The organism is Fusibacter sp. A1 (assembly GCF_004125825.1).
Lineage (GTDB): Bacteria > Bacillota > Clostridia > Peptostreptococcales > Acidaminobacteraceae > QQWI01.
This window is the reverse complement of sequence record NZ_QQWI01000017.1, coordinates 1-49,521: the sequence shown is the minus strand read 5'-3', so window position 1 is coordinate 49,521 and position 49,521 is coordinate 1. Positions and strand designations below refer to the sequence as shown.

General features: G+C 41.9%; 47 protein-coding genes, 1 tRNA gene and 1 other annotated feature. Of the genes, 15 read left to right on the top strand and 33 right to left on the bottom strand.

The genetic code is table 11. The features are described 5' to 3' along the window. Positions 1-83: 83 nt before the first annotated feature. Positions 84-374, bottom strand: a complete 291-nt coding sequence (locus DWB64_RS17950) for a MerR family transcriptional regulator (protein ID WP_129489598.1) — start codon at positions 372-374, stop codon at positions 84-86. A gap of 147 nt (positions 375-521) precedes the next feature. Here DWB64_RS17950 and DWB64_RS17945 point away from each other — a divergent pair, with 147 nt between their 5' ends. After that, positions 522-2,543 (top strand): cache domain-containing protein, encoded by a 2,022-nt coding sequence (locus DWB64_RS17945; RefSeq protein WP_164980489.1) that lies wholly within the window; start codon positions 522-524, stop codon positions 2,541-2,543. An 11-nt stretch (positions 2,544-2,554) separates the two neighbouring features. On the opposite strand, the gene DWB64_RS17940 is transcribed toward DWB64_RS17945, so the two are convergent. Beyond that, on the bottom strand, positions 2,555-2,815 hold the full coding sequence (locus DWB64_RS17940) for a hypothetical protein (protein ID WP_129489596.1): 261 nt from the start codon (positions 2,813-2,815) through the stop codon (positions 2,555-2,557). 63 nt (positions 2,816-2,878) lie between these two features. Next, positions 2,879-3,736, bottom strand: coding sequence for an LCP family protein (locus DWB64_RS17935; protein ID WP_129489595.1), 858 nt, complete (start codon positions 3,734-3,736; stop codon positions 2,879-2,881). Between the two features lie 203 nt (positions 3,737-3,939). Here DWB64_RS17935 and DWB64_RS17930 point away from each other — a divergent pair, with 203 nt between their 5' ends. Continuing rightward, positions 3,940-5,049 carry an AI-2E family transporter gene (locus DWB64_RS17930; RefSeq protein ID WP_129489594.1) on the top strand — a complete coding sequence of 370 codons (1,110 nt, stop codon included), beginning with the start codon at positions 3,940-3,942 and terminating at the stop codon, positions 5,047-5,049. 49 nt (positions 5,050-5,098) lie between these two features. Here DWB64_RS17930 and DWB64_RS17925 read toward each other — a convergent pair whose 3' ends face one another. Continuing rightward, positions 5,099-5,509: a response regulator gene (locus DWB64_RS17925; protein WP_129489593.1), complete on the bottom strand. Its 411-nt coding sequence runs from the start codon at positions 5,507-5,509 to the stop codon at positions 5,099-5,101. Then, positions 5,502-6,785, bottom strand: a complete 1,284-nt coding sequence (locus DWB64_RS17920; RefSeq protein ID WP_164980488.1) for a GAF domain-containing sensor histidine kinase — start codon at positions 6,783-6,785, stop codon at positions 5,502-5,504. Before DWB64_RS17920 ends, DWB64_RS17925 begins: the two co-directional genes overlap by 8 nt. Positions 6,786-6,938: 153 nt before the next feature. Between DWB64_RS17920 and DWB64_RS17915 the strand changes: the two genes are divergently transcribed. Further along, a complete protein-coding gene (locus DWB64_RS17915) occupies positions 6,939-7,727 on the top strand; it encodes a CHAD domain-containing protein (RefSeq protein ID WP_129489591.1) in 789 nt (262 codons plus the stop codon). Positions 7,728-7,817: 90 nt separating this feature from the next. Here DWB64_RS17915 and rsmH read toward each other — a convergent pair whose 3' ends face one another. Together rsmH and DWB64_RS17905 are read right to left on the bottom strand one after the other, a co-directional pair. Next, positions 7,818-8,867 (bottom strand): 16S rRNA (cytosine(1402)-N(4))-methyltransferase RsmH, encoded by a 1,050-nt coding sequence (gene rsmH, locus DWB64_RS17910; RefSeq protein WP_129489590.1) that lies wholly within the window; start codon positions 8,865-8,867, stop codon positions 7,818-7,820. Between the two features lie 134 nt (positions 8,868-9,001). Beyond that, a complete protein-coding gene (locus tag DWB64_RS17905) occupies positions 9,002-9,565 on the bottom strand; it encodes a hypothetical protein (RefSeq protein ID WP_129489589.1) in 564 nt (187 codons plus the stop codon). A 340-nt stretch (positions 9,566-9,905) separates the two neighbouring features. On the opposite strand from DWB64_RS17905, the gene DWB64_RS17900 reads away from it, so the two are divergent. Together DWB64_RS17900 and DWB64_RS17895 are read left to right on the top strand one after the other, a co-directional pair. Next, complete coding sequence (locus DWB64_RS17900) at positions 9,906-11,645, top strand: ABC-F family ATP-binding cassette domain-containing protein (protein ID WP_129489588.1); 1,740 nt, start codon at positions 9,906-9,908, stop codon at positions 11,643-11,645. Between the two features lie 106 nt (positions 11,646-11,751). Next, positions 11,752-11,827: transfer RNA gene (locus tag DWB64_RS17895), tRNA-Thr, on the top strand. Positions 11,828-11,854: 27 nt separating this feature from the next. Here the strand turns inward: DWB64_RS17895 and DWB64_RS17890 are convergent. Both DWB64_RS17890 and DWB64_RS17885 read right to left on the bottom strand, forming a co-directional pair. Beyond that, positions 11,855-12,181, bottom strand: coding sequence for a hypothetical protein (locus DWB64_RS17890; protein ID WP_129489587.1), 327 nt, complete (start codon positions 12,179-12,181; stop codon positions 11,855-11,857). Further along, positions 12,178-13,005, bottom strand: a complete 828-nt coding sequence (locus DWB64_RS17885; RefSeq protein WP_129489586.1) for an ABC transporter substrate-binding protein — start codon at positions 13,003-13,005, stop codon at positions 12,178-12,180. The genes DWB64_RS17890 and DWB64_RS17885 overlap by 4 nt, the downstream gene beginning before the upstream one ends. Positions 13,006-13,214: 209 nt before the next feature. Between DWB64_RS17885 and fusA the strand changes: the two genes are divergently transcribed. Continuing rightward, the gene (gene fusA / locus DWB64_RS17880; protein ID WP_129489585.1) at positions 13,215-15,254 is read left to right on the top strand and encodes an elongation factor G; all 2,040 of its coding nucleotides are present in this window, start codon (positions 13,215-13,217) and stop codon (positions 15,252-15,254) included. A 109-nt stretch (positions 15,255-15,363) separates the two neighbouring features. After that, positions 15,364-16,014, top strand: a complete 651-nt coding sequence (locus DWB64_RS17875) for a hypothetical protein (RefSeq protein WP_129489584.1) — start codon at positions 15,364-15,366, stop codon at positions 16,012-16,014. A gap of 25 nt (positions 16,015-16,039) precedes the next feature. Here the strand turns inward: DWB64_RS17875 and gltX are convergent, their stop codons facing one another. After that, positions 16,040-17,713: a glutamate--tRNA ligase gene (gltX, locus tag DWB64_RS17870; protein ID WP_243119003.1), complete on the bottom strand. Its 1,674-nt coding sequence runs from the start codon at positions 17,711-17,713 to the stop codon at positions 16,040-16,042. A gap of 36 nt (positions 17,714-17,749) precedes the next feature. Then, positions 17,750-17,955, bottom strand: a binding site (T-box leader). Between the two features lie 150 nt (positions 17,956-18,105). Here gltX and DWB64_RS17865 point away from each other — a divergent pair. After that, a complete protein-coding gene (locus tag DWB64_RS17865) occupies positions 18,106-18,789 on the top strand; it encodes a DUF4386 domain-containing protein (RefSeq protein WP_129489583.1) in 684 nt (227 codons plus the stop codon). Here the strand turns inward: DWB64_RS17865 and DWB64_RS17860 are convergent. The 4 genes from DWB64_RS17860 to DWB64_RS17845 all read right to left on the bottom strand — a co-directional run bounded on the left by DWB64_RS17860 (position 18,761) and on the right by DWB64_RS17845 (position 22,844). Beyond that, positions 18,761-19,342 carry a Crp/Fnr family transcriptional regulator gene (locus DWB64_RS17860; RefSeq protein ID WP_129489599.1) on the bottom strand — a complete coding sequence of 194 codons (582 nt, stop codon included), beginning with the start codon at positions 19,340-19,342 and terminating at the stop codon, positions 18,761-18,763. The genes DWB64_RS17865 and DWB64_RS17860 overlap by 29 nt on opposite strands. Before the next feature lie 132 nt (positions 19,343-19,474). Further along, a complete protein-coding gene (locus tag DWB64_RS17855) occupies positions 19,475-21,643 on the bottom strand; it encodes a diguanylate cyclase (RefSeq protein WP_164980487.1) in 2,169 nt (722 codons plus the stop codon). An 88-nt stretch (positions 21,644-21,731) separates the two neighbouring features. Then, entirely contained in the window at positions 21,732-22,280 is a 549-nt protein-coding gene (locus DWB64_RS17850; protein WP_129489581.1) for a hypothetical protein, read from the bottom strand. 183 nt (positions 22,281-22,463) lie between these two features. Further along, positions 22,464-22,844: a VOC family protein gene (locus DWB64_RS17845; RefSeq protein ID WP_164980486.1), complete on the bottom strand. Its 381-nt coding sequence runs from the start codon at positions 22,842-22,844 to the stop codon at positions 22,464-22,466. Between the two features lie 270 nt (positions 22,845-23,114). On the opposite strand from DWB64_RS17845, the gene DWB64_RS17840 reads away from it, so the two are divergent. Further along, entirely contained in the window at positions 23,115-23,447 is a 333-nt protein-coding gene (locus DWB64_RS17840; protein ID WP_129489579.1) for a hypothetical protein, read from the top strand. A 136-nt stretch (positions 23,448-23,583) separates the two neighbouring features. Here the strand turns inward: DWB64_RS17840 and DWB64_RS17835 are convergent, their stop codons facing one another. After that, complete coding sequence (locus DWB64_RS17835; protein ID WP_164980485.1) at positions 23,584-24,222, bottom strand: HAD family hydrolase; 639 nt, start codon at positions 24,220-24,222, stop codon at positions 23,584-23,586. Positions 24,223-24,446: 224 nt separating this feature from the next. Here DWB64_RS17835 and DWB64_RS17830 point away from each other — a divergent pair, with 224 nt between their 5' ends. The 4 genes from DWB64_RS17830 to DWB64_RS17815 all read left to right on the top strand — a co-directional run bounded on the left by DWB64_RS17830 (position 24,447) and on the right by DWB64_RS17815 (position 30,814). Next, positions 24,447-27,434, top strand: coding sequence for a glycoside hydrolase family 2 TIM barrel-domain containing protein (locus DWB64_RS17830; protein WP_164980484.1), 2,988 nt, complete (start codon positions 24,447-24,449; stop codon positions 27,432-27,434). A gap of 4 nt (positions 27,435-27,438) precedes the next feature. Further along, positions 27,439-29,166, top strand: coding sequence for an amylo-alpha-1,6-glucosidase (locus tag DWB64_RS17825; RefSeq protein ID WP_129489576.1), 1,728 nt, complete (start codon positions 27,439-27,441; stop codon positions 29,164-29,166). Between the two features lie 68 nt (positions 29,167-29,234). Next, a complete protein-coding gene (locus DWB64_RS17820) occupies positions 29,235-30,242 on the top strand; it encodes a LacI family DNA-binding transcriptional regulator (protein WP_129489575.1) in 1,008 nt (335 codons plus the stop codon). Further along, positions 30,239-30,814 (top strand): peptidylprolyl isomerase, encoded by a 576-nt coding sequence (locus tag DWB64_RS17815; RefSeq protein ID WP_129489574.1) that lies wholly within the window; start codon positions 30,239-30,241, stop codon positions 30,812-30,814. The genes DWB64_RS17820 and DWB64_RS17815 overlap by 4 nt, the downstream gene beginning before the upstream one ends. A gap of 37 nt (positions 30,815-30,851) precedes the next feature. Here DWB64_RS17815 and DWB64_RS19510 read toward each other — a convergent pair whose 3' ends face one another. From DWB64_RS19510 to DWB64_RS17755, 12 genes are all read right to left on the bottom strand, one after another. Continuing rightward, entirely contained in the window at positions 30,852-31,412 is a 561-nt protein-coding gene (locus DWB64_RS19510; RefSeq protein ID WP_243119004.1) for a DUF5700 domain-containing putative Zn-dependent protease, read from the bottom strand. A gap of 41 nt (positions 31,413-31,453) precedes the next feature. Continuing rightward, positions 31,454-31,855, bottom strand: coding sequence for a hypothetical protein (locus tag DWB64_RS17805; protein WP_129489572.1), 402 nt, complete (start codon positions 31,853-31,855; stop codon positions 31,454-31,456). A gap of 210 nt (positions 31,856-32,065) precedes the next feature. Next, a complete protein-coding gene (locus DWB64_RS17800; RefSeq protein ID WP_129489571.1) occupies positions 32,066-32,581 on the bottom strand; it encodes a GNAT family N-acetyltransferase in 516 nt (171 codons plus the stop codon). Positions 32,582-32,628: 47 nt separating this feature from the next. Next, positions 32,629-33,195 carry a DUF2441 domain-containing protein gene (locus tag DWB64_RS17795; protein WP_129489570.1) on the bottom strand — a complete coding sequence of 189 codons (567 nt, stop codon included), beginning with the start codon at positions 33,193-33,195 and terminating at the stop codon, positions 32,629-32,631. 98 nt (positions 33,196-33,293) lie between these two features. Then, positions 33,294-33,836, bottom strand: a complete 543-nt coding sequence (locus DWB64_RS17790; RefSeq protein ID WP_129489569.1) for a hypothetical protein — start codon at positions 33,834-33,836, stop codon at positions 33,294-33,296. After that, on the bottom strand, positions 33,833-34,195 hold the full coding sequence (locus DWB64_RS17785; protein WP_129489568.1) for a hypothetical protein: 363 nt from the start codon (positions 34,193-34,195) through the stop codon (positions 33,833-33,835). The genes DWB64_RS17790 and DWB64_RS17785 overlap by 4 nt, the downstream gene beginning before the upstream one ends. A 17-nt stretch (positions 34,196-34,212) precedes the next feature. After that, positions 34,213-34,575 carry an SH3 domain-containing protein gene (locus DWB64_RS17780; RefSeq protein WP_129489567.1) on the bottom strand — a complete coding sequence of 121 codons (363 nt, stop codon included), beginning with the start codon at positions 34,573-34,575 and terminating at the stop codon, positions 34,213-34,215. 73 nt (positions 34,576-34,648) lie between these two features. Further along, positions 34,649-35,137, bottom strand: a complete 489-nt coding sequence (locus tag DWB64_RS17775) for an NUDIX domain-containing protein (RefSeq protein ID WP_129489566.1) — start codon at positions 35,135-35,137, stop codon at positions 34,649-34,651. Between the two features lie 308 nt (positions 35,138-35,445). Further along, a complete protein-coding gene (locus tag DWB64_RS17770) occupies positions 35,446-35,871 on the bottom strand; it encodes a hypothetical protein (RefSeq protein ID WP_129489565.1) in 426 nt (141 codons plus the stop codon). Positions 35,872-35,902: 31 nt separating this feature from the next. Then, entirely contained in the window at positions 35,903-37,414 is a 1,512-nt protein-coding gene (locus DWB64_RS17765) for a DNA methylase (RefSeq protein WP_129489564.1), read from the bottom strand. 344 nt (positions 37,415-37,758) lie between these two features. Continuing rightward, complete coding sequence (locus DWB64_RS17760; RefSeq protein ID WP_129489563.1) at positions 37,759-38,235, bottom strand: pyridoxamine 5'-phosphate oxidase family protein; 477 nt, start codon at positions 38,233-38,235, stop codon at positions 37,759-37,761. Between the two features lie 265 nt (positions 38,236-38,500). Further along, positions 38,501-39,298, bottom strand: coding sequence for an EFR1 family ferrodoxin (locus tag DWB64_RS17755; protein ID WP_129489562.1), 798 nt, complete (start codon positions 39,296-39,298; stop codon positions 38,501-38,503). 446 nt (positions 39,299-39,744) lie between these two features. On the opposite strand from DWB64_RS17755, the gene DWB64_RS17750 reads away from it, so the two are divergent. Beyond that, positions 39,745-40,539, top strand: a complete 795-nt coding sequence (locus DWB64_RS17750; protein ID WP_129489561.1) for a DeoR/GlpR family DNA-binding transcription regulator — start codon at positions 39,745-39,747, stop codon at positions 40,537-40,539. After that, entirely contained in the window at positions 40,532-41,824 is a 1,293-nt protein-coding gene (murA, locus tag DWB64_RS17745; RefSeq protein WP_129489560.1) for a UDP-N-acetylglucosamine 1-carboxyvinyltransferase, read from the top strand. Before DWB64_RS17750 ends, murA begins: the two co-directional genes overlap by 8 nt. Before the next feature lie 673 nt (positions 41,825-42,497). On the opposite strand, the gene DWB64_RS17740 is transcribed toward murA, so the two are convergent. From DWB64_RS17740 to DWB64_RS17715, 6 genes are all read right to left on the bottom strand, one after another. Then, complete coding sequence (locus DWB64_RS17740) at positions 42,498-44,129, bottom strand: ABC transporter ATP-binding protein (protein WP_129489559.1); 1,632 nt, start codon at positions 44,127-44,129, stop codon at positions 42,498-42,500. Continuing rightward, positions 44,126-44,563: a hypothetical protein gene (locus DWB64_RS17735; protein ID WP_129489558.1), complete on the bottom strand. Its 438-nt coding sequence runs from the start codon at positions 44,561-44,563 to the stop codon at positions 44,126-44,128. Before DWB64_RS17735 ends, DWB64_RS17740 begins: the two co-directional genes overlap by 4 nt. Positions 44,564-44,574: 11 nt before the next feature. Then, positions 44,575-45,201 carry a CPBP family intramembrane glutamic endopeptidase gene (locus DWB64_RS17730; RefSeq protein WP_129489557.1) on the bottom strand — a complete coding sequence of 209 codons (627 nt, stop codon included), beginning with the start codon at positions 45,199-45,201 and terminating at the stop codon, positions 44,575-44,577. Then, positions 45,201-45,971, bottom strand: a complete 771-nt coding sequence (locus DWB64_RS17725) for a hypothetical protein (protein ID WP_129489556.1) — start codon at positions 45,969-45,971, stop codon at positions 45,201-45,203. The genes DWB64_RS17730 and DWB64_RS17725 overlap by 1 nt, the downstream gene beginning before the upstream one ends. Beyond that, positions 45,961-46,851: an ABC transporter ATP-binding protein gene (locus tag DWB64_RS17720; RefSeq protein WP_164980483.1), complete on the bottom strand. Its 891-nt coding sequence runs from the start codon at positions 46,849-46,851 to the stop codon at positions 45,961-45,963. Before DWB64_RS17720 ends, DWB64_RS17725 begins: the two co-directional genes overlap by 11 nt. Positions 46,852-47,203: 352 nt before the next feature. Next, the gene (locus DWB64_RS17715) at positions 47,204-48,442 is read right to left on the bottom strand and encodes a radical SAM/SPASM domain-containing protein (RefSeq protein WP_129489554.1); all 1,239 of its coding nucleotides are present in this window, start codon (positions 48,440-48,442) and stop codon (positions 47,204-47,206) included. Between the last annotated feature and the right edge of the window lie 1,079 nt (positions 48,443-49,521).

Below are 49,521 nucleotides of genomic sequence, written 5' to 3'. Positions count from 1 at the left end.
GAGACCATTCATTTGAGCTCCATACATCTATTATAAGGATTTTTTATACGCTTTTAAATACTTATTTATGCAAAAATGTTAATTTAATGTTTTCTATTTGTGTAATGAATTTTATGCAACGCTAGTGTTAAATATGTTACCATATCATCAGGTTCTTCAATCTTGTCGATGACATCGAGAATTTCTTTTATAGAGAAGTCGAACCGTTTGAGCGTTTTGATCTGCATCGCTTTTTCAAAATTTTCGTCGTCATAAAACCGATAGCCGGTTTCTCTGTCTATCGTTGCAGGTTTCAGAAGTCCTATCTCGTCATAGTACCTTAGTGTCTTAACGGTAAGTTTTGTGATCTTTGAAAATACGCCTATTTTGTACATAGTCACCTCCTATGGGCTTATTATAAACCCTCCAGTTAACTGGACAGTCAAGTAGAATTCGCAATAAAAAATTAGATTGTTTGACGATAATGCCCCCTCTATTTGGGTATGTATGAAACAATTATTCTTTTGAAAGGCGGTACCACCTTGAAGAAAATAAGCAACATCCTGATCGTCATTGTCGCAATCAGCATCATCATATCGATGGCGTTAGTCAGTTCTTTGCTGATAAGCTCAAATCTCAAAGTAATTAAAGTGCAGGCTGTGGAGCACCTTGAACTGTCTGCGGTTCAAAAAGGGCAACAGCTTGAAATTTCACTGCAAAAAATAGCGACCCAGATGGATGAGTTGGCAAATACGACCGCCAGCCATTTAGATAGCGGTCTTTTAAGTACGCTTGACAACCAAGAGCAGCTTGACGAGCTCATGGCTCATATCGCCCCTATTTTCAAAAAAAGTGCGTCGAGTGTCAAAAACAATGTCAGAAGCTATCTTATATTCAATATCGACTATACCAAGCGAATTTCTCAACTTGTATTTACAGCAAGCGACTCGACGCTTTCAACTTATGTAATGCAGGAACAACTCGTAACAAAAGAACAGCTTCAGACACAACCTGAGAAGCATGACTGGTATTATCGTCCATTAGAACTTGGTCGCGGTGTCTGGTCAGACCCTTTTTACGATAGCGAATTGAAAGTGTATCTAATCACATATTCCACGCCGATCATCATCGACGGCCTTGTTGTCGGTGTTATCGGTACCGATATGCATTTTGACTCCTTCAAGGACCTTGTTGAAAACGTTGATATCTATCAGACAGGATATGCGTTTCTGTTCAACGAAAACTTCGATTATCTGGTGCATCCTCTGTTTACTCAAGAAGAAAATCTAATGACTGTCGAAAACGGTACATTTTCTTATATGAAGCCTATTTTTGAAACGAAAGACACAGGCACCATCGAATATTTGTTTTTCGAAGAAGATAAGATCATGGGCTTTTATCATCTTAAAAACGGATGGATTCTCGCTGTCGCACCGACCATCAAGGAGGTTTTCGAATCCTTTTACGAGACCCGTGACCTGTCGGTCATCATCGCACTTGTCGGTATCTTGATTACCATTCTTGTCACTAGCTTTGTGAGCCATAAGTTGACGAGTCCCGTCAATGAAATCATGCAGTATGTCAAAATCATAGGGGATGGCAATTTGGATCATGAACTGCCCTATTCGCTTGAAAAAAACAGAACCGATCTTGGAATGCTTGCGACTAGCATCGATAAGATGAGGATTTACCTTCAGGATGCCTTTGAGCAAAATGAACAACAGAAGAACCTGTTGGAAACAAATGTAACCTTGAGAACCCAAGAACTTCAAGATACAAACGATGAACTGCAGGTGACACTTGAAACACTGGCTCATACTCAGAGCAAACTTTTAAGGTCGGAGAAGGACGCTGCGGTGAAGGTGCTGATTCAAAACCTGGCACATCGTCTCAACACGCCACTCGGAACCGCCATCACAACATCCAGCTTTTTACTTGGAAAGCTTTCGGAGCTTGATTCGATGAAAGACGCTCCAGTGAATGACACTACGCGTGAGGTGCTCTACGACAGTATCGTTCTGATCAACTCATGCCTTGCTTCAATGAAAGACAGCTTGGATAACTTAAGGGTACTTCTGGACACTTATGACAATCCATATATGGAGCACATCAAAGTCAACAATCAGATTCAATCCTACATACTCAATATGTCGATGTTACACCCGGAGTCGAAGACCAAATTCTCGCAAAAAATCGATGATGAAGAGATTGAGATCTACCATGCACCTTCAGTTTTCGACAAGTTGATCGGTCTTTTATGCAATTACTCTGTTCAACTTAACAAAAACAATATCGAGAACCAGGTGTCGTTCGAAGTCACCAGAAGCAAGAATGAGCTGCTTATCACTTTTTCAGATCCGCTCATTGAATTCGATGCCAACATCGACAGGATGTTTGAACCCTACTTCAACACCGCACATCAGACAAAATCAATAGGCCTTGAGCTCCTGATCATCTCAGATGTGGTCACAAGAGGACTGCTCGGGTCGATTCACGCGTCGAGAAACGGAGACAACACCATCAAGATCCATATAGCGATTCCAATCATAGACATAAAAAAATAGCGCTTGATACGCTATTTTTTTAATGTCTTAACAGTTGGTCCAAAGGAAGTTGCAAAAAACAAGAACATGAAGATCATATTCGACAGGGTCGATCCCGGTGTGCTTTCAACTCCTGAAGCGCCCTGTATAAGTCCGGTTACAAACGCTCCAACTGCAGTCATCACTACTAAGTTGATAAGCAGATACGCTGCCAGTTCAATCGGTCTAAGTTTGCCATCCAATCTGAAACACTTAAGCAGTTCTTTTGGATAAGCCATCATCGCCTTTATCATGTTTGTCCTCTCTAGTCTATGCATAGATGAATATGTTTCTTATATTGTATCATAATGCACTGATTATTCCTCTACAGGATCTTCTTTATCAAAAACGCCGTTATGAATATCTTGAATCAGCGCCTCAGTCTGCTCGGGACTATGAAAGACATAACTAAGACCGTCCTTGCCGCTGCCTATTCTTTCTTGCGGCAGCACATGGAAGTATAAATCATCCTGAGATGCGCCTATCATTCCAAGTCCTAGCTTCACTGTGTCAAAAGTCGTCAGATCGGTCTGGACATATTCAAGGGCGTTCTTTGCGACTATCGGAAGTTTCCATGATAATACTTTTACGGCGGCAGACTTTAAGAACGCCTGTTGCCTATCGATTCTCTGTATATCCCCTTCTCTAATTTTTCCATCACTTGATTTTCTAAATCTCAAATAGCCGATGACGTCATCTCCCTGAAGGACCTGTTCTCCCTCTTTTAGATCGATATAAAGCGGAGGTGTCGCTGTAGGATCTGAATACTTCATGTCAAAGGGAACATTCACGGGAATACCGCCGACTAGGTCGACCACCGATTTGACACCCTCGTACTCTACTTCGATATAGTGGTCGATCCTGATACCTGTGATTCTTTCAACAGAACTGATCAGCCCCTCTGTACCGCCACCCTCTTTGAAGCCATAGACCGCATTCAGCTTCTTAGCTCCTAGACCGTTATGGCCTTCGACAGGATTATACGTGTCACGGGGAACAGAGATTACATGAATGCTATCTTTTGATGCGTCCAGCATCACCACCATCATCGTGTCGCTTCTTTTTCCCTCTAGCCCATATACCAGTATGTTCACTGAATCATTTACAAAAAACGAGGCCCCTACTACAAATGTGACTAAAAAAGCCACTATGAATATTAAAAATCTTTTTTTCATTTACGCTCTCCATTGTGAATGTATAAGTTAAATTGATAACAGAATTACTTTAATCCCGTCATGGGTTTTCGTCAATCATTACTCTCGAATATTTCATATTTGTATTTATCATGTCATCTCATTGAGATATACATGATACAATAGACTAAGTTAGAACCACAGCAAATATCATAGATAAATAAGCTTTAGCATGGGGGAATATTATGGATCAATCATTATTTAGGCGTCTTCTCTTTCTAATCACGTTCACAGTAGGACTTGTCGCCATCGTAGTCAAATTTGACGGAATCTTTTCAAGCATATTGAACGGTCTGAGCGTGATTCAGCCCCTGATACTAGGTGCTGCGATCGCATTCGTTTTGAACAGACCATTTAAAGTGCTCGTTCATCTTTTTGAGCGTCACCTGCCAAAGCGACTGAAAATGAATCAAAAAAAGAGCTTGGCTCTTATTTCGACCTATTTGTTTTTCATTGGCTTGGCACTTGCCCTGATCGCATTTGTCATTCCTCAGTTTTCACAGAGTATCCAGCTGCTATACGACAATATGGACGACTATTTGGTAAACTTCCAAACTATCGTTGAAAAAACAGCTTCCTATCTGAAGATCAACCATATCGATATTTCGACATTTGAAAGTACGCTCAAAGAGCTTCCTAGCCTCATCGGGAAATCGCTGGGTGGTGTCTTGCCGGGGGTTTATATCTTCGCTACAGGACTAATCGGATCCATACTCAATCTGGTTCTCGGACTCATCTTATCCGTTTATATCTTAGCGGATAAGGACCGATTGAAAAGACAGTTTAACAATCTATTTGACGCCTATGTCAAACCAAAGGCAAGAAAAAGGATAGGACACGCACTAGCGATCAGCAACACGACTTTTGGAAACTTCATCGTAGGTCAGCTGACAGAAGCGCTTATCCTAGGAATCCTATGTTTCATCGGCATGTTGTTATTCCGATTCGAATATGCGCTTCTTATTAGCGTGCTCATCGGTCTGACGAGTATTGTTCCAGTTGTAGGAGCGATTATCGGTCTTGTGCCCTCCTTATTCATCCTTTTACTGGTCAATCCCACACATGCGTTAGGATTCTTGATCTTCATACTTGTGCTGATGCAGATTGAAGGAAATCTGATCTATCCAAGAGTCGTCGGCGGATCAATAGGTCTCCCTTCATTATGGGTGCTCTCGGCACTTATCATCGGTGGTGGACTGTTCGGAATACTTGGCATGCTAATAGGCATTCCACTAGCTTCTGTCGCCTATCAGCTGTTAAGGGCGGATGTCGCAGTCAAACTTAAAAAAGCATGATCCATGCATAAAAAAAGCAAAGTCCGTCTTGTGACGACTTTGCTTTTTTTTAGCTCGCATATCGATTGTCGATTGCGTATTTCACAGCGTTTTCAATGTGTTCCAGCGAAACTTCCACTTTTTCCATATAACCGTCAACACCTTCTACCAAATGCATGTACTCCTTTGGTACATTTCCAGGAAAACCGGATCTGATATAGATTAGAATCTTGTCCTTAAGCTCACAACTCTTAATATATTCTATCACCCGATAACCGGCGTTCGCTGTCTCCATGACGATGTCTAAAAATATCAAATCCGCCTTTTCGCCGCTTGACAACAGATGGATCGCTTCTTCGGCGGATTCGGCATAACTGATATTCACCGTATACCCGTTGTAGTGAAACCGTCTTAATGCGAGCCTTGTGACAAGGAACACATCGATTTCATCATCTACAACCATGACATTAACCTCATTCATCACTTGTCTCCTTTGGCAGCACCACGTTGAATATTGTGCCTTTTCCTACTTCGCTATGGCATTCGATAGACCCCATGAGTTTGTTTTCTACAATCTCTTTTACAATGGAAAGCCCCATGCCCGATCCATCCAAAGATGGGTTCAACTTCACAAATGGTTTGAAGATATCATCAAGCCCACTCTCAGAAATACCGCAACCGTTGTCGCTTACAGTAATAAGCACTTGAGAGTCCGTCGAACCCACCTCAATGTCAATTTCCTTGTCCGAGAGTCCGCTGAAGGCATGCTTCATCGCATTCACAACCAGATTGATGATAATCTGTGTCAGCGCCGCAGAATTGACCGCAACTTTCACACCTTCCTGACATCTTAGACTGACACTGACACCGTTCTTTCTTAAGTCGTATTTCATGCTCATGATGATACTGGAGATATAATCACCCATATCCACATGCTCGATTTTTCCAACGACAATATCCGTGGCGATCGTCTGAAAGGCCTTAACAAGCTCTGATGCTTGCTCCAGGTGTTTCATGATCAGCTCGGATCCCTCTAAGATCTCTGATTCAGACGCTTTGTCACCAGCCGGATCTGTCGCTATCTTTCGCATCAATGTCGCCGCCGTATAGGCAAGGCCGATTGGCGTGCTTATCTCATGGGAGATATTTGAAACCAGTTCGCTGATGACTTGGTTCTTCTGATGATCACCTATGAGTTTTTGAGACCTTTCGAGCAAGTCCATCATTTTTTGAAGGTTGAAATAATCGTTAACAAGGTTCAAGTCTTTTTCAACGGTATCCTTAAGTGTATGGATCAACTGTACTAGCGTATTGTCATAATTTCTACGATGGTCGTCTAGCACACAGATTGTTCCGAATACGTCACCGTTTGGCCACTTGATCGGAAGTCCCAAATAATTGATCATCTTAAGCTTCACATCCGGATTTTCAGCCCAAACAGGGTCGTCTAGAGCATCGGGCACCTGCAGCATGCTATCTGTGCCGATGACCGTCTCACAATAAAGACCTATACCAAGCGGTGCTTTCTCATGCTCTTCATATGGATTTCCATCGTTTGCGCTCTTCACAAAAACCTCGATCTCATTTGAATGAAGCTTCATGATCAAAGCCGATGGCACATTGAACAAGTCTGCGGCAAGATCAAGAACGTTTTGCCATTTTGCTACAATCGAATCATCCAGCACCTCAGACAGAGTTTCAGAAATGCTAACTGTTTTATAAGTGTTTTCCTTCCTTATTTTAACTACCGATTCCATCGAAACCACCATTCCTTTACTACTTGATATATACCACAAGTAAAGATGCCATACTCAACTTAAATTCTTTCGACTAGTCAAGTTCCTTTGAATAAATGCAACTACATGCATAATTGGCTTCAAAGTGTGTATCATTGAAATGGAGGTGTTTTCATGAATGACCTGATTCAACTTCACAACCACCTATATCGTATCGTACAAAGTGAATACTCAAACTGCGTGATCGGTACCGCTAAGTCATCTATTCATGATCTTCGTGTCGCAATACGCAGGTTAGATACCTACTATACCTTTCTTTCATCCATATTAAATAAGGAGGCATCTTTAAAGCTCGCTTACAATCAGAGGATTATTCAAAGTTACCTAAGTGAGCTATCCGCCTTAAGAGATATCCAAGTGATACAAGTCCACTTATCTAGTCTTACGGCACAAACCGATTCAGACTTACGCTCAGCGGTTGAATCCACCCTTGCAGTAGAAAAAAAGAAAGCCGCTAAAAGGCTTTCTAAGTGGGCTGTAGGTTTGGTTTTTAAGGATAACTCACAGCTGATCCTTTCACTGAATCTCTCCTCTGAGGAACTTTATACCATGTGCGCGCATCATCAGATGAAGCTTGCGAGATCCGTACTGAAAGCCCTGCACACCGACTCCAACTATCACAAGACACGTTTGGCCCTTAAGCATCTCAGGTACTTCCTCGAGCAGGTTGAGACACTCTTTGCGCAGACGCATTTTGACACTACCGCGCTGTCTTCCTACCAGGACCTACTCGGCATGCATCAGGACTACCGAGTCCTACTCAGATTTTTAAGACGGCAAGCAGAGTACCCCGGTCTAGTTACCCATCTGGAATTGATGCTACATAGCTTGGACTTGTCTATCAAGGCATCTGAAAAGGATCTGACATTACTGGTCCATTCATGTGGGTATGAGACTAGGTAATTCACTCCATCATAAATCACGCACCTATAATAAATGCTCCCTGTCCATCAGTTGATGTACAGGGAGCATTAGTCTTTCATTATTGCTTGTTTATGCTTTTATCGCCCATCTCATCTTGGTCGAACGGGCGCGGCTGTTGATGTTGCATTCTTCTGCTGTAGGTCTGATGATCTCAGGAGAGATCTCTTTGTAGACTCCTTCTCGAAGCAAACGCTTGAATGATTTTTTCACAAGACGGTCTTCTCCAGAATGGAAAGACAGGATCGCAACCCGTCCACCTGGACCGAGTACGTCAGGTAGCTTCTCCAGAAACTCATAAAGCACCTCGAACTCACTGTTCACATCGATTCGAAGCGCCTGGAAAGATCTTTGGCACGACTTTTTCACATCGGCTTCCCTTCTATCCTGAGGGATGAACTTAAGAGCATCTTCAATGACTTGTCTCAGCTTCGACGTCGTATCGATTTCATTGCCTCTTCTAATTTGAGAGATAATCGCCTTGGCGATCACTTCGGCATGCGGCTCATCTGCGTTCTCGATGAGCATGCCGTGCAGCTCGTCTTTTGATATGGTCTTCAAGCGCTCCGCAGCCGAGATACCCTTGTTTGGATTCAGTCGCAGGTCAAGCGGCCCTTCTGTCTTATAGGAGAATCCTCTTTCAGGATTGTCGATCTGCATAGAGGATACGCCAAGATCGGCAAGTACAAAATTCAGTGGTCCGGATTCTGGAATCACCTGATCGATATTTGCGAAATTCAATTGTTTGATTGTCAGTATCTCCGGTCCGAATCCAAGATTTTGTAGACGCTCTCTTGTTCGGGGGAGCTCGATGGGATCGATGTCCAGTGCATACAGATGACCATTGCCTTCTAGGCACTGTAGCATCTCACGCGAGTGACCTCCGTACCCAAGTGTCGCATCAAGACCTATCTGACCCGGTCTTATCTGCAGGAAGTCCAATATTTCGTTCACACATATGGAAATATGCATGCCTGCGGGAGTACTTCCCTTTTGAATCACCCTTGCCACCGTATCCGCATACTTTTCTGGCTGATGTTCCTTGTATTTATCTTTGAACGTCTTAGGATGTGTCCCTTTATACCTAACCCGCCGTTTGTGTGTTTTTTCTTGATTATCCACGATTAACCTCGGTAACTTTCTGTTAAATTCTGACTCCGAATAGGATGCGATTCCTTCATGATACAAAGCCTATCATATCAAATACGCCTGATTAAATCAAACAAAAATGACAAGTGAAACTCTTCACCGGCAGATCAGCTTACTCTTAAATCGTAAAAATACCTTACCACAGGGTGCTTCATCTGTATGGTTTCCTTCATTGATAACAGTCGTTTCTTTCCAACTCGCCTATCGATGATCGCCAGTACGTTGAGTAGAATATCGTCACTATCCAGACTGCTTTCAATCGATTCCGACAGAAATAAAACTGCTTTCTTTTGAAAATCGGATTTGAACAGGTTTCCTTGTGACGCGTAGATCTGTTTTGCTAGCTGCGCTGCTTTTCTGTCTCCCGCTATCTTTGCAAGCCGATCTTCGGGTACGTTTTCGTTTAGCACCTTCTTTACTGCGCTAACCTCCTCGGGAGTGACTGTCACCTTAAGTCCTGTGTCGCTCTTAACCTCCTGCTCCGAACCGTACCACTGGAAAGACAGGCTTTTTTTAGAGGTATTGAACACTTCCTCCTTATCCACCGTTAGATAACACTGAATGACCTTATCCGGTAGATACCGGTAACCGGATGGTAGATATTCCACTTTGCCTATAAGCGCCGGGCAAAGAAAGCTTTCCAATTGTTTTTTCAATTTGTTCCATATCATATGAGCATCTCCATTCGGCTCTAGCTTCTTCTACGTAACATCAGCCAGCAATTTCAGCATCTGTCCTACATAAATCCCTAGCCTACCTATCTACAGTTTAATATATCACACATCAAAATCAGGAACAATAAACGAGAGGCTTTCTTGCGCTTTCGCTACTATTAAATGACCGATCATTTTTGCTGATTGACTGATTCGCTAAAAAGTGATATGCTACCAACGGTAAATCTATAAGACTGCGTTCGTACATAATACCCAATTGTAAAAATTCAATCGGGAAGGTTATACTTGAGAGCTTATTATGTAAGCTCTTTTTTAGTGATAAAGAGAGGTAATAAAAATGATAAAAGTAGACAATTTGTCCTACTCATTTCCGCAGAAAGATCTATATGAAAAGATTTCATTTACTTTGGAAGACGGCCAGCACTGCGCGTTCATCGGAACGAGCGGCAGCGGGAAAAGTACACTGATCGATATCATCATGGACCCGGAAAGGTATATGTACGATGGATTTCTGGAAATAGATCCAAGCTGCAGAATCGGATATGTGAGTCAGTTCTCACAACTTGGCAACAAAGAAGAAACGACCGTCTTCGAATATATCGGTGGCGACGCGATTAGACTGCAAAATGAAATTGCGGCGATCTGCACCCAAATGGAGACGTCATCGGATATTGAAGTTTTGCTTGAAAAATATCAGCAAACGCTTGATGCCTACGACGCGATTGGTGGGGATGCTGTTGAAAGTGAGATCAATAAAAAGTTGAATCTTGCAAACCTTATGAAGCATAAGGATTTGAAGGTATCCGAGCTCAGCGGTGGCGAATTCAAACTGATCCAAGTAATCAAGGAGATGCTTACCGCTCCTAATCTACTGATCATGGATGAGCCTGATGTGTTCTTAGACTTTGAAAACCTAAACGCTCTGAAAAAACTGATCAATGCGCACAAGGGAATCCTACTGGTCATCACCCATAACAGGTACCTGCTTAATCATTGCTTCAACAAGATCATTCATCTTGAAAACAAGGAACTACAAGAGTTCGACGGAAGATATATCGATTACAACTTCACATTGCTACAGACTAAAATCGAAATGCAAGAGCTAGCGCTTGCAGATGACGAGGAAATAGAACGAAACGATATCCTTATCAAAAAACTTAGATTCATCGCGACCAACAACGATGAATCGGGTCATGGCAGATCACTGAAAGCAAGAGTGAAACTTCAGGAGCGACTCGAAGCCAGAAGAATCAAGGCTCCGTTTGTAGAAATCAAACAGCCCTACATCGAACTGAGCACAAAAAACATCCTAGAAGAAACTGTCGCTTTAAAAGTCAGCGACTACAGCGTTTCATTTGACGAAGTGCTGCTTAAAGACGTCAACTTCGAAATTAAATCGAATGACAAAGTGGCGCTTATCGGTGCAAACGGCACTGGCAAAACGACGCTGTTCAAAGACATTGTCAAGAACAGCCACCCTGCCATCGATCTGGATGAAAACATTGAAATCGCCTACTTGTCTCAAATACAAGGCGAAATACTCAATGAGTCCAATACCATTTTGGAAGAGTTCTTCGACGCAGGATTTAAAACTTCAAGTGCGATCAGGGCCTATGTCTCCGATTACGGCTTCCACGGAGAAATGATCGATCAGAAGATCGCCTCATTATCCGGTGGCGAAAAGAACATACTTCAGCTTGCCAAGGTTTCAGCAGGAAAAGCAAACCTATTGCTACTTGATGAACCGACAAGCCACCTAGACACCTATTCGCAGCTCGCACTCGAAAAGGCGATCGAAGGTTATCAAGGTGCGGTTCTGATGATCTCGCACGATTACTACTCGATTATCAACTGCATGGATTATGTTCTGATCATCGACGATAAGACCATTCGAAAAATGACGATGCGAAAATTCAAGAAGATGATTTTCGCCAGCCATTTCGACAGAGACTATTTGGACATCGAGCAAAAGAAGAAAGAGGTCGAGACTAAAATCGCTTCTGCACTTCAGGCTACCGATTTCGAACAGGCGAAAGTCTTATCTGAAGAATTGGAATCTCTGATTCAATTGATTTAATCTGCTACACATTCCACTATCGACGAAATCCCCTTAATTTAGAATTAAGGGGATTTTTTTTGCCGATATCGTTATTTAGTTTGCTTTTTTGGTAGATATACAATATGCCAATGTAGCTCAGTCGGTAGAGCAGTTCACTCGTAATGATCAGGTAGTGGGTTCAAATCCCATCATTGGCTCCAACTCATCTTATACTTCAGGTAAGAAGACTACTTAAAATCAATCTCAACATCAATACCCACCCATTTCAGCTTGATGAGTACCTGCTGAATCATCATTTTCTTCCCTAACACTTCTTTAAAATGAAGTGTTTTTTCTTTTTTATTTTCTCGCATCGTTTCTAGCTGTTGAGCGCACTGCTCATATTCTTCGACCATCTGTTCCAAAAATGTTTCGAACTCAGCGAGTCTTTCTACAGCCTTTCCTGAAATAATTCCGCTTTCAACCAGATGATAACCGTGATCCAATATTACTGACGTTTCATCATTCCTTACGATTTGTCTTGTAAACCGATTCATCTTTTCGCCTACTTTCATTCAAAATTCCCATCAGGCACAGGCAATCCATATCTATCGTAAATAGCTTGAAGCGTTCCGTCGGCATACATTTCCTTGATTGTCTTTTGATACTCCACCATGAGAGGTTCAAGACCAAGGGGTTTTGAAAACGCCACATAAGACGAGTTTGCCCCAAGCGTCGTAGGTAACGGTTCGATTTCGAGTCCGTATCCGAGTTTTTCTACTAGTGATTCTCCTGTAGACAGCACTTCAATCGCTAAGTCGACTCTGCCGTTATAAAGCTGCTTCATATTCAGCTCGGGTGATTTAGATTCAATAATCGTATAATCCGGATCTTCAAGGTACTTGTCAAAACTTCCTAGATAATATCCTCTGACAGTGCCGATGATATAGGCGGTTAAGCTTTCTGGATTTCCATCGTAGGTAATCTCCTTGTCGCTTCTTTTAAATAAAGCATAGGGGTAAATTGCAAGCGGAGTGTCTACCGGAAAGTAAAGAAACTCCTCGCGTTTTGGATTGATGAAAATGTCAGTGGCAATATCCAGTCCACCTTCTTCCATGAGCGTCATGATCCGATTGAATGGCATATCGACGAACTCATACTCGACATCCATACGACTGAACGCCACGCTGACGATATCGATAATCAACCCTTCATACTCTCCATCCACCACATCCGCATAGGGCGCCGTATCATCGATAATCGCAACTTTAAGCGGCTGTAGTCCTTCACTTGGCTTCTGTGGTTCCGGATCATTCGGTTGTGTCACGCTAGTTGAGGATTGACACCCTATTTGCATCAGTAAGGCAACCATTACTAAAATTTTCGCTATTTTTTTCATTCTATTCAACTCCAACCTTTACTGACCTAATTGACGATCGAAACCCTTTCTCGATGTATACCCCGAATCCGTGGTCACTCCACACCCAATCTACGCGCATAACACGCAAATAATGCACAGACTAATTCTTTTCAAAGACACTCCTTGTTTTTAGCTTATGAATAAATGGGTAAACGTACAATAGCAATCTTAAGAGAAGGAGAACAAGTATGCCAAGAACTCAACCATTATCAACCACTAGAAATATTGGAATTATGGCTCATATCGATGCAGGAAAAACTACAAGCACAGAACGCATACTCTTTTATACAGGCCTGACCCATAAGATGGGTGAGGTCCATAACGGTTCTGCAGTCATGGACTGGATGGAGCAGGAACAGGAACGCGGCATCACCATCACCTCAGCCGCCACATCCTGTCATTGGAAGGAAAATAAAATCAATATCATCGACACTCCAGGACATGTTGACTTTACAGTAGAAGTCGAACGTTGCCTTCGCATACTAGATGGCGCTATCTTCCTACTTGACGCGAAAGAAGGCGTCGAAGCACAAACCGAGGCCGTCTGGCGACAAGCCGATCATTATGGGGTTCCACGACTGGTTTTCATCAATAAGATGGACGTCATCGGCGCCAATTTCAAACGATCTGTCGCCACCATCAAAGATCGTTTGAACGGAGTACCTGTACCTATTCAGCTACCCATCGGTACCGAAAAGGAGTTTAAAGGAATTATTTCGCTAATGGACATGAAGGCATACTACAATACTGGTGATACAGGTGAAGTAGTTGACGTCAGAGAGATTCCAGCTGAGTTTTCAGACCTTGCAAGTGAAATGAGGAAACATCTGATCGAAACGGTAGCTGATTTTAACGAAGAACTGCTCATCGAGTATCTTGAAGGCAATGAAATTAGTCAGGATTTGTTAACATCGACTATCCGCTTCGCCACCCTCTCAGGGAGCATCACACCTGTACTCTGTGGTGCGGCCTACCGCAATAAGGGCATCCAGATGCTTCTTGATGCGGTGATCGATTATCTTCCATCCCCTCTGGACAGGCCTGTGATTGTGGGTCATACACTAAAAGGAGAGGAGACCATCAGAAAAGCCTCTGACCTTGAGCCCTTCTCTTCTCTTGTTTTTAAAGTCATGACCGATTCTTATGTCGGAAGGTTAACCTACCTTAGGGTTTATTCAGGAACACTAAAGTCGGGCGGTACCGCTTTGAACACCACTAAGGACAAAAGAGAACGCATCGGCAAACTGCTGCAAATGCATGCCAATCACAGACAAGAAATATCAGAAATCGCAACGGGCGACATTGTCGCTGTTGTCGGTCTGAAGCATTCGACGACGGGTGATACCTTATGTAGTGTGAACGCGCCAATCCTCTTGGAAACCATGAAGTTTCCTGTTCCAGTCATTTCAGTGGCAGTCGAATCGAAAACGCCTGCAGAACAGATCAAAATGCAAAACGCACTTGAGAGGCTCTCTGAAGAAGACCCGACATTTACGACCTTCACTCATCCCGATACAGGTCAAACCATCATTTCGGGTATGGGAGAGCTTCATTTGCAAGTGATTCTCGAGCGCTTAAAAAAAGAGTTCAGTGTTCCTGTAAACAGCGGCAGACAGCAGGTCGCCTACAAGGAAACCATCCTTAATCCGGTCAACGTGGACTATACCTTATCAAAACAGTCGGGTGGTCAGTCCATGTATGGTCATGTCAAACTGAAAGTTCATCCTAATGCTCGTGGCGCTGGACACACGATTGATCTTAAGGTTGATGACAGGAAGTTCCCGAAAGCATATCTTCAGGCTTGCGAGCAGGGGATTTCAGAATCGCTGCAATCCGGTATCCTCGGTGGATACGAAGTTGTGGACCTGCATGTGGAACTCTATGATGTAGATTATCAGACGGACCATTCATCGGATATCGCATTCAAGACAGCCGCCTCGATGGCAGTGTCAAAAGCACTCAGAGAAGGGCATTCCGTCTTATTGGAACCTATCTTCACCGTCGAAGTGCACGTGCCTGAATCCTATGTGGGGGATGTGATAGATGACCTTAACACGCGTCATGGATCCATCACCGATATCCAACTGATTCCATCAGGAAGGGTGGTTCGTGCCACGGTCGCCCTGTCTAACCTGTTCGGCTATGCGACGGCACTTCGTTCTAAAACGCAAGGTCGTGGTCAATACACCATGCTCTTCGACCGCTTTGACAGATACCAGACCGACTAAAAACAACTGCCACTGTTTTGCCACAGTTTGCCCTTTGAACTCCCAATGGGAAGGCGAGTATACTTAAGCCAGGAAGTAAACAACACACACATTTGAAAGGAGTTCACTTATGAAAAAACTTATGGCATTGGCACTAACAGGCATTATGGCACTATCGACCTTCGCATTCGCAGACGAGTTCGACGCAGCAAAAACAGACGACAACCTTAAAGGTAAACCTGGCATCGAAAAACAGTTGGGTAGCCGCCCCGAAAAAGGCGAAAAGCCCGGCAAAGAAAAGCACGGTAACATGGAAGAGCGTATGGCAAAGATGACCGAGGTCATCGAAAACTACGCCCCCGACCTGCTAGAAGACTTTGAAGCCAACTGGGAAGCTCATCAAGAAATCCGTGAAGAACTGGATGCGATCAAAGAAGACCTAAGAGAAAGCCATAAAGAAGAAATGGAACCGATCTTTGAAGAGATCAAAGCACTTGTCGAATCAGGCGAATTGACTAGAGAAGAAGCAAAAGAAGATCTGATGGCAATCAGAGAAGAAAACAAAGCGGATTTCGAATCCGTTCGATCAGACATCGATGCCTTAAGAGAAGCCTACGGCGTAGATAAAGATGCTGCAAAAGCTGTACATGAAGCCCTAACAGCTGCAGTGGAGGCAGATGACGCACAAGCTGTCACATCCGCCCTTACAGAAATCTTAAACATGATGCAAAACCATCTTCAGTTTGAAGAAGCAAAGCTTGATTACTTGAACAACCTATAAGACAAAAGGAGCGCTCACGCGCTCCTTACCTTTTTGTCATCATGCGAGTCGCATTATCCATCCTGCTGGTTACCCTATCAATCCCCATGGTACTCATGATCTGATATAGGTCAGGTGTATTTCTTCTGCCGGTCAGCACCAGACGGATCATGCCCATGAGATCCCCTAAATGACCACGATAAACCTCTTTATTTCTCTTAAACTCCTTCATGCTTGTCGCATAGCCCAACCGCTCACAAAGATTCTTCATCTGCTCGTACCACTCCTCATGGCTGTCCGTTTGCGTGTAGTTAGAAATCAACTCCTTAAGTATCTCTACCACCTCCTCTGGCTGCATGTTGAGTCTTGCTAGCTCATCGCTAACCTTTTCCATACAAAAAAGCTCGTCGAAGAAGTAGGAAATGTGCTCCTTTACATCAGACCACTTGGCAATGTCCTTTCTGGGCTTCTCTCCACCTCGCTCAATGCCGAGTGCTGTTGTCATATAGTGCTTGTGCTCCCCCATAAGTTCTGCGAACTCATTGTCGTAGCGAAGGCTCCACTGCCAAACCTGATCGTAAACGCTTTCGGCGCTCATTCTTGCTATGGTTTGCTTACTCACATCTACAAACTTATCAAAGTCAAAAACAGAACCGCTAGACGACATCTTTGCCACGTCGACGATAAACGCAGAACTGTCTTCAAGAGGATGACAGGCTCTCCACTCTTCATAATTCGAATTGATCAGATTGAGCAGATACTCGATTACCGACTGGCTGGGATAGCCGTCTTCAAGATAAAAGGTCAGGGCTGATTCCGGGTCCTTCCTTTTGCTGAGCTTACGCTTTGACTTTCCGTCCGACTTCATGATCGGAGAGATATGGATGTAATTCGGTGGCTTCCATCCCAGTACATCAAAGAGCTCCTTATGCAGCGGAAAAGACGGCAACCATTCGTCTGCCCTTATCACATGCGTTGTTCTCATCAGGTGGTCATCTACCGCGTGGGCAAAGTGATAGGTGGGGACACCATCGGACTTTAACAGGACCATATCCAGATTGTTTTCAGGAAATCTTATTGCCCCTCTTATTATGTCGTTCAAAACAACCTCGTTATTCAGATTCCCATTTGACTTTAGTCGTATGACATAGGCATCTTTGCGTTCAATCCTTTTTTTTACGTCTTCAAAGGACATCTCCCGGCATTTCGCAAACTCACCGTAATACCCTGTTATCAGCTTGTCCGCTTCTTGCTTTTTTCTTACTTCAGAAAGTTCGGTTTCTGTGCAGAAGCAGGGATAGGCATGCCCCTGTTCTATGAGTCTCTTTACAAAGGTATGGTATATTTGTGTTCTTTGGCTTTGCTTATAAGGACCGTAGTCGCCGGTTTCGTCATTCAGTCCGGTTGCGCCTTCATCAAATGTTATACCGTAATATTCGAGCACGTCGATCGTACTCTGCACACTTCCTTCAATCGACCTTTTCTTATCGGTATCCTCGATCCTCAAATAAGAAGCCCCACCGGTCTGTCTTGCAAGTGTCACATCAAGCAACGATCCAATCAAATGCCCGATATGAAGCGTACCTGTAGGACTAGGTGCGAACCGGGTGACCATAGCCCCTTCCGGTAAATTCCGTTCTGAGTAGATCATCTCGTAATCCTCCGGTCCATATTTCAGATTAGAAAACAACAAAGCAGCCATCAACGCATTCCTAGTCATAAGATCCTTCCTTTCAAAAAAAATAAACCCTCATCCCCATAGGACGAAAGTTTTCCGTGGTACCACCTAAATTATTTCTCAGCTCCCATGTAACGTTGGGACATCCGGCTAACCTACTACGACATGATTGTCTTTTGGCAGCTGCTCCAAGGCTTCCTTCAACAGTACAGATACTGAATTTCCACCATCATCAGCTCTCTAACATCCTTTTTCTGTTTACTATTCCTTTTCTTAGCACGTTGCTATAAGTTTTTATCATTCTAAACTTATTTCAAATGAATGTCAAGCATAAAAAAAATATCGTAAAGTCATCTTTAAAGCTGTTAACAATTGACTTAAGTCAATGCGACTATACAAGCAGCATGTTATGATCATAAAAAAGGAGATCAACAATGACAAACTCAACCAGAAAACCATCCATCATAGCGGGGCTGTCACTACTCATCATGACCTTCGCAGCCTTCTACTCCTTCGGCTTTGTTCACTCGCAGGTCGTAGTAGTGAACCCTATCCAGACAATAAAAAACATCCAAGCGTCATCACTGTTTCAAACAGGATTACTTGGATGGTTTATCATCATTCTCACGGATATCATCGTCACATGGGCTTTCTACAAGGTCTTAAAACCGATCAATTCAAAATTGGCGACCCTCTCAGCACTGCTTAGAGGGGTCTACACTCTCTTTCTTTCCTTCGCGGTTTACCACTTGGTTGTGCTTGCCATGACTGCAGGCTCCCTTAGCGTACCCCAGGTGACACAGCACCTTGACGCATTCGACAGTCTCTGGTCGCTAGGTCTTATTCTGTTCGGTGGACACCTCTTCGTGGTAGGACTGGCTGTTAATCAGAACAGACAACGAATACTTGCTTTCCTGCTCGTACTTGCCGGCTTCAGCTACACCCTCGTACACCTGCTGAAGAACTTCTTCCCCCTATTCACTGCGACTCAAAGCATTGAAAGCATCCTGATGCTTCCGATGATGGTCGGCGAACTGGGTTATGGTCTATGGCTCTTGTTTAAGGGAGGAAAAACCAATCCACCGGCTTTTAACGCTCCTGATTCAGCCGTTTCTTAATACGGCTGAAGGATTCGGGCGTGATTCCCAAATAACTTGCCAATTGATGGTTCGGAACTCGATCGAACAAGTCCGGTCGGGTTTCCATCAGGTTTTTGAACCTTTCCTCAGGCGTCGACGCCACAAAGGAGGTGAAGGCCTCATTCATGGCTCCGATATCGTTTTCGACAACTTTTCTGACCATGGTTTCAAGCACCTCAAATTGCGCGAACATCTCATCTTGGATCGACAGGTCCCCGACGACCAGAACACAATCTTCCGAGCACCTGAGCGTGAACTTCGACTCTTTTTGATGGGTATGAGCATTGTAGACCGCGACCGCCTGTTCTTCTGTAAAAAAATTGAATGTCGTCTCTTTACCATCCTCATTGACAGCATACTGCCGCACGAGCCCCTGAAGAACAAAAAAGCATTCAGTAGGGACTTCTCCCTGCCGAATCAGCACAGAACCCTTTTCAAAGCTTTGAATGGGAACATCCTTAGCGATTTCATAAAGTTCTTCCTCAGGCAAGTCAATAAATCTTTTCATGTAGTTGATCAGCACATCTATCATAGCTTTCAAGTCCTTTATACCTTTCAGTCCCCGATTAGGATCAAATCCTTGACCGGTACAAGAATTACTCTTGTGATCAGCTTCCCCCCCCCAGTCACAAGGAGGTCGGTCAAGTGTGGTTTTTAATAAAGCCTACTCCTTTTCATCGACCATGACTACATTCCTCCCAGAATCCTTAGCCCGATAAAGCATGTCGTCGGCGCGTTCGATCAGCTCATCAAGCGACCTTGTCGCAGTCGTCTTGAAAGCGATGCCTGAAGAAATGGTCATCTGCTCAGTCGTCGAATCGCTGAGTTCAAACCGAGTCTCCATGATCGTTTTTCGCAGATCATCAATCGTCTTTTCAACACGCTTGCTGTCATTCGATCTTATTGCAATAATGAATTCTTCTCCGCCGTACCTGCCCGCTACCGCGTGCTCCGGACAATTCCCTATCATCAGATTGGCGATATCCACAATCACCTTATCACCTGCGACATGACCGAATTGGTCGTTGATACGTTTGAAATGGTCGATGTCTATCATGACAATTGAAAATCTATCGTCCTCATCCCCCATCGAAAATAATTTCTGTGCCTTTTCAAAAAAAGTTCTGCGATTATAGAGTGTTGTCAAACTGTCACGTTCTGCCGATAGCCTCAATCGATCAAGCAGCACAATATTTTCTATGGTCATTGAAATCTGGTACGTATAGTCAGTCAGCAGCTCCTTGACCTGATCGCTTACCGTACGCTGCACTTTGGAATGCAACAGCACAAATCCAGTTTTGTTTTTACGTGATTCCAAAGGAATGATCAGCGAGGAAACAGCACCGGTTATTCCAAGCGATTTCAAAAAATCATCCGTGCCTACTGTGACATCGGCGTTTTTCTGATCTAGCATCTGAATAGTCGCAGTGTTCAAAGTCACACGTGTGATTTTGGCAAACTGATCAATCAGGTCATATGTCTGATCTTCCGAGGCAAGGCAAATCAACATCGATTCATAGGAGGTGAACTCCTTGTAATCTTGAAGCATGTTCTGATACAAGGAGTCCAGTTTCCTTATCGAGGTGGTCTTGATGCTCATCATGTGAAGTCTTTTCAGCAAATTCCCTTTTTCCACTTCCGCTATTCTCAGTTCTTCAATTTCATTGATTTTAAAGGTCAGTGCCAGAGAAAAGAAAACGATAAGTATGATAATGCCTATCTTGACACCATGCACTGCCAGAATGCTGTAGGGGATCAAATTGAATCCACCCATAGTGGATAAAACGCTCATATAGAAGAACACGCTCCAAGCCGCAATATACAAGAAATGAGACTTGTTCTTCGGCTTGCTGACCACAAAACTGAGGATCGAAACCATCAGAGCCACAATCGACAGCGAAGCCCCCGCATAAATCGAGGAAGCCATAGGAAGCGCAAAAACACTGACGCTTGCTGCGACCGCTGCAATAAAGAAGGCTTGGTATGCGCGGATCAGCCATTTTGATCGAGTGGCCACTTCAAAAAACGACCAGTTAAAGGCCATCAGCCACAAACTGGACTGGCTTATGAAAAACGGATTGGCGACAGTATCCCAATAGCTTGCATTTATCCAAACATACTGATAGGAATACCCGTCCCAAACCAACTGAAGGCAAGTAAAGCTGATGACAAACAGCACATAAAAAAGATACTTGAACTCCTTTAAGCTAAACGCTAAGAAGCTATTATAAACGATCATTATGACAAGGGCGCCATAAAAGACCCCGAGCACCAGACTGCTTTGTGTTGATTCCTTGATAAACTCGTCATGCGTCCACAGTTTGGTAGGCGCTTGAAGATAACTTTCCGTATTGATCATAAGATAAAGCTCACCATCCAGATGATGACTATCGAGTTCGAACAGAAAGCTCTTATACATGATTTCTCTACTACTGAAAGGTCTGTTTCTACCCGTTTTAATTACTTTAACCACTTCGCCCTCTTTGGACACTTGAAAAAACTCAACTTGGCTCAAGTGTGGTTTGGATACTTCGATCAAGTACTCATCGCCCTTAAGCTTCAGCTCCACGAGCGGTATGTGAATCCAATAGTTTGAATCCTTGATGGTGCTGCTGACGCCGCTTGTCTTGTAATCCACATAATCCGAGTCCGTCCTATCATTTATGATGTCCTGGATACCGAGCGCCTTAGTCTCATCGATCAGTACCTCTTGATAGGCTTCGATGCTGTTTCTCTTTTCCGAACTGATGACCGTCTCACTGAAAAGTGCGACGAGTAGAACCACAACCGCAAGCGCGACCAAAGCAACGGACACGCTCTTTCTACTGCGCATATCTGACCTCTTTTTCTGGAAGCTCGATGATGATCTCATCGCTTAGTTTATTGTCAATTAATTGCAGATCTCCATCTGTCGAAAAATCCTATGGCACATAGCCGTTTATGGGCATTTTGCCTTTGAGCAGTCCAAGTTTTTCATAGGTTAATGCAATAAACCCACTACAGGTGATATCTTTCATGCTCGTCTTGATATGCAAGTAGCGCCCGATCAGCACTTCGTAAATCATCCTCTTGGTCGATGGATTTGGAAGTCCATGCAAGTGTGTAAGAATCTTTTCCAGAATGGCTTCTGTACCACTTGCAAGTGGGTTTTCCAGTCTTCTGACAGCATAAACCGGTGGCTCATAGGGCACTAAATCGTCCCCGTAGGTCTGCAGCCGATCAAGTAGCTTAACCACTTTTGGTCCAGTGACATGGCTGTTGTCTATTAAATCCGGCAAATTGGTCAAAGCGGTCGCTTCATATAAAAGCGGTTCGTCATATCCGTCAAGTCTTACGACCATTCCTACATGTGACCACTTGCTGCCTTCCAGCCACTCGACAATCTTGCTGATTTCATATCGACCCGAAAACAAGATCAAATCTCCTGTTTTAAGGGTATCTTTCAATTCATCATATGTCATTTTATCCATTTCGACCTCACAATCGTTCAAAAACTCATTGCTCATATTTTACCATTTTTTAAGATAGATGTCTCATAGTCTACCTGTGAAATAAAAAGTTAATCTAATATTTATGTCTACCAGAAAAAGCATAATGGAAACCTCCATAAAAAATGACCCAGCTGTTCTTCACAACTGAGTCAATGGTACACTTTACACATTCATCATCAAACACCAACGCACACCATAGGAATCAAGCAGGTCAACAAGACAGGTGCTATAAAACGTCGGTCCCTTCTCAATAACGGTCTTGCTACCGACTTTTAGTACATCATATGCATGATCCAGTTCGGCTTGTTCCTTAAATATCACAACCAGCTGCTGCGAGTTATCTGTTGACATGCTGATGTTTCCACCCCAGTCACTCATCATGACCTTCTGATCATGAATATGCATTTCAGCATGGACGACAAAATTTTCAGGCCTCTTATCCTCGTCGTAAAGGACTGAAGCTACTTTGGTTTTGAATGCATTCTCATAAGCCTTTATCGCTTCTTCACATTTACCCTTTAAATATAACTGTGGTACCAGCATAACAACCTCCGTGCATATTCTTGACTTGGCTATTGATTGATAGATCATTATAACTGATTATAACATAATTGAGATATCTACACTTCATCACTCAAATGCATTTTTCTCCTGTCTCAGGCCAGGAGATGGTACTAACCCCATAGCTTACTAAACGCACTATAAAGCGTTACTTTAGCCCCTCAACCCATTCCCTTATCCCTTACTCTCTGCTATACTACGGTATAATGACTTGTCACCTATCGTTTACAGAGAGACCTCACGGAGTTTTTCATGAATACATTGTTGGAGTTTATCGTCTTGTTTAAAAAAAGACTGCGTCTTGAAATCAGTCATCGCGAATTCTCCAGAACGCTCAGAGAAGACCGGTTCTTTTTCATTTCAGCAGTTTTCATGTGCCTTATCCTTACAGTAGCGCTGTTCATCAGTGAATTGCCTTGGTACGGGTCTGTCATCATGTATGCGGCGCTGCTATCCTCATTTGCCTATCAAAAAAACACATTCACCCTCTCGCAAAGAGTCTTCAGAGGTTTCTTCTGGGCGATCTCGAACTGTATTTTTTGCGCAATCTTTATTCTCATCATCAATCACTACCAACTTCTATAAAAACCTACTCTCAACTAAAGTCTTAAGAGTAGGTTTTTTTGATTCCTAAACCCCAATTCAGTCTTCATTTCATCATCTATTCAAGGCCTCGTAACTTGGAGTCCCCTGCTTCCAATTCAATCGTGCTTTTAAGTGATCAGATCCTCATGTGCTCCATCCCCAATGAACGTGCAGGTTCAATATCGGCCTTTAGGCTGTCTCCGACCATCATGGCATGGCGAGGTTCAACATCAAAGTAGTGAAGCGCTCTTTTGAAGAGTTCCAGATTAGGCTTCATCATTCCTTGCTCATAGCTAAAAAAGTAGGCGTCAACATATTCATCGATACCGCAAGCTACAAATACTTTCCTGTAAAGTTCTGCAGGCATATAGCAGTTTGAGATAACGCCGATATTCATCCCCCTACGCTTATCGCTCCTTAACTGTTCAAAAACAGCTTCATTGACTTTCACCGTTCGCATGTATTCACCATAAAAGGCTTCTGCTAAACAGAGCTCTTGCTCATCGGTGATGCTCCTACCTTGCAAGATCTGCTTCAAATGCATCCTAAAGGGACGCTCATAGCCGTTTTGCTTTCTCTCGTTTATCATATAGTCATTAAGCGGATTTAAAAAACTTTCGATCAGCTCCTCTTGAGACACCACCAAGTTGAGTTGCTCCCTTAAGACGTCTTTCATATGTCCAATTCCAATAAGGTCTTTTTCATCGTCGCTTTTACCAAAGTGAAAATCAAGTAAGGTGTTGCCCATATCGTAAAATACGGTTGTAATCTTCATATCGCCCTCGCTCCCATTTTCATAGTAGGTGTACATCCTAGCAAAATCCTACTAAGAATTCACTAGGACCAGTATACAAAAAAATAATCCTGATCGGTGGGATTTAAGAAAAATGTAACGATTGTCCTTCTTGCGCGAAGCTTATGCGCTTGACGTTAAGTAAATCTTTTAGTAAAATTTTTACGAAACGGTTTACTAATAAAAAAAATTTTAGGAGAGTAATCATGTTATTGACCGATTGGAAAGACCTCAGTGTTCTTGAAAGGAATAGATTGCCTTCCAGATCATATTTTGAATACAGTTTTGGAAGTAAGATTACTTCTTTGAACGGGACTTGGAAATTTCTATTTTTAGATTCACCAAAACGCATTGATCCGAACAGTTTCCTGAACAGCTATGACGATACCCGCTGGAATGATCTTAAAGTACCTTCTAGTTGGCAAATGGAAGGCTACGGTAAGATGCATTATACTGATCTTTTCTATCAGTTTCCCATCATGCCGCCAAACGTGCCTACCAGCAACCCGACAGGTCTTTATAGAAGCCGGTTTGATCTGCACGAGGATTTAACCGATAAACATGTCGTCTTAAGGTTTCACGGTGTTGACTCAAGTTTTCATCTATGCATTAACGATCAGTTTGTAGGATACAGCCAAGGCAGCAGAATGGCCAGTGAATTTGATCTAAGCGGACTGGTCAGAAGTGGTGAAAACTTGCTTGCAATGTCGGTTTATCAGTGGTGCGACGGAACCTATCTGGAAGATCAGGACATGTGGTGGTTAAGCGGAATTTTTAGGGATGTCGAATTAGTGATCACGCCAAAAATTTCAATCTGGGATCTCAAAGTAACCACTGAGTTCGACGAAAAGTATGAGAATGCTGAATTGAAGCTCCATTTGGAGCTTAGTGAAGTAAGTAAGAACACCAATATGAGAATAACATTGGATGATGCCCTGAAGAACCGTCTGTTTGACGAAAGCAGCAGACTTGATTCAGCGGAGTTTACACTTAGCAGGTGGCTGACATCACCTCGAAAGTGGTCGGCGGAAGTACCTTACTTATATGAGCTCACCATCGGAATCTATGAGGGCGAGCGACTTATAGAGCGAGTGAGTGAAAAAGTAGGATTCCGAGAAATAGAAATCAAGGCAGGTAGAATTCTGATCAATGGCAGACCGGTCCTGTTTAAAGGTGTCAATCGACATGACTTTCACTGCGAGACAGGACGAACCGTCAGTTATGAGGATATGAAAGACGACATTCTACTTATGAAGGCGCATAATATCAACGCCGTACGCACAGCACACTATCCCAATATGCCAAGCTTTTATCAACTTTGCGACGAGTACGGTCTGTATGTGATCGATGAGGCTGACTTGGAATGTCATGGATTTGAGTTGACGAGTTCCTACAAATGGATAACCGATGACATCACATGGCAAACCGCTTTTATCGACAGGGCGGTTCGATTGGTCGAAAGGGATAAGAACCGTCCTTGTGTCGTGATGTGGTCCATGGGCAATGAGTCGGATTTCGGATGCAATTTCATCGCCATGGCGCAAAAAATAAAATCATTGGATCCTACAAGGCTTTTGCACTACGAAGGTGATTTTTCCGCTCAAGTAACGGATGTCTATTCCACCATGTACTCCAATTTCGAACGTTTAGAAGAAATAGGACGGGACAGCGTCTTAACTAAACCCCATATCCTGTGTGAGTACGCACATGCAATGGGCAATGGCCCAGGCGGGCTAACAGAATATCAAAACATTTTTGAAAAATACGATCGGTTGCATGGAGGTTTTGTTTGGGAATGGATCGACCACGGGATCAAATCCGTCGACGAAAACGGTGTGACTTTCTATAAATATGGTGGCGATTACGGCGACGCTCCCCATAACGCAAACTTCAACCTTGACGGTCTGCTTTTTCCCAATCGAACACCTTCACCGTCATTGGGAGAACTGAAAAAAGTCTATGAGCCGTTAAAAATGAATTTCACCTCATCCGGTCCTGTCATGGTGAACATTCAAAACAACTACGATGTAATAACACTAGACCATGTCCTATTCAAATGGGAGCTCAAGGCGAATGGTTTGTCCATTGATTCAGGTGAATTTTTTTGCCTTTCACTACACCCTAAAGAAAATCGTGCGATTGAACTTCCGATTTTGAGGCCAGATCCTGTTCAGGCGAACGTAAGGTATTTTCTTTTAGTGGAAGCGATTGTGCATGAATCCGTACACGGCCTGCAAATCGGTCACCGGATCACCTTTGAGCAAACTGAGCTTCCTTGGTCGGTCAAGCAACTGGTCAAGCCTTCTTGCCACGGAGAAATAACCATTGTGGAAACACTGGATAGTCTGTCACTGACAGCAGACGGTAAGCTCATTAGCTTCGATAAGGTCACGGCTTTATTGACCGGTTACCGACTGGACACTTGCGAACTGATTGAAAAAGGTCCTGAGCTTAACTTTTGGCGAGCGCCTATCGACAACGACATGTACGTGATAAAGGATTGGAAGCAAAAGTACCACTTGGATTTGATGAAGAATTACCCGGAGGACTTTTCATGGCAAGAAAATGAGGACGGTGTTGAAGTGATCACCCGATTCATCTGCGGCGCGCCCAATCAGGAGTGGTATTACCGCGCCTCCATCACTTATCAGCTCTTTTTAGATGGCACGCTTTCCGTACGGATAACCGGAATAGCGCACGACCCTGACAGGAAGATGCGTGAAATGCTACCCAGAGTCGGTGTTCATCTAAACCTCCAGGCGGATTTTTCAAAGGTCGAATGGTTTGGCTTGGGGCCTGGTGAGACGTATTGCGACAGCAGGCGAAACGCAGTGATGGATCATTTTGAGTCCCCTCTTGATAAGATGATGACCGATTATCCTTACCCGCAAGAAAATGGAAACCGTTCCGAAGTGGACTGGACAAGCATAAAAAGCGGACACGTTGAGCTACTGCTTAGCTATCCTCAAGCGCTTAACTTCAGTATCCATCGCTATACAGCTGAAGACTTTGAACAAGCTAGACACTGCAACGAACTTAAAGAACAAGCCTTTGTACGACTGAACATCGACTATAAACAGAACGGACTAGGCAGCAACAGCTGTGGTCCTATGCCGCGACCCGAGCATCAGGTGAAGCTGTCAAACTTCGACTTCAGTTTCACCATAAAGGCCTTATCCATCTCAGAGGAGTAGCTTTATGACTGATTCAAAAGCGTTTGCCATCAACCCGGTCATTGACTTAGTGAACATCCCCTTTAGCCGGTTTGGAAGTTTTTTCGTCGTATCCAAATATGGGGACTTAGCGGAGAATCCGATTTATATCCGCGATGTCAGAAGAGGCGATCTCGACCCAGGCTGGTTGTTCCAGCTAGAGGTTTATGACGACAGGGATTCTATCGTCGAATGTGGCATCGGCGGAACCGAAACCGAGTTGATCCTCTTTTCTGGACAAGGAGCTGTTCACATCATTTTTCCAACAGAAAACACCATTAGAATTAAAACCGACGGTCTCTTTGTTAAGCTTAGTTATGTACTAAGTAGGTACGATACAATTTTTAGCCGTAATGATTCCACATGGGAGTTAACCAGCTATTCAAAAGAAATACGACTCGGCATACAAGCACTAGAGGGCAATGTTGAACTTGACGCACCATGGGAATCCATCGGTAACAGGCATATAAGCATATCTCTTAAAGACCGCTGTGACCTGGTCCTAGAAAGTTTCAAAGTCGTCAGCAAACACGAACCGGGCGCGGTGGAGGACTTTGACAAAACAAGGGAACGACTGACAAACGAGTACTGCATCTGGTCTTCCCTGCACCATCTGCCAAATGAGCGCTACAGAAAAAGCGTGGCTTTGGCATCCTACATAACCTGGATGAATTTCGTTCAACCGGAAGGTCTGCTAAAAAGGTATGCCATGTACATGTCCAAGAACTGGATGACGAATATCTGGAGTTGGGACAATTGTTTCGGCGCGATCTTCTTGGCTAAAAAGGAACCTGAACTTTCATTTGATCAGTTCATGTTTTTTACAGACCATCAGCATATCAGTGGCATGTATCCCGATTTTGTCAATGACGTATATGCTTCTTACAGCAGTGCAAAACCACCAATTTACGCTTGGGCTTATCAATACATGATGCGAAGGAATCCACTTTTTTGTGAAGCCGATAAATTGATGGCGGTATACGATACTCTCAGCAGATTCACAGAATTTTGGTTGAATCATCGTTCAACAGAGCGAGGAATGCCCTTTTATGCCCACGGGAACGAGTCTGGATGGGATAACGGCACTTTATATAGTCAGGGAGTACCGGTTGTCACCCCAGACCTTTGTGCTTTGCTGGTGCATCAGATGGACTTTTTAGCTACTCTAGCCAACACGTTAAACAAAACACAAGAAAGCAAGGATTGGAAGCAAAGAGCAGATGAACTCTTTAGGAAGATGATGGCGGAGCTATGGCATGATGATCGTTTCGTAGCAAAGTTGGCTACGACTTCGAAAATAATAACCGGTGGAGACTCCCTTCAAGCGCTTATGCCGCTGATCATCGGCGAAAGACTCCCCATACAGGTAAAAGAACGCTTGCTGGACGACCTTACCGATTCAAGCCGATTTTACAGTGAGTTCGGCCTTGCCACAGAAGCCATGAACAGTCCCTTGTATCAGGATAACGGCTATTGGCGAGGCCCCATATGGGCACCGACCATGCTGATGTACATCGATATGCTTCATCATCTTGGTGAAACAAAAAACGCATATGCGCTGGCAGAGCGCTTTGTAAATACGATCGATCAAAACGGCATGGCTGAGAACTTTGATCCAAAGACAGGAAAAGGACAGGTTGATCCCTGCTTTGCATGGACCTCATCTGTATTTTTAACACTTCTGGATGACTATCCGAGTGAAAACGAGCGATAGCGACGATACTGTTTGACGCCTTTTCATCAAGATGCTACGATTAAGAAAACAAGATTAAGGGTGATGATGTGGCTACAATAAAAGATATAGCAGAACTTGCCGGCGTTTCTCCAGCAACCGTTTCGAGGGTGCTAAATGGCGACAAGGAGATAAGCGTACGCGAAGAAACACGTAAAAAGATATACGAGGCAGCCGAAGAGTTAGAATACATACCTCTTAAGGAAAAGTATTCAAAAAGATCAAAAGAACTCATCAAGTACAAAGTGCTTATTGTGAGTTCCTTTACCGATAAGACCGAGTTTGAGGATCCGTATTATCTGTCTATCCGATTCGGTATAAACCAGGAAGTGAAAGAACAAGAACTGGAAATTGAAAAGGTATACAAGGTGAACGGAAGTTATAGCATTCTTGGCACCGCATTTGATGGTGTGATAGGTATTGGTTCGTTTAATCAAGATGAGCAAGCCCTGCTGAAGCGCTATAGTGAATCCATTCTATTTTTGGATTCATCGCCAGATCAAGACGCTTATGATTCAGTTGTTGTAGACTTGGACCGAGTGATTGTCCGTATGGTCGATTACCTGCACGAAAAAGGACATCGCCGTATCGGATACCTCGGTGGTAGAGAAGCGTTTGAAAGTGCTGAGATCGATCAAAGGGAGGAAACGTTCATCCGCTACATGAACAAGTTTGGAGCACTTGATCCAAAACACATCCATATTGGGAGCTTCTCCATCGATTCAGGATACGAGCTTGTTAAGAAGCACATAGAAAAAGACAAAACGCCTGACGCGTATATCATCGCAAATGATTCAATGGCGATCGGAGCCTTGCGCGCTTTTAGCGAGAAGGGCATTCATGTTCCAAATGATGTTTCAATCATCAGTATAAACGATATTCCGACAGCTAAATTCACAATGCCGCCGTTGACAACCGTCAAGATTCACTCCGAAGACATGGGAAGTCTAGCCGTCCGTATGTTGATTGACCGCTTGTCCAACAAAAGAAGAGTTGCTGTGAAATCGAGCGTTGCAGTCGAACTAATTGAACGAGAAAGTGTGGTAGTAAAAAAATGATACATCAAATTGCTACAATAATCATGGCGTCGGGAGCAGAAATAAAGATTGAACTTTACCCAGAAGCTGCACCAAATACTGCTACAAGCTTCATGTACCTTGCCTCCACCGGCGCATATAAGAATAGGACCATCAAACGAGTTGTACCTGGATTTGTCTTACAACCAAGTTATACATCCTTTGATAAGGACCCGTCCTGCGATTTTCTCATTGACAACGAGAGCAGAGTCAATGGCTACGACAATAATCTGACCTTGTCCAAGTACGCTGTCGCTATGGGCGGCGACGGAGAATCGCTTGCTTCAGGAAGCTGCTTTTACATTGTCGTTGGAGATGCTATGGAAAAACTCGACGGCAAGTATCCTGGGTTTGGCAGGGTAATCAGCGGTTTTGAAGAAATTGAAAGAATCATGCAAGTAGATACGACACCTGTAACTGTCGATGTTCCCGGTGTAGTCGTCAACGAACCGACAAGACCCGAGATCATAAAAGACATCACGCTGGAGACTTTTGGCTTACCTATCGGTGAACCGGTAAAAACCGAAGGTATACTTGCTTATGAGAGAAAATAAAATTAGATACTGTTAAAGTCCGATACTCGTACTTGTATCACATTCCAAGTAATCCAACAAGCCTTTCATAAATGCCGCTTGGATTCTTAAGCATATCAAAGAACTCATCTCGTTCAAGCTTGTCGTAAAGAAGTCCCCATATGTCAGCGCCAAGATAATAAGAGATGGGATTTCTCAAGTAAAACTCATGGATGATTCCATCAATTTCAACATCTCTGAAGTGGTACTCCTTATCAAACAAGTCTTCTAATGAGCCTGCGGCCGAATACATCCCCTGGCTTATTTCTTTTAGATGAGCTAGGAACTTAGCAATGATCGCGTCGTAGTTCTCCATATAATACTCATATGAATCTGTAACGCAAGTGTGTTCGCAACACCTCATTTTAGATGTGAGATGCCCTTCAAAATTATTACAGAACTTAACAGCTAAACCTTCACCCGAAAAGAAATGAATGAAGCTATCGACCGCCCGGTATCTGGAATAGTCAATCTTAAACTGTTCCTTGTAGCCTTTATGATGCAGTTCATGCGCGAGAATATGAATAAAACCTTGCTTTGTCTTTTGGGTGAAGGTCTTAACAAAATCAAAAAAATTAATGTCGCCCTGATTGAACGCTCCTGTTACTCCAACACCTATAGCTACAATAATCTGAGTGTTTTCCGTATGAAGGGCAAAAGCAATCCCTCATTCGCCAACTCCACTGCCAGTTTTAAGTCTTCCTCATTGAACTTCTCTAAAAGATGCAGACTTTCTTTTAAGCATTCATTCTTTTCAAAAGCAAGAATAAAATCCTCTCTTCTCTTAGTCAACGCCTTGGATGTTCCAGGAGAAGGTGAGTAATTGTAGATTGAATGAAACATTTTTATGAAGTCGTTCGGTGAAAAGGCGATTCCCGCCGGATGATTTTCAAAAAAATCAAATTGAATCCTGTAATCCTCATGATTCAGCAACTTTTCTAGCTCAAGAGTCATGTATTGTCCATTAAGACTACACTCCATGATATCTAGCATTCTTTTTACCGTACTATTTCTTAATCTCATTTATACCTCTTCACCGACAATCCGATTTCCATTCACTTACAAGTTGTCATGCTGTCCCGATGTTGCTTTCCCGATTCTAAAGCGTGATACAACCTCTCTCTTAACTTATCTAAAGTATGGATTTCTTCTGGATTTCCTAGATTGTACTTTATCATATTTGCTCCAAAATCATGTATCAGTAGACCTTTCAAGCAGCAATCCACCAGTTGATCAATGCTTTTTAATATCGAGTCCCATAAACAGATTGTCAACAAACACACCATTGATTTTCATGTCCTTTTTCAGCAGGCCCTCAACTTTGAATCCCATCTTTCTATAGAGAGTGATCGCTTTATAATTGTCATCTCTCACTTTCAGATTGATTTTCTCACAATACCTGGAAGCCTCTGCCCACTTGATCATTTCTTGTATGAGGCTTTTACCAACACCCTTGCCCCAACATTCATTTTTTACCGTAATTCCGAACTCTCCATAGTGCTTGGTTCTATTCCTTTTGCCACCACTGTAATGTATTTGACCGATGATTTGATCGTCTTTCTCGGCGATAAACATGACTTCATTATCACTCGAAATAAGCCCTTCAATGAACTTTTCTTCCTCTTCAAGCGTCATATTAAACTCGCCTTCACCAAACGTTAAATTATCACTTTCGGTGGCAACTTGTTGAACATAGTTCAGTATGTTTTGAGCATCGTCAACTTTGACTGATCGAATGATGTAATCCATAAAAAACCTCCTATAGATTGTGACTGAGAGCTAGGCTCCCAAATAAACTATTCATTATCTCTGAAATCTTTTATCACTTCTACAACGCATATTCTCCCATCAATAATGGTCTCAAAAACAGGGTCCTCGTTCTTCCCATTATCAAGTACCTTCCAATAATGAAAAGCGCGTTTTCTAGCTTCTTCTTCTGAAGCACATTCATACCAGCAGTTATGCGCATCGCCAGTAAAACAGTTCCCTTCGTTCTCAAGGGCGACAATTTGAAACGTTTCTCGACCGATCTCGATAAAATGCTTCGCCCATTTTTCAGCTTCTTCCAAACTTGCAGAAACATAAAGACAAGCCATTCTAGATGGAAACTCACTAAAATCTTCTTTCCTTACCTTTTCAAGCATAAGCTCTCGACTTGCCACATTACTCCAATGCCCTAGGTTCTCAAGCACCATTTTATCAAATGCTGGCAGGTCTGCTTCTACTTCCGGCTGATTCTCTTTTAATTCAAGTACTCGTTTGACTCTATTGGCTACGCCATTTGGATGAGCCTGATCAAAGACGATTACTTGGTTTAACTCCATCGGTCTTTCCGTGACAACATGATAATATCTCGTATTCATCACTTCACCTTTTCTTCTTATTGATCTTGCTTACCTTTATGTTCATCATAGTTGCCTTTATTAACTTTACCAAGCTTACTCCTCCATGCTAAACACAGCTAAAAATCACCACTGGTGTGTTCTTTAAAAAAATCCTTAAAAAAGACCTTTACAATATCTTTAGCTTCACTTTGCGAATCGCCCGATGCGAATATTCCCCTCTGATTGAATAGATAAATTTCGCTGTAGTCTTTTGTAAGCGCAACAATTCCAAAATCGATATACCGCTCCTCTTCAAAGGGACCGGTTTCATACCTACCAAGAAATTTGCCGCTGATGATCGACTCAAATTCATAAACTTGGCTTCTGATTTTGTCCGATTTAGGCGTGCTTTCAGTGATAGGTCCTTCAATGCCCAATGGAATAGTTAAGCATTCCTTAGCTGGAATGATTTCATCATTCCATATGAACTTCAATAGCAGATAATCTTCTCTGAGCAAACTCCTATAGTAAAAACCATTCACCTGTAGATTTACCGTTTCCTCTTCATTAAGATTCTGTAGAACATACATCTTATCAATTGGACTTTCAAAGTAATGATATGAACCGGCAAGTCCAATGGCAAGGAGTGTTACAAAGATTAGTATCCCCTTCTTCATCATGATTTTCTCCTATAGTACCGAGAAACTCGGCTAAAATCTTCATCTTCACTCTCGGTAACAATAGGCCCCATGATAAACTCTTTACTCTCCCCATCATTGATTCCTAAAAACGATTTGTGATAAACCCAATTTTCGAATCGTTGCATTTTCATCGGATCGTATCCACAGATTGTATGCTCCCCTTCATAACAAATGCTCGTATTACCCATGAATCGCTGGTCTCTTTCCATAGTTTTATCATTCAGAATTACATGTTCATCATCATAAAGGGCATACTCATATCTCTTGAATCCTGGCCATAACTCATTGAAGTCAATTAGGTTAAGTCGCTTATCAATTTCATCAGGTAGATTGGTCACTCCGAACTCCTTTTTATTTAAATCGAGTTTTTCAATAACTCTAAGTGGTCAAGCGGTGCCCATGCCCTTGTTTTAGAATCCTGTTCTTTGTAACACCAGATCCACCCATTCATTTCCTTAAGCGATACCAGTCTTTCACCAAGTTCCAAATCAAACTCTACGGCAGTGTAATCTTCTATAATGACTGCATTATCCTCTGTCCCTTCAACGATTTGATGCGGAATCCAGCCCTTGTTGTCTTTCGTTTGGCACATGACCCATCCTGACCAACTGCTGTCTTTGTCGGATTCCTGAATGCATTCCACTACTTGTCCTTTAACTAAAATGATCGGGTTCGGGTAATCACTTTTTCGATTTTTTATTACTTTGTAGACTTTCATTAGAGAATCACTCTCCTTTTTTGTAAACTTTTGCAAGCACTTCAACACAGTCGTGTTACTCTGTGATAACAAACTAGACATGCATCAACTTGCTAATCAGTTTAAACGCGACACTTTCAGGGGGAACAAACTTGATTGCATCATTTAATTTTACCCATTTGATGTCGTCCACTTCCTTAGAGCGATTGAACGGCAGTTTATTTACATCGCATTGAAAAGCACTCATTACCAGTTCCTTCTTATCAACCGGGTAACTGCCTAAATACGTAGAAAAGTTTACCACCTGTCCTGTTTCTTCTAGAACTTCTCTAGCTACCGCTTCTTCAAAATTCTCACCGCCGCTTAAATAGCCTGCAACCACTACCCAGTGCTCTGCTGAAACTTTGGACTGCTTGATCAACACCACTTCGTCAAATTCATTCATGACAAGTGCTATCACACAAGGTCTCACCCTATCAAAATAGAACTTATCACACTTGGAGCAATGAGGTTTTAATCCTTCATCACCTACCACCTTCAAACTTAGTTTACGCCCACAAACCGGGCAATAATTATATTTCATGGTTGTTCCTCTTCGATTGACCAACTAACAAGTAGAAAATCCTGTACCCGTATTTACGATTTGAAAAATTTCGTCCCTGTAGCTATTTCCATTCTACCAAATCAAACCAAACGAAAGCTCCATTTAAGATAAACGTAATAATCTGAATTGGCATCTGTTGTTTCAATTTTGAGTCGGATTCAGTTCCTGGCTCTTTCTCAGTGTATCAAAAACAACCACTAAAAAACCTCCTCACGTTTCTGTGAAGAGGTTTTAGCTATTTGCAATTCATATCAAACTGTCGGCGATGCTGTCTTATAGAGATACAGCTACACAAGTGTCACACGAAGCAAATCCTCAATGGGTATGTTAGTACCGTCTACCAGTTGAACTTCTCTTTGGTAGACATCGATCTTCTTGACTGTTCCCGGCTTTACTAGGTACTTTCCACCCTCCTTTAGCGCATCGGTCTGAAAGTAGGTGATTTCAACCTCAACCGCATTCGGCAGCCGTTCATCGATTTCTCTTAAGCGATCATTTATTATGGTTTTTTCCATCTCGTCCAGATCCCTTTTTTCATCGGTAAGCCGTGCGGCTTCCTTGATGGCGGACTCATGACCGACCACGGCAGCAAAGGGCGCGAACTGGGCCGCTCTGTCCGCTACAGGCATTTGCGGCCGTTTAGGGGATACATGACGTGGCAGATCGATTATGTCCTCATATTTTTTTAATTCGTCGTTTATCTTCTTGTTCATCGCTTACCACCTTCTTGTGCATATATTCCCCTTACGCCTTATGACCGCCAATCTGCTTGTTTCTTTCTTTTGTGTTGGCATCCTCTTGCAAATTCATACCTTTTAAGACTGCATTCTTGCCAAACTTCTTTTTAAGGTCCAGTATGGCATGTTGCAAATTCTTTTCTTTTTTTAAGGCTTCTTCTTCTGCTTCTTCCTTGGCTATCTTAGCCTCGTAGTCCGTAAAGATATCCAGCTGCTCATAGGTAGCTTCATTCTGGGCTTTCTTTTCATCCTTGATACGGCCCGCGACGATGTTGACCCTGCGAACATATAGGTTAGGGTCTACTATCTCATCAAACAAGCCCATGACAGCATCCATAATCAATTTTGTCGAAGAGGTCATTTTTTTAAGGTTTACGGTACCATGGGCATGTTTCGGCACTTGTCGTCCATAGTAATCTGTTTTCACTTCTCCATGAAAAGCGTCTCTTAGCTCTGCAGTTGCCAGATTTGAAATATCATACCCTACGGTTAGGACCATCTGATCCGTCACCAATCCTTTCTCCACCAGATCAAGCACCAGTAGATCCGTCATTTCTTGAACGATGATCCTGGCACTCTCATAAGGGTAAGGATTGTGCAGGACTTGACCAGCCCCCGTACTCTTCGATGAGGGTTTATAGGATCTGACATCCTCAATGGTACAAGGTTCATAGCCCCAAGCATGGTCGATGAGCAGCTGCGCATTCACACCAAACAATTTGTACAGCAGATCCTCATTGTCTAAAGAACACCTTGCGATGTCACCCATCGTAAAGAGGCTGTTGTCATGCAGTTTCTTCTGGTATCCTCTGCCCACACGCCAAAAATCGGTAAGAGGCTTATGGGTCCAAAGGAGTTCACGGTAACTTCTCTCATCGATTTCAGCAATCCTTACACCGTCACGATCCGCAGGGATATGTTTTGCCACAATATCCATCGCCACTTTGCATAAGTAGAGATTTGTACCAATGCCAGCAGTTGCTGTAACACCGACCGTATCAAGCACATCCTTGATTAGTCTCTTTGCAAATTCGCGAGGACTCAACTGAGTAGAAGTCAGGTAATGCGTTACATCGATAAAGACCTCATCGATCGAATACACATGGATATCCTCAGGAGCGACATGCTTTAAATATACGTTGTATATACGCGTGCTATAGTCCATGTAAAATGCCATTCTCGGAGGCGCGGCGATGTAATCGATGGCTAGGTCGGCTGACTTCTCCAGTTCATCCGAAAAATAGGATGATCCATTAAACTGCCAGTTGGGCGCATAGCGTCTTCTTTTCGCATTCGCTTCCTTGACCTTTTGAACCACTTCAAAGAGTCTGGCCCTACCCGAAATTCCAAAGCGCTTAAGCGATGGTGAAACCGCCAGGCAAATAGTCTTTTCAGACCTGCTGGCATCTGCGACCACCAAATTCGTCGTCAAGGGATCTAACCCTCTTTCTATGCATTCAACAGAGGCATAAAACGACTTAAGATCGATTGCCACATATATGCGATTGTTCTCATTCATCGTTGTCACCTACTTGGTTGATTTATCTTCCAGCATTCAAGTTCCAGAGTTCTTGATCTCCATTATAAGTCTATTATATCACTGAAAAATCATCAGATAAGACTCTAAGTACCTTTTAAATGACTTTGGATTTTCTCAGCTAATCAGGCGACAGGCACTAACTTCAGATAAAGCGGGTAGCTCGGTACTCAGGCACATAAATAAAGAGGGTGGCATTTTCCGCACCCCCTTATATTTTGTCTGATGAGTTGCTATTCCATTTAGGTTTTCAATAGCACTTCACACGAAATGGATGATTATCGGTGATAGCAAGTGGCTACTTCAACCTTCAATTTGCAAGGAAATCATTCGATCTCTTTCTTATTCACTAAATCCAAATTGTAACGTAAAGCTCCTTCATCTCTGAATATTGCACACCTTGTCATCTTGATTGCTAGAATGACACAGTTTTCATCCTGTTCATTGTTTGCATGGTCGTACCAATTACTAAATGCCTTGCGAAGTTTAGTCCTTAACTCAGCAATTTCCGGATCTAAAACCCATCCAAGGTTTTCGCCAATACCGCTTCCGGAAATCCCCTCTTTACAGACTACAAATCCAACTTCTTTGCTCTTCGCTATTTGAATCATCTTATTGGATTTTCCCCACGTGGTAACATAAAACACACCATCTTCATAATATGCATCTACTTCTCGTACAAAAGGCTGAGGATTTCCATCAACTGTTGGATCCACAGCGATCGTTGCAAGAGCAATCACATTATCTTTTGAGTTACCGCAACTTTCTTCAAGCAATCGTAATCCTTCACTATACCTATCCATCTTCATTTCCTCCTAGTAAAATGATTACATTTCAATAATTTACTTTTCTACATTATACCGAACATACGTTCTTGTGTCAAGTTAAAATGACTTAGGGAATGTAGACATCTCATAGGAATCAAATCCGGAGCTATCGCACCTGCATAAAACATTCCTTCACCATTTTATAGCCTTCATTCATCATGATTTTGCTAACAATCTCTACAAAAAAAATACCACGATAAAGTGATATTTAAGATTAATGTAAAGTTAGACGATTATTCAACTATTTAGTCGTCAACTTCATTTCATCAACAGTGATTTTAGGATGTGCGTAACGTCCCTTTTTCTTGGTTTTATCCCCAAAATCTATCGCTTTGACTGGACAATAATTGATGCAGCCCAAACACTGCGCACAATCCCCATGCCACTTTGGTTTACCTTCAACCATACTGATCGTCTTAGTTGGACATATCTCACTACAAATCCCACAAGATGTGCAATCTTCACTCACTCTGAAAGATGTCGTTGTTCTAGCAAAACGATTAAACAGCGGATTGACGGCTGCAGTCCTTAAAAAAGCCAACTTCCCTTTTCGAAGATGTCTGACTCCCCGAGTAGAGCTTTCTAAAAGCTTTGCCAATTCAGCGATCTCAAGCTCTGATGATGCCAGCAACCGCTTCTCTGTTTTTTCATCGTAAACATCGCCCATGATCATATAGTTGTTGGGCATAACGATTGTATAAGCAACATCGACGGCAAGCTTTTTCTTACTTAAAATCTTTTCAACAGCCCTCATGCCGTCACCTATGTCTTCACCGCAAGTAATCACCACGTAGACATAAGGTTTGCTTTCCCATTCACACACGGCTGTTTCCAGCCACTTGAGCACTATCTCCGGTGCACCCCAAGAATAAATTGGAAACACTATGCCCAACTTTTCACTACTTCCAATGAGGTAGGTGCGCTCATTTTTCGAATCCATCGATTCAACTGCAATCGACTTAAGCTCATCAGAAAGGTGATGAGCAAGTTGTTTGGCTACATATAAAGAATTTCCTGTTCCAGAAAAATAAGCAATCATAGTTACGCCTCCATATGCATACTGTCATTATGATCTTCTCATATAAAACCCCCTATGTTCGGCAGTTTTACACTTTAACTATATCATAAAATGCTTTGAACTTTCTATTTGCAGAGGGACTTAACATACTAATAATTCCGCTCTTAATCTTATCAGTGATTAATCACCTCTTTACTCCTAACCGATTTTTTTTCTGCTCTCTTTTTATGATTATAATAGATTGGACAACTAGCAACACTACTGAAACCAATGTAAACTTAATATGGAGTGCCCATTCCTGATCTGTGTAGTTTCTGGGAATCGCGTTGGTTACCTTTTAGGTACTGATTTCAACGATTTGATTTGCGTGTCTCTTTTTCAACAGCTTTCGGAATTGACATTCATGTTTCTTCATGTTAAAATCCAAATCATGAACAATCGTTAATTCCCGTTAATGAGGAGGATTTATGTTTATTGAAGAACGACACCAGGAAATCCTTAAAATAATTGAGGATCAAGGAAGAATTTCTCTAAGCATCATTCAAAGCAAATTCAACATTTCGGTAGATTCAGCAAGAAGAGATTTACGTATTCTAGAAAGTAAAGGCCTACTTAAACGCACGCATGGTGGGGCTATTCCTGCCATTCCTAGAGGCTACTCTATCCCCGAGTCTGTTACTCACCGAGATATCACAAATATAAAACCTAATTACATGGCAATTGCACTTAAAGCGGTAAGCCTGATTAAGGAACATGATGTGGTACATATCACTGGTGGGTCCGTAGGCTATTTCATGGTACAGAACCTACCCAGGAATTTTGAGTTTACCGTAGTTGTGAACTCAATAATCTTAGCGGATGTACTTAGATTATATACGAATGTTACCACCATAATGATCGGAGGCATCCTCAATTCAAAAGGTCATTGTAAAGAACAGCTTGCTATCGATATGATCAAACACCTTCGATTCGACAAAGCGTTTATTACAAGTGCGGCTGTATCCACAACTTTTGGTGCATCCATTCAATCCCCTTCATCAGTTGGGTTAATAAGAGCATTCATGGATGCTGCGAAATCAAACATCGGATTGTATCCAAATGAAAAAATAGAATTGGATTCAATTCTGCATATCTATCCTATCGAAAGATTCAATACGATAATCACAGACTGGGATGTAACTGAGGAAAACATCGAAAAACTAAAGGAAACTGATATTGAACTAATTATTGTTGAAGAAGACAAAGGAGCAAGATGTGATTAGACAAGAAAAGACCGTCTCTGGATATAAGGAAACTGAAACACTGATGATTGACGGAGGCAAACCGCTATCAGGACGAGTGGCTCCAGATGGCGCTAAGAACTCCAGCTTATATGCGCTGATTGCTGCTACTTTTATCAACGAAGGTTGGATGACCATAGAAAATGTTCCATTAATAACAGATATCAAAATGACACTAGGCATTTTGGATGAACTGGGTATGCAATATAAGGTTCAAGGGACAACCGTAAAAGTATATGGAAAAATCACTAATACAATCATATCCGATAAGTATGCATCGAAGATTCGATCGTCAACGACTTTTCTTGGAGCCCTTCTGTCACAGTTCCCAGAGGTGATACTGCCTCTACCAGGTGGCGATAAAATTGGTGATCGGCCAATCGACATTCATATTTCAGTGATGGAAGCATACGGAGCAAGTATTTCAATTGAAGGAGGATTTATCAAAGCCTCACTTGACACAAGTCAGCTGACCGGAAAAGACATTCACCTGCGTTACCCCAGCGTCGGCGCGACAATCAATGCGATTTTCATGGCGATAACCGCACAAGGTCAAAGTACAATAACTAATGCCGCAAGAGAACCCGAAATCGTAGACCTCATTTCATTGCTTGGGAAAATGGGAGCAGTTATTCATGGTGGAGGCACTAATCGTATCGTCATAAATGGCGTAAGGAAACTTACATCCACCACTCACGATATCATGCCAGATAGATTGGAAACAGGCGCCTTAATGATGTGCTTTGCGATGACTGGCGGAAAAGGAAGCGTGTATGGAAGTATCCCTGAACACAATGAACCCCTCATCCATTTACTAAGATCAATCGGTATTCAAGTGGACATTGAAGGCGATACCATTCATATAGACGCACATCAGCCAAGCAAGTCATTCCATATTGAAACACAACCATATCCTGGTTTAGCTACTGATTTACAGGCAATCTGTACCTCTTTAGCACTCAAATGTCCTGGCACTTCAACTATAAAAGATACCGTTTTTGAAGAGCGCTTCGGGCATATTGAGGAACTGAGAAGAATGGGAGCGCGAATTGAAAGAAATGGAAACAAGATATTCATTCATAATGGTGATCATATTACCGGGTCACGCGTCGAGGGTGGCGATATCAGAAGTGTTGTCTCACTCATACTTGTCGCATTATCAATCAAGGATAAAAGCTACATAGGAGGAATCGAGCATCTATTACGTGGTCATGTCAATTTTGTGAACAAGATCATACAGCTTGAAGCAGACGCAGAATTCATCTAAGCAAACATACCAACGACCTCGATGACTGCCATCGAGGTCGTTGAGCGTCTGTGAGGAAATATCTCATTAAAAGCATAAAACGACACATCAGCAGTATTTTTTCTAGTGTGTCGCTCGGGATTTTTATTAACGAGAAGAAGCTGAAAAAAATGCATAACAAAGGGCTATCAAAGGGAACAATGTGGATCTTCTTATATGCCAGAGGCGTTAAATTAACCTTACTTCCCATGATAATTTCATTCTTTGACTTTAAATACTGACAATTACTACCCTTGTCTTCTCTGTCCTTTATCACTCCTAATCTATCAGTTACTTTCAGAAGATTACACGAGGAAGAAATCATCAGAACTATTAAATCTCAGGTCGTAAGCAAAGTCCAATTTCCACCACAAGATCCATAGCAAGGCGCAGTGCACAACCGTATTTCTCTTTTATCGATGTAATATCAGTCCCCAAATACTTGGTATAAAACTAGCCTTCTACTCTATCCTATCCGAAACCAGCAGAAACATAATAAGCAGTTAAAACCGCTCTAATTTTATCTTGATAAATCAGCACAGATAGCTCTTTCCAACAAGAAACACCCCTGCGTGTTTGAGTAGCAAGGGTGACTTCTTAGTGGCTATTGTGCTGTTTTCCGATGGTAGTAGGTATAGACTGATCGCATTGCAACTTATGATGCACTCACTGAAAGTTCAATAACTTCGTCAAATAGAGCTTGATTGCACATTGTCTTATGAGAAACGACAATGCATAATTTATCTGTCAGTGCCGATATCGCTTCTTCTACAAGCTCTGAACTTTCAATATCCAATGCTGAATTCGCTTCATCAAAGATCAAAATATCAGCATCAAAATAAAGGGCTCTTGCGATAGCGATTTTTTGCCTTTGTCCACCGGAGAGGTTTTCGCCATTATTCAAAATGTAGAAGTCCTCTTTCTCTTCAAATGTTTCCAACAACTCGTCTAGTCCGCATGTTCTACACGCTTCCATGAATCTACTTCTGTTTGCATCTGCAAAGAGTGTTACATTATCGTAGATGGTACCTTCAAACAGATAGGTATTTTGTGAAACAACCGCAATATCCGGTGTTGATTCTAATAATTGCTCTTTATGATTGAAATAGCCTATCCATCCATGTGAAGGTTTCAAATGACCGGCAATCAAATTTAGGAATGTGCTCTTCCCTGATCCATTTTCACCTTTAAGTAAGTATTTCTTTCCATATTCAAGAATCAGGTTAATATTATCAAGCACCTTTAATTCTCTATTGTTTTCAAAACTAAAAGACATGTTTTTCAGTTCAATGGAGTGTATTTTTTCATTATTGAGACCGGTCTTGAACATGACACGCTTCGCATTAAATAAATCTGTCATCTTATCAAGTATCGGTACCGATGCCTTAAGCTGATTGGATGCTTGCGATAAGCTCACAAGCGGTTCAGAAATATACATGATCAGTTGAGTCGCCGCAAGTAACGCACCTATGGTCAAAACGTCATTTAGCACAAGCATGCCGCCAATTAAGAATGTTGTCAAAATAAGTAAAACCGTAGTCATCATCAATAGGGTATTGACTTTAGCAATTAGGGTTTTGAATCTATAATTGCTCTCTTCAAGCTGTTTATGGCTCTTCTCCATTCGCTTAAGAAATAAACCCGAAAGCTTGAACTGGATAATCGTCAGATACCCTTGAAAATGCTCTTTCAAATTCTTTGAATGATTAGCCATTGCATCCATTTGATTTTTTCTGTTATAGCTGATCTTAGGTCCAATGAGTAGAGGAATGAGTAACATGATCACTCCAATAGCCACCAAACCGAGTAAAAAAAGTGGACTCAATCTAACCAACTGGATTACAGCAAAGACAAACATGATTGCTTTCGCTGCTAGTTCAAGTATTGCATGATAAAAGTCATCTTCAAGTAATCGCATGTCGTTTAACATCATGGATATGTAGTCTGCGGGATCGTTTTTCATATAAGTTTCATATGGCTGACTCATCACAGCATGATATAGCCTGTTCCTACATGCTATCATGTTCTTTTTAACAAATATATTCTGTGCCTTTATCAGAAGGTAGAAGCTTAATCCTTGCATGGCCACGATTAGAAACGCATATCCTATAGACCAATAGAATCCTACCCTATCAGATTGGTTAATGGTCTCTGTAATCCTTTGAATCGCCAATGGAAACTGAACCGCAAAATATGCGGTACACAAACTTAGTATGATTGCAGCGCCTATCCATCGTGGTGCCTTGATTATTTTGCTAAGCTTAAGGATATCTACTGATTTTTTCATATCAGATTATTTTGCAGTTTTGGTTTAGATAGCAATTTACCAACGACATATTGAACGATGGAAAGAAAAGTGATAATCATCAACATACTCAGAATTGGCGACTGATCTAACGATATCTGCACTCCACCATTTGAAAGATGCTCACTGTTTTGAATAAGCGTTTCAATTCCACCTATCCTTTTTATCATTTGACTTACCGAAAGAATGAATGCGCTATATAAAGCTGCATTGATTACAACAGTCATTCTTTGTACTTTTAAGCTTGGTTTCATTAAGAATGCACCTATCCAATAGACCAGCATACACACTATCTGAGGGCAGATCATCCATGTCAAATAGGATACAGCATTCATTCCACTAAAAGACAGTAGTAAATAAGTACCACTGAAACCATAAACAACTGTGAACATAAGGTAAATCAACTTCTTTCTCATAAAATGCCTCCTTATAGACTTAAACTAGTAATGTTGTTTAAAAAATGAAACATGATCGGTAAATGCAATCTATTTGTTTTAATCGCAATCCAACCTAATAGCAGCCCACCTGGAAATCTCCATAACAGATTATCTATCAGTGGCTCGTTCATGTGCGTTACAAATCCGAAGACGATTCCGCTGACAAGTACAATCACAACGCTGTTGAGTTTCATCTTCCTTAAGTGGGTGATCAGAACTCCTCTTATCCAAACTTCCTCATTGATGGCGACTGCAAGCGTTTGTAAAACCAGTATTAGAAATGCCGTACCTGTTTGAATTCGATTCGATAACATGATACACAATCCGATTATAAAAACCAATATGATCCATTCGTAGACTTTGAGATCAAACGAAACTCCGATCTCCTTCCATGTTGTACCATCGTGAATTTTCAGAATCATATACGGAACAATACTCATCGATACCGTCGTGGATACCCAAATAATGAGTGTATCGAGATTCGTTAGATTCAAGGACGCAGTCATCGTTGCCAGCCCCAGTCCTGTAATCAACACCAGCAGAACCGGTGCAAATGCTATCACGCACGCAATAAGTATCTTGTCCTCATCCATGCTGTATTTATTCAAACTATCCATCACAAATCCTTTCTGCTAAATGTCATGTATCCAACTGAATAAAAAATGATCGACAATACACCTATGCATATCAGGTAATTGATAAGAGTTAACCATTCCAGACCGTTTCCGTCTGATAGCATTGAGATATAATAACCTGGTACAAAATATTTAACACCTGGAATTTGCTGAAGATACATGGTAATCGCTATTGTAATAAATCCTACTACACTCGCAACCATAGGTTTTAAAAACGTACTCAGCATGCTAGCAAACTGAACAAGCAATAGGTAAAAGCATATGATTGCGATAATATTCGACAATACAAAAGGTAAATCCTTGGCAACATATAAAACCTTTGTCGCTAAATCGACTCGATGTACTAAAAATAGATAGTAGAGCAAAAGACACGTTAGTCCGAATATCAAATTTATTGCAACAACAGCTATCGACATCGCAATATTCTTACCAGTGTAAATCATTCCTCTCTTTTTTACGCGAGGTATGCTTAACATGATACTCTTATCTTCAATTTCTGATCCCAGTGTCTTCACTCCGGCAAGTAGGGTGATAAAAAAGAAGATAAACACTCCATAATTGAACTGAAACATATTCATAACAAATCGTAGCGCATATGACTTGTCTGATGCCTTATACTCAATGAAGCTTGCGTTAAAGAACGCACCTAAGGCATATAGCATTGGAATGCCAATCATAGCAAGCATCAGCCAAACATCCTTTCGTTTAAATAGCTTCATCAGTTCGGACCGAATAATCAAGCTAATCGACATGTTCCACCTCCTCTTCAAAATACCTATCCAAACTTTCCTCCACATTTTCAATGGACTCAACTTTCAAATCATGACCTATCATCAAGCCCAGCAGTTCATTAAGCTTGTCACTTGATTCACTGATTGAAATCGTGTTGCCCGATGTGGATATTTGGCAGGTTTCTTCCACTAGTTTTGCGATTTCATCACTCATATTGGACACCTGAAACCGATAGTGCCGATTATTGTAATATGCTCCATCGTACATTTTTTTCCCATGATCGATCACTACTATCCGGTCGCTAATCTCGAGCACATCCTTGATGTTATGACTTGAAAACAAGATTCCAACACCGTCATCTTTCGCCTTTCTAGTAATCAGTTCTTTTACAAGCTTTCTGCCAGGAGGATCCAATCCTACAAAGGGTTCGTCCAGCATTAGCAAATCATGCTTTCCAAGCAGGGTTTGTGCCAGTCCTAGTCGTTGTTTCATACCAAAAGAGAAACTCCCGACATAGCTCTTCTTATGCTGCTGCAGACCAACAACTTTCAATACCTCTTCAATTCTATGATCAATGACGCTCTTATCAATCTCACCTGATAAAATCATCAGACTTTTCAAATTCTCATATGTGTTCAAATGATCGAAGAAACTCGCTTCAATCAGAACCCCTATGCTGTTGAATGGATGAAAATCAGCTACTGCCTTTCCGTTCATTTCTATGGAACCGGAATCAATTGACAAGCAACCGCATATCCCCTTCATAATCGTTGTTTTGCCTGCACCATTTCTACCAAGCAATCCAACTATCTCACCGCTTTTTACCGAAAATGACAAATTGTCTATCGCTGTTTTTGAACCAAACTTCTTAGTAACTTTATTTACCTGTAAAAGTGTCATCCCATACCCCTTAAACTTTTTGGGGAATCTTTCGATTCCCCAATTTGTCAATTTGAATAATTGCTTACCAATCTTTGCCATAGCTGATACATACGATAACACCAACACTCACACAACCTGGTTTAGTCATTTTCTTTGCTTTAAATAACATCGTTTTTCTCCTTTTTCACAATAATCGCCCGCTTAATTCTACCAATCTTTACCGTAGCTGATACATACGATGACACCGACACTTACACAACCTGGCTTAGTCATTTTTTTTGCCTTGAATAGCATAACAATCCCCTTTCTTATTTTTTTATATCAATAACCATAATTCAATAAATATGATTACTAATTAGCATTACAAGTCCTAATTCATTCCGATTTGCTCTTTTAAGTGGGTCATCAGTTCACTAAAATGCGCTTTAAAAAGAGGGCAATATGCATCTTTTCGATTCAGCTCTTTATGATAATAATAACTTCGACCTCTACAACCACCAGCGCATAGGTACTTGAACTCACACGCACTGCAATCATCGATGCTGTCTATGTGTATCTTATCCATATCAAATGCTTCTACGGCCTTTTGAACCGTTGTAGCAGTTATATTTCCTAAACTTAGATTGTCATCATGCATCATATGGCATGGATAAATGCTCCCATCTGCACCTATGCTGATGACATCTGAACAAACACCACATTTACCTTTACAACCAAAACTCATCGCCTCGATTGGTGTATCGAGCATCCCAGCTTCATAATCCAAGGTCTTTATGTTCTCATTGATACTTAAAAAATCTTCCTGACTGAATAAGTAATCTTGAAACTTCTCGTCGTCTGGAGAGACTGACAAGATGCTATAACTGAGATAAAGGCCTTTGCCCTTCGCAAATTGCTGATAATCTTTCATGTGTTTTATGTTCTTGCTATGAAGGGTTGCAATCAAACTAACAGGCACATGTGATTTTAAAAAGTCTATCGTCTCAATCACAGCAGGCATTATTCCCTCATCTCGTATGAACCATGATGTAGCATCAAACCCGTCAATCGATACTGCGATTTCATCAAGGTAAGTGATCGCCTCCTTATATGCTTTAGAGGGCAATGTTCCATTTGTAATTACGCTTACATGTTCAAAGCCAAGTTCTTCTTTGGCCATCTTGCAAATTTCCCAGAAGTCAGTTCTTAAAAAAGGCTCTCCACCAGAAAAAATGATTCTTTTTACGCCGCATTCTTTAAGTTGATTAAGTGTGAGCCTAACTTGGTTGATAGGCATTTGTACTTTGTTGTTTCGATCCTCTACTAATGAATAGCAACCTAGGCAGTGCAAGTTACATTTGTCTGTGACATGTACATAGGCGCTTTTTATCCCTTCTCTTCTAACATCATCAAAGAAGCCACATTCAGTAAATTCATTCAACAGTTCATTTTCCGTTTCAGTCATTGCAGACCTAGCTTGGAAATCAACTTCACCTTCTAGCATTTTTTCTGTAAACTGCTTTCCATCTTCATCAAGACCAATTACAGTACCAGTATGCAGGTCACCAACCATATCGATTCCTTCAACATTAAACACTCGTATTTGATCATGAAACTTCAATCGCTTCATCTCTTGCTCCTTTCGCAACTCTTTGTTGTACTTAGTATAGTCAAAAAAAAGAAAGATGGGCCGAAGTCATCCTAAACCATCATTTTGATATCATTTTCGTGAAAGTTCGCGTCGATTTGTATTTTAAGAATCTTTTTTGCGATTCTCATCTACAAAATCGCAAAAAAAAAGCCCTCATGGGCTCTATTTTGTACTTACTTCACATTGGTCAATCCTAATATTCATCTGGTAGACGTGTCATAAATCCCTATAACTAGATGTATTGATATGTTACGGCGTTTATCCAACCTCAAAGGTTTAGGTGGTTATCCAAATTTATTTACATTGAATTATATCTACGTTTACTATTTGTAGATAGAGAACCACCCTTTCGTTTGATAAGAAAATAAGTGATAATTGAATAACTAATCAACTCTTCTTACGATGTAATACATACTATTCATTTCTAAAGCTAACTCTGAATCAGAATTCTTAATGGTCCATACATAATTGAGTTCCTTGATTACCAATGCACGAAATGATTTTTTTTGTCTTTTTTTCGGTGTGAAATAACACAATAGACCAAAGCAACGTTAAAGCAATACTCCCTCTCAATAAATCAACACTAATAGGGAATCCATTTTTAAAGAATAGCCTTGAAATTGAAATGCACATAAGAATTACCGATGTCCCCATCAACCATTTTTACATTTTTTTTAGCATAGTCTCTACAGTCGCATTATTGTGATTAATGGCGTCATGAGATGTTGTCTTTAATTCTTTCTTAGATTTTGATACCGACTCATTTAGGCTCTTTTGATCTAACATTGGGCTTCTCCATCTACAGGCAATTGAATACGCTACCTGTTTCATTCTACTAAATTAAGATTGCTGAAAGTGCAATTTAAGGTAATTGTAATAGAGTAGGAGGGGAAATTAAATAATTTCCCCGACCTCTCACACCACCGTACGTACCGTCCGGTATACGGCGGTTCCTAAGTTTACGCCTTTACAGTTTTCAAGTAATCTGAGAAGAATAAATAACCTGCTTTTCTAAGCAGATTATCTGTAATAGAACAATTGAGAATTTGGCTACCGGC

Coding starts and splice junctions, on each gene's coding strand:
- DWB64_RS17750 (WP_129489561.1), top strand. CDS start 39,745: ATGTTTATTGAAGAACGACACCAGGAAATCCTTAAAATAATTGAGGAT.
- DWB64_RS17875 (WP_129489584.1), top strand. CDS start 15,364: ATGAAAAAACTTATGGCATTGGCACTAACAGGCATTATGGCACTATCG.
- DWB64_RS17790 (WP_129489569.1), bottom strand. CDS start 33,836: ATGATGAAGAAGGGGATACTAATCTTTGTAACACTCCTTGCCATTGGA.
- DWB64_RS17950 (WP_129489598.1), bottom strand. CDS start 374: ATGTACAAAATAGGCGTATTTTCAAAGATCACAAAACTTACCGTTAAG.
- gltX (WP_243119003.1), bottom strand. CDS start 17,713: ATGACTAGGAATGCGTTGATGGCTGCTTTGTTGTTTTCTAATCTGAAA.
- DWB64_RS17740 (WP_129489559.1), bottom strand. CDS start 44,129: ATGAAAAAATCAGTAGATATCCTTAAGCTTAGCAAAATAATCAAGGCA.
- DWB64_RS17720 (WP_164980483.1), bottom strand. CDS start 46,851: ATGACACTTTTACAGGTAAATAAAGTTACTAAGAAGTTTGGTTCAAAA.
- DWB64_RS17925 (WP_129489593.1), bottom strand. CDS start 5,509: ATGAATGAGGTTAATGTCATGGTTGTAGATGATGAAATCGATGTGTTC.
- DWB64_RS17805 (WP_129489572.1), bottom strand. CDS start 31,855: ATGAGATTAAGAAATAGTACGGTAAAAAGAATGCTAGATATCATGGAG.
- fusA (WP_129489585.1), top strand. CDS start 13,215: ATGCCAAGAACTCAACCATTATCAACCACTAGAAATATTGGAATTATG.
- DWB64_RS17795 (WP_129489570.1), bottom strand. CDS start 33,195: ATGAATACGAGATATTATCATGTTGTCACGGAAAGACCGATGGAGTTA.
- DWB64_RS17855 (WP_164980487.1), bottom strand. CDS start 21,643: ATGCGCAGTAGAAAGAGCGTGTCCGTTGCTTTGGTCGCGCTTGCGGTT.
- DWB64_RS17725 (WP_129489556.1), bottom strand. CDS start 45,971: ATGTCGATTAGCTTGATTATTCGGTCCGAACTGATGAAGCTATTTAAA.
- DWB64_RS17815 (WP_129489574.1), top strand. CDS start 30,239: ATGATACATCAAATTGCTACAATAATCATGGCGTCGGGAGCAGAAATA.
- DWB64_RS17735 (WP_129489558.1), bottom strand. CDS start 44,563: ATGAGAAAGAAGTTGATTTACCTTATGTTCACAGTTGTTTATGGTTTC.
- DWB64_RS17755 (WP_129489562.1), bottom strand. CDS start 39,298: ATGATTGCTTATTTTTCTGGAACAGGAAATTCTTTATATGTAGCCAAA.
- DWB64_RS17770 (WP_129489565.1), bottom strand. CDS start 35,871: ATGAACAAGAAGATAAACGACGAATTAAAAAAATATGAGGACATAATC.
- DWB64_RS17760 (WP_129489563.1), bottom strand. CDS start 38,235: ATGGATAGGTATAGTGAAGGATTACGATTGCTTGAAGAAAGTTGCGGT.
- DWB64_RS17865 (WP_129489583.1), top strand. CDS start 18,106: ATGACAAACTCAACCAGAAAACCATCCATCATAGCGGGGCTGTCACTA.
- DWB64_RS17930 (WP_129489594.1), top strand. CDS start 3,940: ATGGATCAATCATTATTTAGGCGTCTTCTCTTTCTAATCACGTTCACA.
- DWB64_RS17715 (WP_129489554.1), bottom strand. CDS start 48,442: ATGAAGCGATTGAAGTTTCATGATCAAATACGAGTGTTTAATGTTGAA.
- DWB64_RS17915 (WP_129489591.1), top strand. CDS start 6,939: ATGAATGACCTGATTCAACTTCACAACCACCTATATCGTATCGTACAA.
- DWB64_RS17920 (WP_164980488.1), bottom strand. CDS start 6,785: ATGGAATCGGTAGTTAAAATAAGGAAGGAAAACACTTATAAAACAGTT.
- DWB64_RS17890 (WP_129489587.1), bottom strand. CDS start 12,181: ATGAAAGTAGGCGAAAAGATGAATCGGTTTACAAGACAAATCGTAAGG.
- DWB64_RS17765 (WP_129489564.1), bottom strand. CDS start 37,414: ATGAATGAGAACAATCGCATATATGTGGCAATCGATCTTAAGTCGTTT.
- DWB64_RS17775 (WP_129489566.1), bottom strand. CDS start 35,137: ATGAAATATAATTATTGCCCGGTTTGTGGGCGTAAACTAAGTTTGAAG.
- DWB64_RS17800 (WP_129489571.1), bottom strand. CDS start 32,581: ATGGATTACATCATTCGATCAGTCAAAGTTGACGATGCTCAAAACATA.
- DWB64_RS17935 (WP_129489595.1), bottom strand. CDS start 3,736: ATGAAAAAAAGATTTTTAATATTCATAGTGGCTTTTTTAGTCACATTT.
- DWB64_RS17850 (WP_129489581.1), bottom strand. CDS start 22,280: ATGGATAAAATGACATATGATGAATTGAAAGATACCCTTAAAACAGGA.
- DWB64_RS17835 (WP_164980485.1), bottom strand. CDS start 24,222: ATGAAGATTACAACCGTATTTTACGATATGGGCAACACCTTACTTGAT.
- DWB64_RS17780 (WP_129489567.1), bottom strand. CDS start 34,575: ATGAAAGTCTACAAAGTAATAAAAAATCGAAAAAGTGATTACCCGAAC.
- DWB64_RS17830 (WP_164980484.1), top strand. CDS start 24,447: ATGTTATTGACCGATTGGAAAGACCTCAGTGTTCTTGAAAGGAATAGA.
- DWB64_RS17840 (WP_129489579.1), top strand. CDS start 23,115: ATGAATACATTGTTGGAGTTTATCGTCTTGTTTAAAAAAAGACTGCGT.
- DWB64_RS17860 (WP_129489599.1), bottom strand. CDS start 19,342: ATGATAGATGTGCTGATCAACTACATGAAAAGATTTATTGACTTGCCT.
- DWB64_RS17825 (WP_129489576.1), top strand. CDS start 27,439: ATGACTGATTCAAAAGCGTTTGCCATCAACCCGGTCATTGACTTAGTG.
- DWB64_RS17845 (WP_164980486.1), bottom strand. CDS start 22,844: ATGCTGGTACCACAGTTATATTTAAAGGGTAAATGTGAAGAAGCGATA.
- DWB64_RS17900 (WP_129489588.1), top strand. CDS start 9,906: ATGATAAAAGTAGACAATTTGTCCTACTCATTTCCGCAGAAAGATCTA.
- DWB64_RS17940 (WP_129489596.1), bottom strand. CDS start 2,815: ATGATAAAGGCGATGATGGCTTATCCAAAAGAACTGCTTAAGTGTTTC.
- DWB64_RS17905 (WP_129489589.1), bottom strand. CDS start 9,565: ATGATATGGAACAAATTGAAAAAACAATTGGAAAGCTTTCTTTGCCCG.
- DWB64_RS17885 (WP_129489586.1), bottom strand. CDS start 13,005: ATGAAAAAAATAGCGAAAATTTTAGTAATGGTTGCCTTACTGATGCAA.
- DWB64_RS17730 (WP_129489557.1), bottom strand. CDS start 45,201: ATGGATAGTTTGAATAAATACAGCATGGATGAGGACAAGATACTTATT.